The sequence below is a fragment of the Photobacterium sp. 270122K genome (assembly GCF_059941365.1).
This window is the reverse complement of the sequence record NZ_JBPOEN010000013.1, coordinates 1-57671: the sequence shown is the minus strand read 5'-3', so window position 1 is coordinate 57671 and position 57671 is coordinate 1. Positions and strand designations below refer to the sequence as shown.

At 51.1% G+C, this 57671-nt stretch carries 50 protein-coding genes and 4 tRNA genes (1 of these 54 running past the window's edge); 28 read left to right on the top strand and 26 right to left on the bottom strand.

What is annotated here, in order from left to right:
* From fliN to flhA, 6 genes are all read left to right on the top strand, one after another.
* A protein-coding gene (gene fliN, locus ACSF8W_RS20095) for a flagellar motor switch protein FliN (RefSeq protein WP_500848915.1) crosses the window boundary here: on the top strand, nucleotides 1–154 show its final stretch. The gene continues 206 nt to the left of window position 1, outside the view; the window shows 154 of its 360 coding nt (coding positions 207–360); its start codon lies off the left edge, out of view; its stop codon occupies nucleotides 152–154.
* Nucleotides 155–189: 35 nt separating this feature from the next.
* Nucleotides 190–885 (top strand): flagellar type III secretion system pore protein FliP, encoded by a 696-nt coding sequence (gene fliP / locus ACSF8W_RS20090; RefSeq protein WP_500849012.1) that lies wholly within the window; start codon nucleotides 190–192, stop codon nucleotides 883–885.
* 84 nt (nucleotides 886–969) lie between these two features.
* Entirely contained in the window at nucleotides 970–1239 is a 270-nt protein-coding gene (locus tag ACSF8W_RS20085) for a flagellar biosynthetic protein FliQ (protein WP_500848914.1), read from the top strand.
* Nucleotides 1240–1242: 3 nt separating this feature from the next.
* Nucleotides 1243–2022, top strand: a complete 780-nt coding sequence (fliR, locus tag ACSF8W_RS20080) for a flagellar biosynthetic protein FliR (RefSeq protein WP_500848913.1) — start codon at nucleotides 1243–1245, stop codon at nucleotides 2020–2022.
* Nucleotides 2019–3146 carry a flagellar biosynthesis protein FlhB gene (flhB, locus tag ACSF8W_RS20075; protein ID WP_500848912.1) on the top strand — a complete coding sequence of 376 codons (1128 nt, stop codon included), beginning with the start codon at nucleotides 2019–2021 and terminating at the stop codon, nucleotides 3144–3146. The genes fliR and flhB overlap by 4 nt, the downstream gene beginning before the upstream one ends.
* A gap of 18 nt (nucleotides 3147–3164) precedes the next feature.
* Nucleotides 3165–5270, top strand: a complete 2106-nt coding sequence (gene flhA, locus ACSF8W_RS20070) for a flagellar biosynthesis protein FlhA (RefSeq protein ID WP_500848911.1) — start codon at nucleotides 3165–3167, stop codon at nucleotides 5268–5270.
* A gap of 153 nt (nucleotides 5271–5423) precedes the next feature.
* Here the strand turns inward: flhA and ACSF8W_RS20065 are convergent, their stop codons facing one another.
* Together ACSF8W_RS20065 and ACSF8W_RS20060 are read right to left on the bottom strand one after the other, a co-directional pair.
* Nucleotides 5424–8930 (bottom strand): PAS domain-containing hybrid sensor histidine kinase/response regulator, encoded by a 3507-nt coding sequence (locus ACSF8W_RS20065; RefSeq protein ID WP_500848910.1) that lies wholly within the window; start codon nucleotides 8928–8930, stop codon nucleotides 5424–5426.
* 107 nt (nucleotides 8931–9037) lie between these two features.
* Complete coding sequence (locus tag ACSF8W_RS20060; protein ID WP_500848909.1) at nucleotides 9038–10210, bottom strand: 3-phenylpropionate MFS transporter; 1173 nt, start codon at nucleotides 10208–10210, stop codon at nucleotides 9038–9040.
* Nucleotides 10211–10521: 311 nt separating this feature from the next.
* Here ACSF8W_RS20060 and ACSF8W_RS20055 point away from each other — a divergent pair, with 311 nt between their 5' ends.
* From ACSF8W_RS20055 to ACSF8W_RS20000, 12 genes are all read left to right on the top strand, one after another.
* Nucleotides 10522–12336: a DUF294 nucleotidyltransferase-like domain-containing protein gene (locus tag ACSF8W_RS20055; RefSeq protein ID WP_500848908.1), complete on the top strand. Its 1815-nt coding sequence runs from the start codon at nucleotides 10522–10524 to the stop codon at nucleotides 12334–12336.
* A 14-nt stretch (nucleotides 12337–12350) separates the two neighbouring features.
* Nucleotides 12351–12980, top strand: a complete 630-nt coding sequence (locus ACSF8W_RS20050) for a 3'-5' exonuclease (RefSeq protein WP_500848907.1) — start codon at nucleotides 12351–12353, stop codon at nucleotides 12978–12980.
* 277 nt (nucleotides 12981–13257) lie between these two features.
* Nucleotides 13258–15207 carry an acetate--CoA ligase gene (gene acs / locus ACSF8W_RS20045; RefSeq protein ID WP_500848906.1) on the top strand — a complete coding sequence of 650 codons (1950 nt, stop codon included), beginning with the start codon at nucleotides 13258–13260 and terminating at the stop codon, nucleotides 15205–15207.
* 374 nt (nucleotides 15208–15581) lie between these two features.
* Nucleotides 15582–16037 (top strand): type II 3-dehydroquinate dehydratase, encoded by a 456-nt coding sequence (aroQ, locus tag ACSF8W_RS20040; protein WP_500848905.1) that lies wholly within the window; start codon nucleotides 15582–15584, stop codon nucleotides 16035–16037.
* 20 nt (nucleotides 16038–16057) lie between these two features.
* Nucleotides 16058–16522: an acetyl-CoA carboxylase biotin carboxyl carrier protein gene (gene accB / locus ACSF8W_RS20035; RefSeq protein ID WP_500848904.1), complete on the top strand. Its 465-nt coding sequence runs from the start codon at nucleotides 16058–16060 to the stop codon at nucleotides 16520–16522.
* A gap of 12 nt (nucleotides 16523–16534) precedes the next feature.
* On the top strand, nucleotides 16535–17881 hold the full coding sequence (accC, locus tag ACSF8W_RS20030) for an acetyl-CoA carboxylase biotin carboxylase subunit (protein WP_500848903.1): 1347 nt from the start codon (nucleotides 16535–16537) through the stop codon (nucleotides 17879–17881).
* Nucleotides 17882–18064: 183 nt separating this feature from the next.
* Nucleotides 18065–18346 carry a YhdT family protein gene (locus ACSF8W_RS20025; RefSeq protein ID WP_500848902.1) on the top strand — a complete coding sequence of 94 codons (282 nt, stop codon included), beginning with the start codon at nucleotides 18065–18067 and terminating at the stop codon, nucleotides 18344–18346.
* Nucleotides 18339–19796, top strand: a complete 1458-nt coding sequence (gene panF / locus ACSF8W_RS20020; RefSeq protein WP_500848901.1) for a sodium/pantothenate symporter — start codon at nucleotides 18339–18341, stop codon at nucleotides 19794–19796. Before ACSF8W_RS20025 ends, panF begins: the two co-directional genes overlap by 8 nt.
* 117 nt (nucleotides 19797–19913) lie before the next feature.
* Nucleotides 19914–20798 (top strand): 50S ribosomal protein L11 methyltransferase, encoded by an 885-nt coding sequence (prmA, locus tag ACSF8W_RS20015; protein ID WP_500848900.1) that lies wholly within the window; start codon nucleotides 19914–19916, stop codon nucleotides 20796–20798.
* A 163-nt stretch (nucleotides 20799–20961) separates the two neighbouring features.
* Nucleotides 20962–21927: a tRNA dihydrouridine synthase DusB gene (gene dusB, locus ACSF8W_RS20010; RefSeq protein ID WP_500848899.1), complete on the top strand. Its 966-nt coding sequence runs from the start codon at nucleotides 20962–20964 to the stop codon at nucleotides 21925–21927.
* Between the two features lie 22 nt (nucleotides 21928–21949).
* Nucleotides 21950–22246: a DNA-binding transcriptional regulator Fis gene (fis, locus tag ACSF8W_RS20005; RefSeq protein ID WP_005372656.1), complete on the top strand. Its 297-nt coding sequence runs from the start codon at nucleotides 21950–21952 to the stop codon at nucleotides 22244–22246.
* A 168-nt stretch (nucleotides 22247–22414) separates the two neighbouring features.
* Complete coding sequence (locus ACSF8W_RS20000) at nucleotides 22415–22978, top strand: fasciclin domain-containing protein (RefSeq protein ID WP_500849011.1); 564 nt, start codon at nucleotides 22415–22417, stop codon at nucleotides 22976–22978.
* A gap of 111 nt (nucleotides 22979–23089) precedes the next feature.
* On the opposite strand, the gene ppnP is transcribed toward ACSF8W_RS20000, so the two are convergent.
* Both ppnP and zntR read right to left on the bottom strand, forming a co-directional pair.
* Nucleotides 23090–23371 (bottom strand): pyrimidine/purine nucleoside phosphorylase, encoded by a 282-nt coding sequence (gene ppnP, locus ACSF8W_RS19995; protein WP_500848898.1) that lies wholly within the window; start codon nucleotides 23369–23371, stop codon nucleotides 23090–23092.
* 101 nt (nucleotides 23372–23472) lie between these two features.
* Nucleotides 23473–23934, bottom strand: coding sequence for a Zn(2+)-responsive transcriptional regulator (gene zntR / locus ACSF8W_RS19990; RefSeq protein WP_500848897.1), 462 nt, complete (start codon nucleotides 23932–23934; stop codon nucleotides 23473–23475).
* Between the two features lie 215 nt (nucleotides 23935–24149).
* Between zntR and purH the strand changes: the two genes are divergently transcribed.
* A complete protein-coding gene (gene purH, locus ACSF8W_RS19985; RefSeq protein ID WP_500848896.1) occupies nucleotides 24150–25742 on the top strand; it encodes a bifunctional phosphoribosylaminoimidazolecarboxamide formyltransferase/IMP cyclohydrolase in 1593 nt (530 codons plus the stop codon).
* A gap of 283 nt (nucleotides 25743–26025) precedes the next feature.
* Nucleotides 26026–27315 (top strand): phosphoribosylamine--glycine ligase, encoded by a 1290-nt coding sequence (gene purD, locus ACSF8W_RS19980; protein ID WP_500848895.1) that lies wholly within the window; start codon nucleotides 26026–26028, stop codon nucleotides 27313–27315.
* A 99-nt stretch (nucleotides 27316–27414) separates the two neighbouring features.
* Here the strand turns inward: purD and ACSF8W_RS19975 are convergent, their stop codons facing one another.
* Together ACSF8W_RS19975 and hupA are read right to left on the bottom strand one after the other, a co-directional pair.
* Complete coding sequence (locus ACSF8W_RS19975) at nucleotides 27415–28122, bottom strand: DUF1481 domain-containing protein (RefSeq protein ID WP_500848894.1); 708 nt, start codon at nucleotides 28120–28122, stop codon at nucleotides 27415–27417.
* 40 nt (nucleotides 28123–28162) lie between these two features.
* Nucleotides 28163–28435: a nucleoid-associated protein HU-alpha gene (hupA, locus tag ACSF8W_RS19970; RefSeq protein WP_500848893.1), complete on the bottom strand. Its 273-nt coding sequence runs from the start codon at nucleotides 28433–28435 to the stop codon at nucleotides 28163–28165.
* A gap of 227 nt (nucleotides 28436–28662) precedes the next feature.
* On the opposite strand from hupA, the gene ACSF8W_RS19965 reads away from it, so the two are divergent.
* Nucleotides 28663–29715: a CNNM domain-containing protein gene (locus ACSF8W_RS19965; RefSeq protein WP_500848892.1), complete on the top strand. Its 1053-nt coding sequence runs from the start codon at nucleotides 28663–28665 to the stop codon at nucleotides 29713–29715.
* Nucleotides 29716–29847: 132 nt separating this feature from the next.
* On the opposite strand, the gene brnQ is transcribed toward ACSF8W_RS19965, so the two are convergent.
* Together brnQ and ACSF8W_RS19955 are read right to left on the bottom strand one after the other, a co-directional pair.
* Nucleotides 29848–31164 carry a branched-chain amino acid transport system II carrier protein gene (brnQ, locus tag ACSF8W_RS19960; RefSeq protein ID WP_500848891.1) on the bottom strand — a complete coding sequence of 439 codons (1317 nt, stop codon included), beginning with the start codon at nucleotides 31162–31164 and terminating at the stop codon, nucleotides 29848–29850.
* A gap of 536 nt (nucleotides 31165–31700) precedes the next feature.
* Nucleotides 31701–32288 (bottom strand): YjaG family protein, encoded by a 588-nt coding sequence (locus tag ACSF8W_RS19955; RefSeq protein WP_428478397.1) that lies wholly within the window; start codon nucleotides 32286–32288, stop codon nucleotides 31701–31703.
* 83 nt (nucleotides 32289–32371) lie between these two features.
* Here ACSF8W_RS19955 and ACSF8W_RS19950 point away from each other — a divergent pair, with 83 nt between their 5' ends.
* The 4 genes from ACSF8W_RS19950 (at nucleotide 32372) to ACSF8W_RS19935 (ending at nucleotide 35327) form a co-directional block, all read left to right on the top strand.
* Nucleotides 32372–33283, top strand: coding sequence for a D-2-hydroxyacid dehydrogenase (locus tag ACSF8W_RS19950; RefSeq protein WP_500848890.1), 912 nt, complete (start codon nucleotides 32372–32374; stop codon nucleotides 33281–33283).
* Nucleotides 33284–33359: 76 nt separating this feature from the next.
* Complete coding sequence (locus tag ACSF8W_RS19945) at nucleotides 33360–33968, top strand: uracil-DNA glycosylase family protein (protein ID WP_500848889.1); 609 nt, start codon at nucleotides 33360–33362, stop codon at nucleotides 33966–33968.
* 148 nt (nucleotides 33969–34116) lie between these two features.
* The gene (locus ACSF8W_RS19940; protein ID WP_500848888.1) at nucleotides 34117–34941 is read left to right on the top strand and encodes a hypothetical protein; all 825 of its coding nucleotides are present in this window, start codon (nucleotides 34117–34119) and stop codon (nucleotides 34939–34941) included.
* Complete coding sequence (locus tag ACSF8W_RS19935; RefSeq protein WP_500848887.1) at nucleotides 34938–35327, top strand: hypothetical protein; 390 nt, start codon at nucleotides 34938–34940, stop codon at nucleotides 35325–35327. Before ACSF8W_RS19940 ends, ACSF8W_RS19935 begins: the two co-directional genes overlap by 4 nt.
* Before the next feature lie 93 nt (nucleotides 35328–35420).
* Here ACSF8W_RS19935 and hemE read toward each other — a convergent pair whose 3' ends face one another.
* Entirely contained in the window at nucleotides 35421–36488 is a 1068-nt protein-coding gene (gene hemE / locus ACSF8W_RS19930; protein WP_428476030.1) for a uroporphyrinogen decarboxylase, read from the bottom strand.
* 222 nt (nucleotides 36489–36710) lie between these two features.
* Entirely contained in the window at nucleotides 36711–37484 is a 774-nt protein-coding gene (gene nudC / locus ACSF8W_RS19925; protein WP_500848886.1) for an NAD(+) diphosphatase, read from the bottom strand.
* Nucleotides 37485–37633: 149 nt separating this feature from the next.
* Here nudC and rsd point away from each other — a divergent pair, with 149 nt between their 5' ends.
* A complete protein-coding gene (gene rsd / locus ACSF8W_RS19920; RefSeq protein ID WP_500848885.1) occupies nucleotides 37634–38125 on the top strand; it encodes a sigma D regulator in 492 nt (163 codons plus the stop codon).
* A 242-nt stretch (nucleotides 38126–38367) separates the two neighbouring features.
* On the opposite strand, the gene rpoC is transcribed toward rsd, so the two are convergent.
* The 16 genes from rpoC to murB all read right to left on the bottom strand — a co-directional run bounded on the left by rpoC (nucleotide 38368) and on the right by murB (nucleotide 55041).
* Complete coding sequence (rpoC, locus tag ACSF8W_RS19915; protein WP_500848884.1) at nucleotides 38368–42582, bottom strand: DNA-directed RNA polymerase subunit beta'; 4215 nt, start codon at nucleotides 42580–42582, stop codon at nucleotides 38368–38370.
* A gap of 100 nt (nucleotides 42583–42682) precedes the next feature.
* On the bottom strand, nucleotides 42683–46708 hold the full coding sequence (gene rpoB / locus ACSF8W_RS19910) for a DNA-directed RNA polymerase subunit beta (RefSeq protein ID WP_500848883.1): 4026 nt from the start codon (nucleotides 46706–46708) through the stop codon (nucleotides 42683–42685).
* A 224-nt stretch (nucleotides 46709–46932) separates the two neighbouring features.
* On the bottom strand, nucleotides 46933–47298 hold the full coding sequence (gene rplL, locus ACSF8W_RS19905) for a 50S ribosomal protein L7/L12 (protein ID WP_500848882.1): 366 nt from the start codon (nucleotides 47296–47298) through the stop codon (nucleotides 46933–46935).
* Nucleotides 47299–47357: 59 nt separating this feature from the next.
* Entirely contained in the window at nucleotides 47358–47852 is a 495-nt protein-coding gene (rplJ, locus tag ACSF8W_RS19900; protein WP_428476024.1) for a 50S ribosomal protein L10, read from the bottom strand.
* A gap of 257 nt (nucleotides 47853–48109) precedes the next feature.
* Nucleotides 48110–48814: a 50S ribosomal protein L1 gene (gene rplA, locus ACSF8W_RS19895; RefSeq protein ID WP_500848881.1), complete on the bottom strand. Its 705-nt coding sequence runs from the start codon at nucleotides 48812–48814 to the stop codon at nucleotides 48110–48112.
* 4 nt (nucleotides 48815–48818) lie between these two features.
* The gene (gene rplK, locus ACSF8W_RS19890) at nucleotides 48819–49247 is read right to left on the bottom strand and encodes a 50S ribosomal protein L11 (RefSeq protein WP_500848880.1); all 429 of its coding nucleotides are present in this window, start codon (nucleotides 49245–49247) and stop codon (nucleotides 48819–48821) included.
* 124 nt (nucleotides 49248–49371) lie between these two features.
* Entirely contained in the window at nucleotides 49372–49917 is a 546-nt protein-coding gene (gene nusG, locus ACSF8W_RS19885; RefSeq protein WP_047874630.1) for a transcription termination/antitermination protein NusG, read from the bottom strand.
* Nucleotides 49918–49928: 11 nt separating this feature from the next.
* Nucleotides 49929–50306 (bottom strand): preprotein translocase subunit SecE, encoded by a 378-nt coding sequence (secE, locus tag ACSF8W_RS19880; RefSeq protein ID WP_428476020.1) that lies wholly within the window; start codon nucleotides 50304–50306, stop codon nucleotides 49929–49931.
* A 217-nt stretch (nucleotides 50307–50523) separates the two neighbouring features.
* Nucleotides 50524–51708: an elongation factor Tu gene (tuf, locus tag ACSF8W_RS19875; RefSeq protein ID WP_428476019.1), complete on the bottom strand. Its 1185-nt coding sequence runs from the start codon at nucleotides 51706–51708 to the stop codon at nucleotides 50524–50526.
* Nucleotides 51709–51814: 106 nt separating this feature from the next.
* Nucleotides 51815–51890: transfer RNA gene (locus tag ACSF8W_RS19870), tRNA-Thr, on the bottom strand.
* Nucleotides 51891–51902: 12 nt separating this feature from the next.
* Nucleotides 51903–51977 (bottom strand) — tRNA-Gly (locus ACSF8W_RS19865).
* A 39-nt stretch (nucleotides 51978–52016) separates the two neighbouring features.
* Nucleotides 52017–52101, bottom strand: a tRNA-Tyr gene (locus ACSF8W_RS19860).
* Between the two features lie 36 nt (nucleotides 52102–52137).
* A tRNA-Thr gene (locus ACSF8W_RS19855) sits at nucleotides 52138–52213 on the bottom strand.
* Between the two features lie 97 nt (nucleotides 52214–52310).
* Complete coding sequence (locus ACSF8W_RS19850; RefSeq protein ID WP_500848879.1) at nucleotides 52311–53042, bottom strand: type III pantothenate kinase; 732 nt, start codon at nucleotides 53040–53042, stop codon at nucleotides 52311–52313.
* On the bottom strand, nucleotides 53042–54004 hold the full coding sequence (gene birA / locus ACSF8W_RS19845) for a bifunctional biotin--[acetyl-CoA-carboxylase] ligase/biotin operon repressor BirA (RefSeq protein WP_500848878.1): 963 nt from the start codon (nucleotides 54002–54004) through the stop codon (nucleotides 53042–53044). The genes ACSF8W_RS19850 and birA overlap by 1 nt, the downstream gene beginning before the upstream one ends.
* Nucleotides 54001–55041 carry a UDP-N-acetylmuramate dehydrogenase gene (gene murB, locus ACSF8W_RS19840; protein ID WP_500848877.1) on the bottom strand — a complete coding sequence of 347 codons (1041 nt, stop codon included), beginning with the start codon at nucleotides 55039–55041 and terminating at the stop codon, nucleotides 54001–54003. The genes birA and murB overlap by 4 nt, the downstream gene beginning before the upstream one ends.
* A 75-nt stretch (nucleotides 55042–55116) precedes the next feature.
* Here murB and ACSF8W_RS19835 point away from each other — a divergent pair, with 75 nt between their 5' ends.
* Both ACSF8W_RS19835 and pssA read left to right on the top strand, forming a co-directional pair.
* On the top strand, nucleotides 55117–55557 hold the full coding sequence (locus ACSF8W_RS19835) for a GNAT family N-acetyltransferase (protein WP_500848876.1): 441 nt from the start codon (nucleotides 55117–55119) through the stop codon (nucleotides 55555–55557).
* 114 nt (nucleotides 55558–55671) lie between these two features.
* Nucleotides 55672–57021: a CDP-diacylglycerol--serine O-phosphatidyltransferase gene (gene pssA, locus ACSF8W_RS19830; protein WP_500848875.1), complete on the top strand. Its 1350-nt coding sequence runs from the start codon at nucleotides 55672–55674 to the stop codon at nucleotides 57019–57021.
* Nucleotides 57022–57671: the final 650 nt, after the last annotated feature.

The window sequence follows — 57671 nt, the reverse complement described above, 5'->3', positions numbered from 1 at the left end:
TGAGCTGGACAAGCTCAGCGGTGAGCCGATGGATGTCAAGGTCAATGGCACGCTGCTGGGTCACGCAGAAGTGGTGATTGTGAACAATAAGTACGGCCTTCGCTTGATTGATGTGATGGATGAAAATGACATGCTGAAAGGCTTGGCAAAGTGAGACCTTGCCTCCGTATTGCTGCGCTAGGGCTGCTCATGCTCTGCCAGCCCGTACTGGCGCAAGATATCCCATTATTGAGTATTACCGGCCCCAGCGGACAAGAAGAGTACAGTGTAAAAATGCAGGTGTTCCTGCTAATGACCGCCCTGTCCTTCTTACCTGCCATGCTCCTGATGGTCACCAGTTTTACCCGTATCATTATTGTACTCGGCATTTTGCGCCAAGCCCTTGGCTTGCAGCAAAGTCCACCGAATAAGGTGTTGATTGGGATCGCCATGACATTAACCTTGTTTATCATGCGACCGGTTCTGACCACGATTTATGATGATGCGCTTGTCCCTTATCAGGCTGGGACATTGACTATGCAGCAGGCCATGGAGACCGCCGCCCCACCGCTTAAAGACTTTATGTTGCAGCAGACCCGAGAAACCGATCTGGAGCAGATACTGCGTATTGCCAATGAACCGATGCCCGACAGTTACGAACAATTAGACTTCTTGCTGTTGACACCGGCGTTTGTCCTGAGCGAACTCAAGACCGCGTTTCAAATTGGCTTCATGCTGTTTATCCCCTTTTTAATCATCGACATTGTGGTGGCCAGTGTGCTGATGGCGATGGGGATGATGATGCTTTCTCCGCTGATCATCTCACTGCCTTTCAAGCTGATGATTTTTGTCATGGTTGACGGCTGGTCAATGACCGTCGGGACACTCAGCGCCAGCTTTGGCTAACCCCGTCAAGCTGACCACACTATCAACACGGGGAAACCCCTAGCACGCTGCCTGTTGCAGCCATGCCGATGAGAGAATAAATGTATGGGTTCTGAATTTGTCGCCACCTTCTTTGGCGATGCCTTGATGATCATCATCAGCATGGTGGCCGTTCTGATTGTCCCTAGCCTGCTTGTAGGACTGGTCGTGAGCGTGTTTCAGGCGGCCACGCAAATCAATGAACAAACGCTGAGCTTTCTGCCAAGGTTGTTGGTCACACTCGGCATGCTGGGCTTTGCCGGCCCGTGGCTACTGCGCACCATGAGTGACTTGTTCACCCGCCTGTTCCTTGATATTCCTCATTTGATTGGCTGACCCATGTACGAATTTACCGCTGCCGAGCTCAATGCCTGGTTTGGTCAGATTTGGTGGCCGTTTGTTCGCCTCGGCAGTGCGTTGATGGCCATGCCCATCATCGGTGGCAGCAGCATTCCCCCTCAGGTACGGGTCATGCTGGCATTGATGATTGCCGTCCTCTCTGCCCCCTTGATGCCAGCGATGCCATCCGTTGATCCGCTGTCGTTACACGCTTTGCTTTATGCGGCACAGCAGGTACTGATCGGCGCCTTTCTCGCGCTGTTGCTGGAGTTTCTATTCGCCATTTTCACCACCATGGGGCAGATCCTGTCCATGCAGATGGGTCTGGGGATGGCGATGATGAATGATCCGGTGAACGGTGTCAGTGTCCCAGCAATGGGAAAATACTACCAAATGTATACCTTCATGCTGTTTCTCTCATTGGACGGGCACCTTGTCGCGCTGGAGATTTTTGTCCGCAGTTTTGACATTTGGCCGGTCGGTGAATTCTTCAGCCAACAGGCGTTATACCTGATCATTCTCCGGTTCGGCTGGATGATGGCGGCCGCCTTACTGTTGGCCCTGCCAGCCGTCACCGCGATGCTGCTGGTAAATGGTGCGTTTGGCATGATGAATAGAGCGGCACCTCAGCTAAACGTCTTCGCGCTGGGCTTTCCAATGACGATGTTATTGGGCCTAGTCTGTCTGTTAATTTCCAATACTGGGCTGCCTGAAAACTTCGTGCGTCTCAGCAGTGAGACGCTCGACATGATGCGACTGCTGGAAGGAGGTGCGCCATGAGTGAGAGCAGCAGTCAGGATAAAACCGAAGAACCCAGTCAACAGAAACTGCGCAAGGCCAGAGAGGAAGGTAACCTTCCGCGCTCCCGCGAACTGGTCACGGCGCTGTTGACGCTGGGTGCTGCCCTGTTGTTCGCCGCGTTTTCCCGCGAGCTGGTGCACATGGCCACGACCATCAGCCAGTTGAGCTTTAGCCTGACAAAGGCACAAGCGTTTGACCCGAACCTGATGATCACCTTGCTGGTCGACAGCGTGGTGGTGATGCTGCGTGTGATTGCTCCGTTACTGGGACTGATGATGGCGATCTCGGTGCTGGCGAACCTGATCCGTGGCGGCTGGAACCTCTCCGGCAAAGCGGCACAGCCTAAATTTTCCAAGCTCAACCCCATCAGCGGGATCAAAAAAATCTTCTCGGCCAAATCATTGGTTGAGCTGGTAAAAAGCGTGTTGAAGGTATCGCTGATTTCCGTAACGCTCTACTACCTCATCACCACCAATATTAAAGACATTATCGCTATCCAGCGAATGCCGCTGAACAGTGCTATCAGCCAGAGTATCGACTTTCTGATGTTGGGATTGCTGAGCTTTGCTTTGGCACTACTGCTGATCGCCCTCTTGGATCTGCCTTATTCCAGCTGGGATTACACCAAACAGCTCAAAATGACCAAGCAAGAGGCCAAGGAAGAACATAAGAACACCGACGGTAACCCAGAAATCAAAGGCCGTATCCGTCAGTTGCAGCGTCAGATGACCCAGCGTCGCATGATGAATACGGTGCCGCAGGCCGATGTCGTGATCACGAACCCAACCCATTATGCCGTGGCGCTGAAGTATGACCTCAACAAGGCCCGTGCTCCATACGTCGTCGCCAAAGCGTTGGATCAGTCTGCGCTCCAGATGCAGGCCATCGCGAAACAACATGACATCCCCGTGGTCGAGGTGCCGCCTCTTACCCGTGCCGTGTATTACTCCACCAACGAGTGGCAGGAAATTCCCGCCCCGTTATATGTCGCCGTTGCCCATATCCTGACGTTTGTGTTCCAGATGGAGCAATACCGACAGGGCCGACAACCAAGCAAACCTCCATTCCCTCGGGTCTCGATTCCCCGAGAACTACGCCGTTAACGGAAGTGTAATGACGCTATGAAACAAAAACTCTCCCCGCTCCTTCGGGCCTTAGCGAAAGGTCAGCTCGGTGTACCGCTGCTGCTGATGACCATGCTGGCGATGGTGATCCTGCCTATCCCGGCTGTCGTGCTGGATATGCTGTTCACCTTCAACATCGTATTGGCGCTACTGGTGATGCTGATCAGTGTGTACAGCCGCAAACCGTTGGACTTTTCCGTGTTCCCCAGCATTTTGCTGGTGGCCACGCTGCTACGACTGGCGCTAAACGTTGCCTCAACCCGCATTGTATTACTGGAAGGTCACCTCGGCGGCGATGCCGCTGGTAAGGTTATTCAGGCCTTCGGTGACGTCGTGATCGGCGGCAACTATGTGGTCGGTATCGTGGTCTTCGTGATCCTGATGATCATCAACTTTGTGGTGGTTACCAAAGGTGGCGAACGTATTTCCGAAGTCAGTGCCCGCTTTACCTTGGATGCGATGCCGGGTAAACAGATGGCGATTGATGCCGATCTGAATGCCGGTATTCTGGATAATCAGGGCGCGAAAAAACGCCGTGAGGAAGTCGCGCAAGAAGCCGATTTCTACGGGTCGATGGACGGTGCGTCCAAGTTCGTCCGTGGTGATGCAGTGGCCGGTATGCTGATCCTGTTCATCAACATTATTGGTGGTGTCAGCATTGGTGTGTTCCAGTTTGGCCTGAGCTTTTCTGACGCTTTCCAGACTTATGCCCTGCTGACCATCGGTGATGGTCTGGTGGCTCAGATCCCGTCCCTGTTACTGGCGACCTCTGCCGCGATCATTGTTACCCGCGTCGCAGACAACAATAACCTGTCCGATCAAATCACCAAGCAAGTACTGGCCTCGCCAACCGCCCTGTTTGTGGTGGCAGGTATCATGCTGATCCTTGGCCTGATCCCGGGCATGCCGCACATGGCCTTCCTGTGCTTCAGTGCCATCGTGGGATTTGCCGGCTGGCGGATGCGCAGCTTCGAGGCGGCTCCCGTCATTGATGATGCAGATCTGCAGCGTGCGGAAGAAATTGTCGAGCAAAATACCTCGCCGGAAAGTAAAGAACTGGTCACGGGGGATATTCCACATATCCATGCCATGAACCTGAATGTGGGCTACCGCTTGGTCAGCCTGATTGACCGTCAGCAAGGGGCTGAACTGCTCAACCGTTTACTGGGGATCCGCAAAACACTGACAGAACAACGGGGCTTTGTGATCCCGCATATTCATATCCGCGATGATCTGGCTTTGGATGCCAGCCAATACCAAATCACCGTACGCGGGGCGGTCGCCGTCAGTGCGGAAGTGGAGGTGGATAAACTGCTCGCGATTAACCCAGGGCAGGTCTACGGCAGTGTCGATGGCATCCTGACCAAAGATCCGGCCTACGGCATGGAAGCTGTCTGGATCACTGCCAATGACAAAGACAAAGCCGTTAACCTCGGCTACACCGTGGTAGACCACGCCACCATTATCTCAACCCATGTCAGCAAAGTGATCAACGACCACATTGAAGACATTCTGGGCCCGGTTGAAGTCACCGGCATCCTTGAGCGTCTGGGCAACATTAACAGTAAGCTGGCAGATGATTTGCAACAAAAACTCACCCACCAACAGCTGCTGCGTGTGTTCCGCCAATTGACCGTGGATGGGGTGCCGCTGTCGGATATGGTCACGATTGCTAACTCGTTGGTCGAATCCGCCGAGCTGACCAAAGATCCTATTTTGCTGGCCGCCGATGTCCGTTGTGTACTGCGCCGCGTGATCTTAGCCAGCTTGATCGGCTCGCGCTCTGACGTGCCGGCCCTGACCTTATCGAACGAGTTAGAGAATATTTTGCTCGGGGCGCTGAGTCAGGCGCAAGCCGGTGGCCATGTGCAACTTGACGGTTTTACCCTTGAACCGACAGTGATTGAAAAGCTACAACGCAGCCTGCCGGAAGCACTGGATAACATGCGACTGAATGGTCACCCGCCGATCCTATTGGTGATGCCACAGCTGCGTCCGTTACTGGCCCGCTATGCCCGCATCTGTTCACGCGGCCTGCAAGTGTTGTCTTTCAACGAAATCCCGGATAACCGCAGTGTGTCAGTGGTGGGCCACCTCGGCTGATCATCGGTAATCGAACGCTTTATAGCGCGTTCTATCACGCGCTTTATCATGCATAGAAACAAACAAGGCCCGACAGCAATGTCGAGCCTTGTTTGTTTCTTACGAAAAGTGATTATCAGCCTAATGGATAACACAACCAGCGTGAGGTAAACATCACGACACTCCGGCCTGTTGATGCTGACGCTGCGTCAACAAAGTACGCAGTTTCAGCGGTTTCACCGGCTTGCTGACAAAGGTAAAGCCGTGCCCTTCGATGGTTTTTCGGGTGGCTTCCGTGCGATCGGCACTGATCACTGCGCCGCGGAAGGTTTGTCCTAATCGTAAACTGCACTGCTGCAATACTTGCAGGCCGGTTTGCCCGTTCGTTAAGTGGTAATCACTCAAAACAAAATCGGGCTGCCAGTCATCGTTAAGTTGCTGCATCGCCGCGACCACGGTTTCCGCTAACCGAACATCACATCCCCAGCGCCCCAGCAACGTTGCCATTCCCAACAAAATGTCGGGCTCGTTATCCACACACAACACCCGCACACCCGCTAACGGCGCCGCGCGCATGTCCGCAACAGGTGCGGGCTGCACCGCCACCCTCACCCCGCGCCGGACAGCGAGCGCAAATACCGTGCCTTCACCCGGCCATGACCGTAACGACAACGGGTGATCCAACACACGGCTGATCCCCCGCGCTATCGCCAAGCCCAGCCCTAAACCGTGCTCACTGCCGCTGTTCTCAATACGGGTAAACTCATCAAAAATATGCGCCTGTTGCGATGCCGGTATACCGGGGCCGTTATCCCACACTTCAATCTGTACCTGATCGCCACGACGGCGTACCCCCAACACCACTTTCCCCTGCGGGTTATAACGAAACGCATTGGTCAAAAAGTTCTGCAACGCCCGACGAAGTAATTTGGGATCAGAGTGGATCACCGCATCACTGTGCACCACGTCAAAGGTGATCCCTTGCTGACGTGCAATCGCACCAAACTCAGCACTCAGGGTCTCCAGCACCTCGCTGATCGGAAAGGCATGCACATTGACCTGCAACTTACCGGCTTCTAAGCGTGAGACATCCAACAAGTCACCAATCAAATCTTCCGCCGCTCCCAGCGCACTTTCAATGTGGCGGGCGAGTTGCGCACTCTCGGCATCTTTGGTCACTTCCGACAGTGTTGACGAGAACAAACGCGCGGCATTGAGCGGCTGCATCAAGTCATGGCTGACCGCGGCCAAAAAGCGGCTTTTAGAATGCGCTTGCTGCTCTGCATGCTGGGTCGCCACCACCAATTTTCGGTTCAGGGCTTCTAACTCACAGGTCCGCTTGCGCACCCGCTCTTCCAAGGTCTCATTGGCTTCTTTGAGCGCCTGCTCAGCATGGCGAAATTGGGTGATATCGGTAAAACTCATCACAAACCCGCCACCGGGCATGGGGTTACCTTGCACCTCTATGACCTGTCCGTCCTGACGAATCCGCGACGAGGTATGGGCGGTGCCGATTTTGAGATGTTCGACCCGCTTGGCCACATGCGCCTCCGGATCGCCGGGGCCACACAACCCCAATTCGGCGTTATGGCGGATCACCTCGGCAATGGGCCGCCCCACTTGGATCAGCCCGGGCGGGAAGGTAAACAGTTCCAAATACCGCTGGTTCCACGCCACCAGCCGCAGCTGTTTGTCGACCACCGCAATGCCCTGACTGATATGCTCAATCGCCCCTTGTAATAGGCCGCGACTGAAATCAAACAGCTCTGAGGCTTCATCGACAATGGTCGCCACTTCTTCCAGTTGCATCTTGCGCCCTTGCAGCGCAGAGGTCAGCACCAAGCGCGCTGACGAGGCCCCGAACACCCCCGCCAGTACCCGTTCGGTGTGGCGGATCAAACTGGACGGGGCTTGCTGATCGGGCGATATACCTTGATACGGTTTAGTATTCTGATCCCCGTACTGTTCGCTGTACAACCGAAAGGCTTGGCGTACCCGTTGACGACCAACAAAACGGGCGGCCAGCATTTCCAACTCGGCCACGGTCACGCGGGTCTGGTATAAGCTGGCATCGCCATCGCCGCTTTCTGGCAACGGCGCCCCCACAAACGACGCCGCTTGTAATCGTTCGGTCAGCGAGGAACGCGTCAGCAACGACACGCCGATATACAATCCGGTGTTCACCAGCAAACTCAGCAGCATGCCCCAGTCAACGCTCGATAAGGTGCCCAACAGCGGCCACGATGGCGGCGTCAGTAACCACAGCAACACATTGGTCTCACTGGTGCCGGCCAGCATCTGGGTTTGCCCCATCATGGTGATGGCCCAAATGGAAATCCCGCCCGCAAGTCCCGCGTAGACCCCTTTGCGGTTCCCTTCTCGCCAGTAAATGCCGCCAATCAACGCCGGGGAAAACTGCGCGATAGCCGCAAACGACAATAAGCCAATCGCCGACAGGGACGGGATCTCCCCCAAGACGTGATAAAAGCCCCATGCCGCCAACAGCAGCAGCAAAATCAGGCCGCGGCGTACCGTGAGCAATAAACCGGAAAAGGCACTGAACTTGCGCCCTGACATGCGCATACGGCGCAGTAATAACGGCAACACCAAGTCATTCGACACCATGATGGCCAACGCAATGGTCGAGACAATCACCATCCCACTGGCCGCCGAGGTGCCGCCCAAATACGCCAGCAATGCGATCCCTTCCGCCCCTTGCTGTAACGGCAAGTTGATGACATAAGTATCGGCGGCGACCTGTGGTAGTAAAAATTGCCCCGCCAACGCCAACGGCAACACGAAGATCCCCATCAGCACCAAATAACCGGGGAACACCCAGCGTGCACGGTGTAGATCTTGCGCCTGCTCATTTTCCACAATCGTGGTGTGGAACTGACGCGGCAAACAAATGATCGCCGCCATGGTGAACAAGGTGTGGATCAGCAAACTGCCCACATTGGGCGAGGTCGGTTGCCATTGGCTGAACGGCACGCTGCTAATCACGGCGTGATCCCACAACAGGTACAACGCAAACACCCCCACCACCATGAACGCAGCCAGTTTCACCAGCGACTCAAACGCCACCGCCATCATCATGCCGCGGTGGTGCTCGGTGGTGTCGATATGGCGGGTGCCGAACAACACGGTGAACACCGCCAGCGCCCCCGTCACCAGCCAAGCGAGATCAGCCTGTCCGGCACCAAACAGTCCGAGACTTTCCCCGCCAATGCTTTCTCCCAGAGAAGGCGCGATTTGTGTCAACCCCATGGTGATCCCACGCAGTTGCAACGCGATATAGGGCAGGATGCCGATCACCGCAATCAAGGTGACCGTCACAGCCAACCCTTGTGATTTGCCATAACGGGCAGCAATAAAATCCGCAATCGAGGTGATGTGTTCGCGCTTGGCGATCAAGATAAGACGGGCCAGCAGGCGCCAACCCAAGGTAAAGACGAGAATAGGAGCGACATAGATAGGCAGGAAGGACCAGAGATCCCGACTGGCTTGCCCCACGGTGCCGTAGAACGTCCACGAGGTGCAGTACACGGCGATCGACAAGCTGTAAATCCATGGCCGCCAACGGGCCATCCAGTGTGTTTTGCGGTCGCCATACCACGCGATCCAGAACAGTAGCCCGAGGTAGGCCAATGTTACCAGCACGACCATCCATCCCTGTGCCATGCGTCATCCCTAATAATTGTTAACAGATTGTGCGCACCAGTGTAACCAAACCACTGGCACGCACCAATCTGAGGGATCACAGTTTTTCTTGTTGGCTGACTTGCCGGTTAGCCTTGCGGTGATGGCGCCTTCTGAGCAGATGCCGTCGATTCAATTTTCATGAACAATGCTGGCACACCCATGACTGCCATCAACCAAAACACATCGCCACCCCACATGCCGTACAACCAACCGCTCAATGCGGTCATTAGCGCCATGAAAGCGCCCATCGGCAAGGCGTTATACAAGGCTTGTAACGCCACCATCTGGTTGCTTTGTGCTTGTTGGATATAGCGAATTGTCGCCAAGTGTGCCGCGGCAAATGTCACCCCGTGCAGGGCCTGTGCAGCAAACAATACCGGTAATTCGGTCATGCTGGCGGTCACCCCCCAACGGATCATCACCCCCACCGCTGCCAAGCGGAACATCGCCATCACACTCCAACCGGCAAACAAACGCTGGCTGAGTGCGAACACCGCCACTTCCGCCACCACGCTGAAACTCCACAGGTAACCAATCACATCCTCACTGTAGCCGGCCCCTTTCCAGTAAATCGCACTGAAACTGTAATAAGCGGCATGACTGCCCTGCAACAATGCAATGATGGTCAGAAAGCGCAACACCGCAGGGGTACGTAACATCTGCAATAACGCCGGACGGCCCTGTGCATGGCTGTCAGGCTCAGACACCGGTGTCACGGTCGGGGCACGCAAGGTAAAGAGCAGCATCGCCACCAAACCGACGACCGCCACCCACGGGATCACACTCGGGTTAAATTTCGCGGCGAGCAACCCCACCACGGTCGAGCCGGCAATAAAGGCAATCGAGCCCCACAGGCGCGTACGACCATAGTCGAGGTGGCCTTCTTTAGCGTAATAGTTAGTCAGCGAGTCCGACAGCGGCACAATCGGCCCCATCATCATGTTGTAAAGCACGGTGATCGCGGCCAGTACCCACACATTGCTGCCACAGAAAATATAGGCAATACAACTCACTAATGCCGCGACACCGAAAATACGCAGCGCGGGGATCAAATGCTCGACCTTATGAATACGCGGGGTGATCAGCAAGTTGGCCAAACAACGTACCCCAAAGCCCAACCCTAACAGCAAACCGATGTGCGAGGCGCTCACCCCTAAATGCGCGAGCCATAAGGCCCAAAACGGGAGATATACACCATAATTGAAGAAAAAACCGAGCAGGTACTGCGAGGTCCATCCATAGGGGCTACTTCTAAACATGCCATGTCCTAGTTTGTGGGAGATAAGTATCGGAAAGCGCGTATTATGCCTGCAACAATAGAGCGCCCCAATGAAATAATCCGTTATGATTATTTCCTCTTTTTCCGCCATTTTACCGCCTGATCCGCCGCATTTAGCCCGTCCCTCTACTGGGTTATGCGCCGTATTTCCCAGCAACGTAGACTAAAGTCGTCTGGCATAACCCCGCCAATCCGCTGACACTGGGCACTGCATACACGCTTCTCTCTGCCCCCCTGCTGTTCGGCAAGAGTGCGCGCAACATGCCCCCTCTAACTGCGGAGATGACTGTGATGTCTGACTCTTTGGATACGTCCTTGCCCCCATTTGATTGCCTGACGCCCACGCAACAGCACCAACTGTGTGAGGCCTTGGATGTAGTGTACTTCCGCCACGGGGAGACATTGATTGAGGCAGACGCCCACTGTGAGCACCTGCTGATCATCATTAAAGGCAGCGTTGAAGAACGCACCGCCGATGGCCACGAAGTGCTGGCCCATTACACCCGCGACGATCTGTTTGATGTGCAGGCCTTACTCTCGCCCCCTTGCCGCCACCGCTATACCGCACAGGAAGACACCTTGTGCTACCTGCTACCCAAGGCATTGTTTCTGTCGTTCTATACCGACAACAGCCCGTTTGCCGCCTACTTTGACAGTGACTTGGCTCGCCGCCAACAAGGGATCGACACCGTCCAACAGCAACAAAACTTGGCCGAATTCATTCTGACCAAAATTGACAGCAGCAACATTCAACCGTGTTTGATACTTCCCCGTGATTGCACCTTGCACTCTGCCACCGCGCAATTACAACAAAAACGCTTGGATGCCGCCTTGGTCGAAGCCGGTGACGGTCAACCCTACGGTATCATCACCCGCACCAACTTACTGCATGCGGTGATGCTGGAACACCGTGCCCACGACAGTGCCGTGGGCGCCGTGGCGACCGCCCCGGTGATCCGCGTTAACCAAGGGGATTACCTGTTTAATGCCATGCTGGCGATGACCCGTCACAAGGTCAAACGGGTCGCGGTGCATCAGGTATCCGAACACGATGATCAGGTTGTCGGCATGCTCAACCTGACCCAAGTGCTGAGCCTGTTCTCCACCCACTCGCATGTGCTGACGTTGCAAATTGCCCGCGCTAATACGGTAGACGAGTTGGCTTCTGCCGCACACGGTCAGCACCGCTTGGTGGAGACCCTGTTTAACAACGGCATTCATACCCGTTTTGTGATGGAGCTGATCGCCACCGTCAACGAGCAAATCATCGAGAAAGCCTTTCGCTTGGTGGTGCCACAGGCGTACCAGTCGGCTTGTTGTTTATTGGTGATGGGATCGGAAGGACGGGGCGAGCAAATTCTGAAAACCGACCAAGACAATGCCTTGATCCTAGCCGATGGCACGGACTGGCCAGAACAAGCCACCACGCTGGCCACCTTGACTGACACCCTGCACCAACTGGGTTACCCGCTCTGCCCGGGCAATGTCATGGTCAACAACCCACACTGGGTGAAAACGCAAAGTGAGTGGTTACACACCGTGTCGCATTGGACACACAGTGGCCAAGCCCAACCACTGATGGAATTAGCAATATTGGCAGACAGCCATGCCGTGGCTGGCAATGCCGACTTACTCACGCCCCTCAAGCAGCAACTGCACCAACAGATGGCTGCCCACACCCAACGTCTGAGTGCCTTCACTCGCCCAGCGCTGCACTTCAGTGTGCCGCTCACCCTGTTCGGCCACCTGAAGGCCAGTAAAACCGGACTAGACATCAAGCAAGGGGGCATTTTCCCTATCGTACACGGGTGCCGTGCGCTGGCATTAGAGTATGACATTCATGACAACAATACCTTTGCGCGCATTGAGCAACTGGCCAAGCGAGAGGTGCTTGAACCCGCCACGGCGTCCAACCTCAGCGAAGCCTTAAAACTGTTTATTAAATTACGCCTGCGTCAGCAATTGGCGGCCTCGGCCGATGGCCTGCAGCACCACCTCGATCTCACCCAATTAAGCCGGGCCGAGCGCGACTTGTTACGTCACAGCCTGCACGTGGTGAAGAAATTCAAAGCCTGGTTGGGGTATCACTATCAGATCAGGGATTAGAGGGAGCATAAACGATGAATATCTTACAACGCTGGTGGTACCAACGCCGCTACCGTGGCACAGACTATGCTTCACTGTTTGAACGTTATCGCGGAGAAGAATTGGTCTCGCTCGACTGCGAAACCACCAGCTTGGATCCGCAACGGGCAGAGCTGGTGACCATTGCCGCGACCCGTATTCGTGCCAACCGTATTTTGACCAGCCAGTCGATCCATTTAACGTTGCGCGCGCCAGCCAGCCTGAACGGGGAGTCGGTCGCCATTCATGGGATCCGCCACCAAGATCTGCAGCAAGGCCTCGACACCCAACACGCCCTGCGCACGCTGCTGGACTTTATCGGCAATCGCCCGCTGGTGGGCTACCATATCCGCTATGACAAAACGATCCTCGACCGTTACTTTCGCCACCACTTCGACTTTCCGCTCCCCAATAAGCTGGTGGAGATCAGCCACCTCTACCATGAACAACTGGAACGCCAGTTGCCCAATGCCTACTTTGATCTGAGTTTAGAAGCGATCAGCCGCCACCTTGACTTACCGGTGCCGCCACGCCATGACGCGCTGCAAGACACCATCACGGCGGCGATGATCTATGTGCGCCTCACACACGGTGACCGCCCCGCGCTGTCGTTATTGCGCGGCTAACCGCGTGACTACGCGATACGCAGGCAGGCGACATAGACACAGAACCGTTATCTCCAGCCAAAACAATGCACTACTCCAACGATAAAGTGCAAATTTTTGGCTGCAACCGCCGTGCAACAGCGGTAAATCCCCCGCGCATGCCCGTCTCTCATCCTAAAGTCTAATTGAGACTCATCGCGAACTAGCGGAAGTTAATACCACACACAACGTATTTCGGCCCACGAGACGAGACATTCCGGTCCACTACGGACAATGACGGAACACAAGGAGAATGAAAATGAGTGACGTTCATCTGTACCCAGTTAATCAGGACATTGCTGCCAGCGCCCATGTGACCGACGAACAATATCGCGAGATGTACCAGCAGTCAGTGATCAACCCTGAAGGCTTCTGGCGTGAACACGGCCAAATCGTTGACTGGATCAAACCGTTTAGCCAAGTGAAGCAGACCTCGTTTGATACCGGACACGTCAACATTGCCTGGTTTTCCGATGGCACACTCAACGTATCGGCCAACTGCTTAGACCGTCATCTGGCCACCCGTGGCGATCAACCGGCCATTATCTGGGAAGGGGATGATCCCAATGATGACGCCACCCTGACGTACAACGAACTGCACGAGCAAGTGTGTCAGTTCGCCAATGCCCTAAAGAGCCAAGGCGTGCGCAAAGGCGACGTGGTGTGCCTGTACATGCCGATGGTTGCCGAAGCAGCTGTCGCCATGCTGGCGTGTACCCGTATCGGCGCGGTCCACACCATCGTGTTTGGCGGTTTCTCACCGGAAGCCCTGGCGGGACGTATTATTGATTCCAATGCCAAAGTGGTCGTGACCGCCGATGAAGGCGTACGTGCTGGCCGCGCGGTACCACTGAAAAAGAATGTGGATGATGCATTGGCCAACGATGCGGTCACCAGTGTCGAGAAAGTCGTGGTACTCAAGCGTACCGGCGGTGATATCGAATGGCACAGCGCGCGTGATGTCTGGTGGCACGAAGCCACCGCCGTGGCTTCTTCACACTGTGAGCCGGAAGCCATGAACGCCGAAGATCCGCTGTTCATCCTGTATACCTCAGGCTCAACCGGCAAACCAAAAGGCGTATTGCACACCACGGGCGGCTATTTGGTGTACGCCACCATGACGTTCAAGTACGTATTCGATTACCAAGAAGGCGAGGTGTACTGGTGTACCGCCGATGTGGGTTGGATCACTGGCCACAGCTACTTGGTGTATGGCCCGCTGGCCAATGGCGCCACCACCCTGTTGTTTGAAGGGGTGCCCAACTACCCGACCACCAGCCGCATGAGCGAAGTGGTCGACAAGCACCAAGTGAACATCCTCTATACTGCACCAACGGCGATCCGTGCCCTGATGGCCAAAGGCGATGAAGCCGTTGCAGGCACGAACCGCAGCTCACTGCGTGTAATGGGATCGGTCGGCGAGCCAATCAACCCAGAAGCGTGGGAATGGTACCACCGCACCATCGGTGACAGCCGCTGTCCGATTGTCGATACCTGGTGGCAGACCGAAACCGGTGGGATCCTCATTACTCCCCTCCCTGGCGCTACCGCCTTGAAACCGGGTTCCGCGACCCGTCCGTTCTTTGGGGTGCAACCGGCCATCGTCGACAATATGGGCAACATTTTAGACGGGGCGACAGAAGGGAACTTGGTCATGATTGATTCATGGCCGGGGCAGATGCGTACCTTATGGGGCGATCACGAGCGCTTTGAGCAAACGTATTTCTCGACCTTCCAAGGCATGTACTTTACCGGTGACGGTGCCCGCCGCGATGAAGACGGTTACTACTGGATCACCGGCCGTGTCGATGACGTACTGAACATTTCCGGTCACCGTATGGGGACAGCGGAAATTGAATCGGCCTTGGTGGCCTTTGATAAAATTGCCGAAGCCGCGATTGTCGGTGTCCCGCACGACATCAAAGGACAGGCGATTTACGCCTACATCACCCTGAACGATGGGGAAATCCCCAGTGCTGAACTGCATAAAGAAGTGAAAGATTGGGTGCGCAAAGAAATCGGCCCGATTGCCACGCCTGACTTCCTGCACTGGACGGATGCGCTGCCAAAAACCCGCTCTGGCAAAATCATGCGCCGTATTCTGCGCAAGATCGCCACCGGCGACACCGCGACACTGGGGGATACCTCAACGCTGGCGGATCCAAGCGTGGTCGACAAGCTCATCGCAGAAAAACAAAAAGTGTTATAACGGTCTCGATTTCCCGCTTTATTACACTTTTTTGCAATCAATAAGCCGCCTCCGGGCGGCTTTTTTGATCCCGCACACAAACCCACGGAATCATCCCGCCAAGGGATTGTCTCACCCCGTAAGGCCACGCACAGTGGGCGATTAACGCGCATCTCTACCTGCGCGGACATTCACTGCCAAAATCTTACGGCGTACAGCTGTTCAGATTAAAAAGGGCTGATTAGACCAGTATTTTGCTGCGATTTGCGCTGAATTCTCTATAATTGCACTTCAAGCATGTTTTGGCAGATAAAAACGGAACACAGGGAAGCAACGTTGCAGGTTTCTGCACGTTGTTAAAGTAAAACCTCTAAAACGAGTGATATAACGTCAAGATGTCGACCGTTCAACGAATTTTATTGATCAATGGCCCGAACCTGAATTTATTAGGCTTACGCGAGCCAGGACACTATGGTCAGCAAACGCTAGACCAAATCGTGACGCATTTAACTGCCAAAGCAACCGAACTCGGTGTGACGTTAGATCACATTCAATCCAACGCGGAACACGTGCTGATCGATGCTATCCACCATGCCCACAGCAAGGTGGATTTTATTATCATCAATCCAGCCGCTTTTACCCATACCAGCGTCGCGATCCGCGATGCCTTACTGGGCGTAAACATCCCGTTTATTGAAGTGCACCTCTCTAACGTTCATGCCCGTGAGCCCTTCCGTCACCATTCTTACCTGTCCGATAAAGCGGTGGGAGTGATTTGTGGACTGGGACCCGATGGTTATGAATTCGCCCTGCAAGCAGCGGTTAACCGCCTGCATGCAGACGCCAACTGAACAGAATAAGAGAAAAGTAAATGGATATTCGTAAAATCAAAAAACTGATTGAGCTAGTAGAAGAATCTGGTATTGCTGAGCTGGAAATTTCAGAAGGTGAAGAATCCGTACGCATCAGCCGTGCGCCTGTTGCAGCTCCTGTTGCTCCACAAATGTATGCAGCACCTGCACCGGTAGCAGCACAAGTGACGGCGCCAGCAACGGCTCCAGCACCTGTTGCAGAAACACCCGCCGCTCCAGCACAACCGGCTGGTCACCAGGTACTGTCACCAATGGTCGGCAGCTTCTACCGTGCACCAAGCCCAGAAGCAAAAGCCTTTGTTGAAATCGGCCAATCGGTAAACGCGGGCGATACCCTGTGTATCGTTGAAGCGATGAAGATGATGAACCAAATCGAAGCGGACAAATCCGGTAAAGTCGTTGCTATCCTTGCCGAAGACGGCGATGCCGTTGAATTCGACCAGCCGCTAGTCATCATCGAATAACCAGGACGAGTTATGTTAGATAAAATTGTCATTGCGAACCGAGGCGAAATTGCGCTGCGCATTCTGCGTGCCTGCAAAGAGCTCGGGATCAAGACGGTCGCGGTACACTCCACTGCCGATCGCGATTTGAAACACGTACTGCTGGCCGATGAATCGATCTGTATCGGTCCGGCAAAAAGTACCGAAAGCTACCTGAACATTCCTCGCATCATCAGTGCAGCAGAAATCACAGGCGCGGTGGCTATCCACCCGGGTTACGGTTTCTTGTCTGAAAATGCCGATTTTGCTGAACAAGTAGAACGTTCTGGCTTCATTTTTGTTGGCCCAAAAGCGGAAACTATCCGCATCATGGGTGACAAAGTGGCCGCGATCACGGCAATGAAAAAAGCCGGCGTACCGTGCGTACCGGGCTCTGATGGCCCACTGGACGATGACGAAGCGCGTAACAAAGCGTTCGCAAAACGTATTGGTTACCCAGTGATCATCAAAGCCTCTGGTGGCGGTGGTGGTCGTGGTATGCGTGTAGTACGCAATGAAGCCGATTTGATCGAAGCGATTGCGATGACCCGCGCCGAAGCAAAAGCCGCCTTCAACAATGACATGGTGTACATGGAGAAATTCCTTGAAAACCCACGTCACATTGAAGTACAGGTCTTGGCTGACGGCCAAGGCGGCGCGATCCACTTAGGTGAGCGTGACTGTTCTATGCAGCGTCGCCACCAGAAAGTGGTCGAAGAAGCCCCTGCGCCAGGTATTACCGAAGAGATGCGCAAGTACATCGGTGAGCGTTGTACCCGTGCTTGTATCGAAATCGGCTACCGCGGTGCCGGTACGTTTGAATTCTTGTACGAAAACGGTGAGTTCTACTTCATTGAAATGAACACCCGTATTCAGGTTGAACACCCTGTGACTGAAATGGTCACCGGCGTGGATCTGATCAAAGAGCAGCTGCGTATTGCTGCCGGTCAGCCACTGTCGTTCACCCAAGATGACATCAAGATCAAAGGCCACGCAGTCGAGTGCCGTATTAACGCCGAAGATCCGGTTCGCTTCTTGCCTTGTCCGGGTAAAATCGACCGTTTCCACCCACCGGGTGGCATGGGCGTACGTTGGGAGTCGCACATCTATGCCGGCTACACCGTCCCGCCGCACTACGATTCCATGATCGGCAAACTGATCACGTACGGTGAGAACCGTGACGTCGCGATTGCACGTATGCGCAACGCCCTGAGCGAAATGATCATTGACGGCATCAAGACCAACGTGCCGCTTCAACAAGACATCATGGCTGACGAAAACTTCCAACACGGTGGAGCGAACATCCACTATCTTGAGAAGAAACTCGGTATTCACCACTAAAGGTGACACGCTATTAGCGCGTACAAAAGGCTGCTTCGGCAGCCTTTTTTATTGTCATCGTTGTCAATATTGCCCTTCATCTAGCACTCCCTCCTAACTTTTGCCACAATACCCGCCCTTAATTTGTGTGAAGATTGAGCGAATCCCTCACGGTATATTCACTCACCCAATGGAAACAACGCCATGAAAACGCTATCTGCGCGCTATCAGCAGGCCCATAAAGAAGCCCAATGGGCTATCGGGCTGGCCTTGGCCTATTTTGCCTGGTGGTACATTTCGGCCTATGCCTTTGCACCGTCAGGGGCAGAGGAAACCCTGCCAACACTCTACGGAGGCTTCCCTCTGTGGTTTCTGCTCGCCTGTGTCATCGGGCCTATTCTGTTCACTGTGCTGTGTGGTCTGATGGTGAAATACCTCTATCAGGACATGTCACTGGAAATCGAACCGGAGTCTACCGATGAATAGCCAACTCCTTATTCCCCTTGTTCTCTATTTAATGGCTGTTTTTGCGGTGGCCCTGTATGCCAACCGTAAACGTGACACCGGCAATGGCTTCCTCGCCGAATACTTGGTGGGCAACCGCAGTATGGGCGGCTTTGTGCTCGCCATGACGCTGGCATCCACCTACGCCAGTGCCAGTTCGTTCATTGGTGGCCCGGGCGCGGCCTACAAAATGGGGTTAGGCTGGGTACTGCTGGCGATGATCCAGTTACCGGCTGCGTGGCTGACACTGGGCGTGCTGGGCAAGAAATTTGCCATCGAAGCCCGTCGCCATAATGCCCTCACCCTCAATGACATTCTGTATGCGCGGTATAAAAACCGCGGCGTGGTGATCTTCGCCTCGCTGGCGTTACTGTTGGCCTTCTTCGGTACCATGGTGGTGCAGTTTGTCGGCGGAGCACGTTTGTTGCAAACCGTGACCGGCTTGTCTTATCAACACGGTTTGATGCTATTTGCGGTCACCGTCGGCCTGTACACCACCATCGGTGGCTTCCGCGCCGTGGTAATGACCGATACCGTGCAAGGGATCATGATGATCATCGGCACGATCGCGCTGTTGATCGGTATCGTGCATGCCGGTGGCAGTTTCGGGGAAATGATCACAACGCTGCATACCATCGATCCGGCGCTGATCTCCCCGTACGGTCCCGAGCAGTTCCTCAGTCAGCCGTTCATGCTCAGCTTCTGGGTCTTGGTCTGCTTTGGGGTCATCGGCCTACCACACGCCGCTGTGCGTTGTATGTCGTACAAGTCCAGTGGCTCGCTGCACAAAGGCATGGTGATCAGTACCGCGATGGTGGCCTTGTTAATGCTGGGAATGCACTTGGCGGGCGCGCTAGGGCGTGCGTTAGTGCCTGATATCGCCAGTCCGGATCAGATCATGCCGACCCTGATGATGACCGTTCTGCCACCGATGGTGGCGGGTGTCTTTCTCGCGGGTCCGATGGCGGCGATTATGTCGACGATCGATTCCCAGTTGATTCAGGCCTCCGCCACGCTGATTAAGGATTTGTATATCAACTACATCAATCCACGCGCAGCAGAAGGCCCAGAGGCAGAAAGCCGTCTACCGAAGCTGTCACTGTGGGTGACCGGCATTTTCTCGTTACTGGTCTTCGTTGCGGCCACCAATCCACCGGATATGATCATTTGGCTCAACCTCTTGGCCTTTGGTGGCCTGCAAGCCGTCTTCCTGTGGCCACTGGTCTTGGGCCTGTACTGGAAGAAGGCATCCGCCACGGGTGCCTTCGCTTCAATGCTGTGCGGCTTAACCTGTTACATCGGTCTGTCAGTCATCAAGCCGGACATGGGTGGCCTGCACGCCATCATCCCGACCCTCTTGGTGGGCTTGGTCGCCTTTGTCGTCGGCAGTCTGGCCAAGCCCGTGCCCGTCCAGACGCCACAACAAGCGTAAACCGCGCCAATCCCCCTTCAGATAGCACCTTTCGGTGCTATCTTTTTTTATACTGCCTAAAATTCATGCTAGACTCCGCACCCTTGAACCGTAGCTAACCAAAAAAGCGAAATAACCATGCCTTGGATTCAAATTAAACTTAACGCAACAGCAACCAATGCTGAAGCTATTGGCGACATGCTGATGGAAGAGACCGGCGCTGTCTCAGCCACTTTCCTTGACGCACAAGATACGCCTGTTTTTGAACCTCTTCCGGGTGAAACCCGCCTTTGGGGTGACACTGATGTGGTCGGCTTGTACGACGCAGAAACGGACATGGACTTCGTGTTAAGCATGCTGAAAAACAGCCCGCTGATCGCTGACGATTTCGCTTACAAAATTGAGCAAATCGAAGACAAAGACTGGGAGCGTGAGTGGATGGACAACTTCCACCCAATGCGTTTTGGTCGTCGCCTGTGGATTTGCCCAAGCTGGCGTGAAGTGCCAGAGCCGGATGCGGTAAACGTGATGCTAGACCCAGGTCTGGCGTTTGGTACGGGTACCCACCCAACCACCTCACTGTGCCTAGAGTGGCTTGACGGCCAAGACTTGACCGGTAAAACCGTGATCGACTTCGGTTGCGGCTCAGGCATTTTAGCGATTGCCGCGATCAAATTGGGCGCAGCAAAAGTGATCGGTATTGATATCGATCCACAAGCGATTTTGGCGTCTCGCGATAACGCAGAGCGTAACGGCGTGGCTGACCAACTTGAGCTATTCCTGCCACAAGATCAGCCGCAAGACATCCAAGCGGATGTGGTGGTTGCCAACATCCTTGCTGGCCCATTGCGTGAGCTTTCTCCTGTGATCAAGAGCCTAGTCAGAGACGGTGGCCTACTGGCGATTTCTGGCGTGCTGGAAACCCAAGCCGAAGACGTGGCGACGTACTACAGCGACGAACTGACGCTAGACCCGACTGCCGTACGTGAAGACTGGTGTCGCATCTCTGGACACAAGGCGTAAGCCGGTGGCCTGACGCATTATTTTTCTGCTGGAATAGTGGCCAATCGATTGAAAAAAAGACAGTTTCGTAATTCAAAATCGAAATGCTCAATTATTGGCCTTTTCAGAATGCGAAAAAATGCGTAAAATGCGCGCCCTTACTGGCATAGTCAGGAACAGACGTTTGAAGATCGGTCCTTATCAACTTAAAAACCAGCTGATAGTCGCGCCCATGGCAGGTGTGACCGATCGGCCATTTCGTGAACTGTGTCTTCGCTTCGGCGCGGGCATGGCTGTGAGCGAGATGATGTCGTCCAATCCAGACCTGTGGAAAACTGCCAAGTCCCAGAACCGTATGGTGCATGAAGGCGAGTCTGGGATCCGCTCGGTACAAATTGCCGGCGCAGATCCTAAACTGATGGCCAAAGCGGCACAATTCAGCGTTGAAAACGGTGCGCAAATCATCGATATCAACATGGGTTGCCCTGCGAAAAAGGTCAACAAACGCTTAGCAGGCTCTGCTCTGTTGCAGCATCCGCATTTGGTCGAAGAGATCCTTCGTACCGTGGTGGATGCCGTTGATGTACCTGTGACGCTGAAAACGCGTACCGGTTGGGATCTGGATAACCGAAACTGCGTTGATATTGCCAAGTTAGCCGAACAATGTGGCATTCAGGCGCTCGCTCTGCACGGCAGAACGAAAGCGTGTATGTACAAAGGTGAGGCAGAATACGATTACATCAAGACAGTGAAAGAAGCGATCTCGATTCCGGTGATTGCGAACGGTGATATCGACTCACCAGAAAAGGCCCGCTTTGTACTGGATTACACCGGTGCCGATGCCTTGATGATTGGCCGACCTGCGCAAGGTCGTCCGTGGATTTTTCAGGAAATCCACCATTATTTAACAACAGGCGAACACCTCCCTGCGCCGTCTATGACGGAAGTGGGAGGCATTATGCTGGGCCATGTTCAGGAGCTTCATCGTTTCTATGGTGAGTTCCTCGGTTTGCGTATCGCACGCAAGCATGTGTCTTGGTACTTGAAAGAGCATGCCCCAGCAGGTGAGTTCCGCCAAACCTTCAACGCTATCGAGAATGCCCAACAGCAACTCGATGCGCTGCAAGGCTACTTCGAAAACGTTGCATAAATACGAGAAGAGCTAACAGAATATGTTCGAACAAAATCTGACTTCCGAAGCATTAACAGTAACCACTGTCACTTCACAAGACCAAATTACACAGAAGCCACTTCGTGACTCTGTAAAGGCGTCGCTAAAAAACTACCTGGCTCAGTTAAACGGTCAGGAAGTCGATGATCTGTACGAGCTAGTGCTAGCTGAAGTTGAACAGCCACTACTGGACACCATCATGCAGTACACACGCGGTAACCAAACACGCGCTGCAACCATGATGGGTATCAACCGTGGTACACTTCGCAAGAAGCTAAAGAAATACGGCATGAACTAAGCCTTGCTTAGCCCAGTCGACAACAAAAAGGCCTGCATTTTGTGCAGGCCTTTTTGTTTGTCTCAATCTCAAGACGCCCCCTCATCACAGGTGAACCATACTGCCTTTCTGAACGTATTCTCTTTGGGTTAGCAGACTAACCCCCTATACACACAGAAGAGGTAATCCCTGATGAATCGGATGTTACGTGCTATTTCAGTCTCTCTCACCGCTCTCCTGTTCGCCGCTACCCCATTGGCTTGGGCTGACCACCATGGCGAAAGCAAAAGTAGTAAAGCCGCACAAGCAGAAAAAAATCTCGTTCAGGTCGCGGCCAATAACGATGATTTCCAAACATTGGTGATGGCGATTAAAGCCGCAGACTTGGCAGAGATACTGGAAGGGAAAGGGCCTTTCACGGTACTGGCTCCGACTGATGAGGCCTTTGCCAAGCTCCCTGACGGCACCTTGGCTGCCCTGCTAAAGCCAGAGAACAAAGAGAAACTACAAGCCATCTTGACCTACCACGTACTGCCAGGGGCGATTTCCTCTGAGGAAGTCACCAAACTGAAGCTGCCCGCTACCGTGCAAGGCGATCCGGTCACCATCACTGAAACCGATGATAAAGTGATGATCAACGACGCGAGCGTGATCACTGCAGATATTCCCGCCAGCAACGGTATTATCCATGTGATTGATACGGTATTGATCCCACCTCAAAAAGAGGCGGATGCCGACAAAGCAGCGAAATAGCGGTATGACAACACCGCGTCATCACGACGTGCAGGTATAAAAAAAGCTTCGCCAGTGCGAAGCTTTTTTTATGTTCAACGTCAGCATGTGCTGTGTACATGCATGGTGTGATTACAAGTAATCACACAGGTACGCTGTCGGCTCTGCGACTTTCAAATCAAACGACGAATCGCCTGGGACTTCAAAGTCATCACCCGCGTAGTAGGTTTCCCACTCAATGTGGCCTGGCAGTTTCACTGTCAGCGCCCCTTTCACTACCGTCATGCGTTCCGGAGCGGCCGTACCAAAGGTGTATTCACCTGGCGCCATTACACCGACACTGGCACGATCACCGGAGGTTTCAAAGCCCAGTGATTTCACCTGACCATCGAAGTATTCGTTCACTTTTAACATGACTTTCCCTATCAATAACAATCTAATAGGTTGAAGCTATCACAACTCGTCCGTGCGCCCAATAGAATTTATGGCAAAACAGCGCCTCACGCACGCCGTGCTCACGAGTGGGAATGCCCTTGGCAACAACCGGATACCGGGCGTTCTGCCTCACCATTGTCCTCTTCCCCCAGCGCGCCGAGAATCGAACAATGACTGGCATTATCATCAGCATGGCCACAACAGGCATCATTGATTTTTTTCAGTGCACGGCGGATCCGTTTCAGCTCTGCGATTTTACTGTCGACCTCATCCAGCTTGGCCTGTGTGATGGCTTTGACCTCGGCACAGCTGTGCTGGCAGGCTTCTAACTGGATATCCAACAGTTCACGGATCTCTTCCAAGCTCAGGCCCACCGCCTTCGCCCGCAAGATAAATCGGATACGGGATAAATCGTCCTCGCTGTATAAGCGGTAGCCACTGTCACTGCGTCCTGACGGCACTAATAGACCGTTCTTCTCATAAAAGCGTAAGGTGTCACTGCTGACCTCACAGCGCTTGGCCAGCTGCCCAATCAAATACATCGTAAGCCCTTTCTATTACGGATGACACAAAGCCAAAAAGCAAACGTTTGCGCAACGCGAGAATTAATGTAAAATATGCCAAGTTGATCACAAGGATCCATCTAACAAAGGCATGCCCTATATCGTTGAGTTTAACCGAGGGTATTTACCAAAAGCCAGCGCCCCTCAGCATCGCTTTTGGCAAATATTCCCCGTGTATATAAGAGATGGTAGCAATGGAAAACGCTCGTTCTATCCGCCGTGCGCTCATTAGCGTGTCAGACAAAACCGGTATTGTTGAATTTGCTCAAGCACTTGCTGAACGTGGTGTCGATATCCTCTCGACGGGCGGTACAGCCAAACTGCTCGCCGAACAAGGTATTGCGGTCACCGAAGTGTCCGATCACACAGGCTTCCCTGAGATGATGGATGGTCGCGTAAAAACCCTGCACCCAATGATCCACGGGGGCGTGCTAGGCCGCCGCGGTACTGACGATGCCGTTATGGCCGAGCACGGTATTGCGCCTATCGACATGGTGGTGGTGAACCTGTACCCGTTCGCGGCCACCGTTGCCAACCCGAACTGTACACTGGAAGATGCGGTAGAAAACATCGACATCGGTGGCCCGACGATGGTGCGCTCTGCGGCGAAAAACCACAAAGACGTCACCATTGTGGTTAACGCGCATGACTACGATCGCGTCCTGACCGAAATGGCCGCCCATGACGGCTCTCTGACCCACGCCACCCGCTTTGATTTGGCCATTGCCGCGTTTGAACACACGGCCGCTTACGATGGCATGATCGCGAACTACTTCGGCACCATGGTTCCGTCTTACGGCGACAACAAAGAAGGCGACGAGGCATCAAAATTCCCTCGCACCTTCAATCAGCAGTTCGAGAAAAAACAAGACATGCGTTATGGCGAGAACAGCCATCAGGCCGCCGCTTTTTATGTGGAAGCGAACCCGGAAGAAGCGTCTGTCTCTACCGCGCGTCAAATCCAAGGTAAAGCCCTGTCTTACAATAACATCGCCGATACCGATGCCGCCCTTGAATGCGTGAAAGAATTCGACGAGCCAACCTGTGTCATCGTGAAACACGCTAACCCGTGTGGCGTGGCGCTGGGTAAAGATATCCTTGAAGCCTACAACCGTGCCTACCAGACCGATCCAACGTCTGCGTTTGGTGGCATCATTGCGTTCAACCGTGAGCTCGACGCAGCAACGGCGACCGCCATTGTTGAGCGCCAGTTCGTGGAAGTGATCATCGCACCGAAAGTCTCTGCTGAAGCGATCGACGTGATTGCGGCGAAGAAAAACGTACGCCTGCTAGAGTGTGGCGAATGGTCAAGCAAGACCACCGGTTTTGATGTGAAGCGCGTCAACGGCGGCCTGCTGGTGCAAGACCGTGACCAAGGTATGGTCTCGGCGGACGACCTAAAAGTGGTTTCTCAGCGTCAACCAACCGCCGAAGAGCTGAAAGATGCCTTGTTCTGCTGGAAAGTGGCGAAGTACGTGAAATCTAACGCGATCGTTTACTCAAAAGGCGACATGACCATCGGTGTAGGCGCGGGCCAAATGAGCCGCGTGTACTCAGCGAAAATTGCCGGTATTAAAGCGGCAGACGAAGGCTTGCAAGTGGAAGGCTGCGTAATGGCCTCGGATGCCTTCTTCCCGTTCCGTGACGGCATCGACGCCGCCGCGGAAGCCGGTATTAAGTGTGTGATCCAACCGGGTGGTTCAATGCGTGACGACGAAGTGATTGCTGCGGCCGATGAACACGGCATGGCGATGATCTTTACGGGCATGCGTCATTTCCGCCACTAATCTTACTCTTCATATTTGGCACTGTGGCGTTGTTAACTGCTCTCGTCCACCCCAGTCACATAGCGAGCTATGCTCCCGGGGATGGGCTCATTGGTTGCCTAGCCACAGCACCAACTATTTCGAGTAATTGCGAAGAATTTTTATTTTAAATACACGTGTATTTGAAATGCGTTAGAGCAAGTCAGTGGCTTGAGTTCAAGGAAAAAGCGCGCAGTTGATGCCCATCAATGAGCACTTTTGACGTGGAAATCGTGCCACTGACGCCGCTATAAAGGATTACAAAATGAATGTACTAATCATTGGCGCCGGCGGTCGTGAACATGCACTGGGTTGGAAAGCCGCACAGAATCCCAACGTAGACACTATCTTCATCGCACCGGGCAACGCCGGTACCGCGCTGGAACCCAAGCTGGAAAACGTCAACATCGACGTGGAAGACATTGCTGCGTTGGTGGCCTTTGCTCAAGAGAAGCAGATTGAGCTGACCATTGTCGGCCCTGAAGCCCCACTGGTTATTGGTGTGGTCGATGCATTCCGTGAAGCTGGCTTACCGATTTTCGGCCCGACTCAAGCCGCAGCACAACTGGAAGGATCCAAAGCCTTCACCAAAGATTTCTTGGCGCGCCACCAGATCCCAACCGGGGCCTACGCAAACTTCACCGAGATCGAACCTGCGCTCGCCTACGTGCGTGAGCAAGGTGCACCGATTGTGGTGAAAGCCGATGGCTTAGCCGCCGGTAAAGGCGTGATTGTGGCGATGACGCTGGAAGAAGCTGAATCGGCAATCAAAGACATGCTGGCTGACAACGTGTTTGGCGATGCCGGCAGTCGCGTAGTGATTGAAGAGTTCCTTGATGGCGAAGAAGCCAGCTTCATCGTCATGGTCGATGGCAAAAACGTCTTGCCAATGGCCACCAGCCAGGATCACAAACGTGTGGGCGACAAAGACACCGGTCCAAATACCGGTGGCATGGGCGCATATTCGCCTGCACCTGTCGTCACACCGGACATCCACAACCGCATCATGGAAGAGGTGATCTACCCGACTGTGCGCGGCATGGCGGCAGAAGGCAATCCGTACACCGGTTTCCTTTACGCTGGTTTGATGATTGACGCTGACGGCACGCCGAAAGTGATTGAGTACAACTGCCGCTTTGGCGATCCCGAAACGCAACCTATCATGATGCGTATGGAGTCGGACTTGGTTGAGTTGTGTCTGGCGGCGATTGACGGCAAGCTGGACAGCGTGGAGTCTAAGTGGGATCCGCGTGCATCGATCGGTATCGTGCTGGCAGCCGGTGGCTACCCTGCCGCGTACAACAAGGGCGATGTGATCAGTGGCTTGCCGCAGCAAGAAGTGGACGGCGAGAAAGTCTTCCATGCCGGTACCGCAAACCAGAGTGGCGATGTGGTCACCAATGGTGGCCGCGTTCTGTGTGCGACAGCACTGGGGAATACGGTTTCTGAAGCGCAGCAGCGTGCCTACGCGCTGGCAACACAGATCAGCTGGGATGGCATGTTCCACCGCAATGACATCGGCTACCGTGCCATTGCACGTGAACAAAACAGCTAATCACTCGCAGATGAAACAAGCGCGATAAAAAAACGCGCGTCCTCAACACAAAAAAATGCGCCGTTAGGCGCATTTTTTATGTCTCGAACAGACACGGTATTAACCGTCCAGTAAAGCCGGCGCAGTCAGGCACTGCGATGCCGTATCGTTAAAGATCAACAACTGTTGCGCCTTCAGCGCATCACGCTTCACGTTCCCCACCACGGCCATATAACCCGATTGTTGTATCGGCTCAAACTGCTGGCGCACATGATCCGGCAAGGCCGGCGTAAAGGTCACGGATAAAGCGGCGTCTTTGCCACACGGGTAGAAATGCCCTTGCTGCCAATGGCCTTGAATCACACTCTGGCCTTGACGGCGCTGGTGCTTCACCACATCCACGCCCTGTTGGGCATCTTGGGTCAGCTCATACAGCTGGGTATTGGTCAATGGGATAAGCTCATCACCAAGGGTGTAACGTTGAAAAACAGCACGGCCCTGGGTGTCATAACGCACCGTTAAGGAAAACGGTTTCAATTGCTGCTCGTCAAGTTGTTCGCCTTCGCGTTGCAACTCACGGAGCTCGCCAGCACGCCAACGGTAATCCGATTGATAGTGGCCCTGATCGCCTGTTGTGACATATTCGGCAAGGCGAACCGGACGGTTCTGCTGTGAGGTATACCAATACACGGCCGTTTGATCACCGACTGAATCACCCCCAGTGTGGGTCAAAACAGGTGTCAGACTATTTTCAGGAACGGTAACCGTCGGGCTGGAGGCACATCCCGCTAGAAGCGAGAGGGAGAGAAAAAGAAAGAGAGGTTTCATCGAAAAACTCCGCCAGATAAGAGACCTGGCGGAGTATAGATTATTTCACTGAGTCTTTCAGTGCTTTACCAGCAACGAATGCAGGAACGTTCGCCGCCGCAATCTGAATTTCCTGACCCGTTTGTGGGTTACGGCCAGTACGTGCAGCGCGGTGGTTCACTTTAAAAGTACCAAAGCCAATTAGTTGAACCTGGTCACCTTCCTTCAGCGCAGCTGTGATGCCGTCTAGAGTTGACTCTAGGGCAACTTTTGCTTGAGCTTTAGAAAGATCTGCTTTTTCAGCGATCAGGTCAATCAGTTGGGTCTTGTTCATTAGGTTTCCCTTCTAAGGTTTTTTCTTAAGACGCATCAACTCTAATTCAAAAGAAGCCCGTGTGGCAAAGGTTTGTCAGCTATCCTGTGGTTAGGTGGGGAGTCTTTAACCATAAAGTGAGCGCAAGTTCACAAAATGTTACGAAGGTGAAAGATGAAATAGTTGTATTTATTCACTCCTGCACCGATTAATATAGGCATCTCCGTTAGTAATTAACCAAGGTAACCATGATACTCCTTACGATTTACATCGCTGTCGCGATTGGTGTTTCGTTTATTTGCTCGGTACTTGAGGCCGTACTCCTCAGTATTTCGCCAAGCTACATTGGCACCCTACGCCATCAAGGTCACCCTGCTGCGCCACGTCTGGCTGCTTTGAAAGAAAATATTGACCGCCCTCTTGCCTCCATCCTCACGCTAAACACTGTTGCTCACACTGTGGGTGCGGCTACCGCAGGTGCTCAAGCTGCCGTTGTATTTGGTAGTGAGTGGCTAGGGGTCTTCTCGGGCGTTCTTACCGTCGGCATTTTGCTGCTGTCCGAGATCATTCCAAAAACCATCGGTGCCACATACTGGCGCCAGCTTGCGCCGCTTAGCGCGACGCTACTGCGTTGGATGGTATTGCTATTGACCCCATTTGTTTGGGTCTCAGAACAAATTACCCGTCGCCTTTCCCGTGGTCACGAAGCCCCTAAGCTGCGTGATGAGCTATCCGCAATGGCGATGCTGGCACACGAATCCGGCGAGCTGGCAGAAGGTGAGTCGAAGATCCTGGCAAACCTGCTGCAATTCCGCGATGTGAACGTCACGAAGATCATGACCCCACGTCCGGTGCTGTTCCGTATCGATGCTGAACAGCCAATCAATGAATTCCTGTCACAACACAAAGACAGCCCGTTCTCTCGTCCGTTGATCTACTCCGATCAGAAAGACAACATCATTGGCTTCGTCCACCGCCTAGAGCTGTTTGCAGAAAGCCAAGCAGGCCGTGGCCAACGTGAGTTGGGCTCCCTTATGCGCCCACTGCCTGTGATCATGAACACATCAAGCGTCCCTAAAGCGTTTGAACAGCTGATGAAAGAACGTTCACAGCTGGTATTGGTCGTGGATGAATACGGCACGGTACAAGGCCTCGTGACCATGGAAGATATCTTTGAACACTTGGTGGGTGAAGAGATCGTCGATGAAGCGGATAAAAACACCGACATGCAGCAGCTGGCTTACCAACGCTGGGAAAAGTGGAAGAAAACCCACGGTGTGATTGAAAGCAAAGACGACTAAGTACTCGGCGACAGAGCAATAACGACTAAACAATAACGACTAAACAATAACGACTCAGTATCTGTTTGTTACCGTAATAAAAAAGGGGCCCATCGGCCCCTTTTTGTTTGTCTGTCGTTTATGTTTTTTGCGTTATTCTTGCATAGCAGCATTGGCCTCTGCGGCAGGCGTTTGACGCCATACACAGCCTGCCCAGCCAAGGCCTAAGACCACCAGCGTGGGTACCACCCAACCGGCGTAATAGGCATACAGCGGTAAGTACTGACTGAACCACGGTTCAATCCCCGCCGGCATGGCCGCCAGAATATGCAGCGCGTCGATCCCACCAAACACCAAGGCTGTCGCCAATACCGCCAACATCGCCGTGCGGTTTAGCTGCTTACGCAACGGGGCAATCAACAGCAGACTGATCGCAATCGGGTGCAATGCCACCACAGCAGGCAACGTAATCGCCAATAGCTGATCCAAGCCCACATTCGCGACCAACCCCGCCACCAGCATGGTCGCCCATACACTGCGACGGTACGTCACTACCGTGAACGTACGGCTGTAGAACTCACTGCCTGCGGTCGTGACGCCAATCGCGGTCGTCAAACACGCCAAAATCATCACTGCGCCCAATAGCAACACACCAAACGTGCCAAAATGGGCAATGGTGAACGCGGTAAGAATATCGCCGCCATTGGTAAAGCCCTCACCCAATCCGGCGCTGGTCGCCCCGATATAGGCCAACGCCAAGTACACCAATGCCATGGCCACGGCATACATCACGGCAGCCATCAGGGTATATTTCGCAGTCGCTTTCGGGCAGCAGATCCCCATGCTCTGAATGGCACGGAAAATCACCCAGCCAAAACCGATAGAGCCCAGTGCATCCATGGTCATGTAGCCTTGAGTCAAGCCTTCCGCAAATGCCCCGTTTTGGTACGGCCCGGTTGCCTGCTGGACGGCCTCGCCCGGAAACAGAAATGCAACCAGTGCCATTGCTGCCAGAATCGCCAACAGCATCGGTGTCAGCCATTTTCCAAGGGTATCCACCAACTTGCCTGGGTACAGCGAAAATACGATCGCCAACGCACAGAACAAGGCGGTAAACACAGCTAACCCACTGTCACCCCAAAACGGTGCCACACTGAATTGATACGCCACAGTGATGGCGCGAGGGATCACAAAGGCCGGCCCAATCACAATGAACACCATGACCCAGAAACTGGTCGCGATCGGACGAGGCAGCGCCGCGGTCAGGTTATCAGAGCCTCGCACCAACGCGACCATCACCAACGCTAACGCGGGTAATCCCACACCCGTCAGCAAAAAGCCGGTCATACCCGCAGCAAAATGCTCACCGGCTTGATAGCCCAAGAAGGGGGGAAAGATCAGATTACCGGCTCCAAGGTACATGGCAAAAGTCATGAAGCCTAAGGCGGCGATATTGCGTGTGCTTAACATAGTTATCCTCGCTAGCCGTCGCTTGGAGGAAGAGTCAGGAGGAAAATGTCGGAAGAGAATTTTGCCCTGTCAGCTTCAATCCAAGCTGACAGAAAAATGGTACGGCCTGTCAGCCCTGAATCAGAGTCAGAGAGAGCAGGAGGAGCTGAGTCGTCGCCACAGACGTACTGTGGGAGATCATGACTGATGGGTGATTCAAATCATGCATGCTCATTCCTCGCTAACAGGTTAATGGAAGAAAGCGTTGTGCTTCCCCGTTCGTCTACTGTTATAAACGTCCGGCCCCCTTCAATACAAGTGACAAAATAAAATAAGTGTATTGACCGAGGCACACCGTGCAAAACTGGTTGTTTATGCCAATCTAAAACAAAAATGCAGAACTTAGCACTTAACAAGGCATTCACATACCTTTAAGGGATACGTTGAGCGGTAAGCATTTCCCCTTCCCAGCATCTCGCCATTACCCTATTGCAGGCATAAAAAAAGAGCCGAGAACGGCTCTTCTTAATCATCAACATCAACCCTATGGGGTGTGATTACAATTCAATCCCGATGTTGCTGATTTGATCTTCACGCAACTCTTGGCGAAGGCCTTTGATCAGATCAATATCGCGACGTTCCGCTTCTTTCAATGCACGGAAAATCGCCCACTGCATGTCCCACTCAGCACACACCGCTTCATTTTCTTTTTGGTTTTCATTGGTGATTTCAATGCCAGTCTGGGCGTACTCAAGATCGGCCACGGTTTCCGCAGACAATGAGCTCAGCTTCTCCAGGGTTTCCAACATCAAATCACGATCCAGCATCGCATGCAGCAAATCTGCCAGCGCCACACACGCATCCACCGCTGGGTTTACCGCATACAAATCGAAATCATCAGTGCTTGGTACCAATTCTTCCAGCTTCTCCAACTGGTTTTCAAAATTGATCTTGGCATTTTTTACCGTCAGGATCTCCCAGATGCTATCCAGGATAGAGCGGTATTTCTGCGCATCAGCAAACTCAGTTTCCTGACAGAAGAATGCGTAATTCGGGTACATTCTTTCACAAAGCGATACCATAAAGGTAAGGTGCTGCCATGGTTCTAATTTTTCTAGACGAAGCTGAACAGGATTCTTTAGCATTAGATTGTCTGCAATAGTGATTTGATCCGGATCTTACTGCGATCCCCCGGCTACTTCAACATATGAAAAAGGGATATAAGAGAATGCATGAGGTAATGATAGTCTCCCGCCAGCAAGCCCTTTACGAGGATTTGCTCCATCAAGCGCAACTGCCTGAATTGACCCTCACCCGCGATCCCCAGCGCGCTTCCATCATTTTAGCGGATCCCCCGGCGATCATTGCGAAACTGGGGCAATTTCCTCGCCTTCGCTGGTTGCAATCGACGTATGCGGGGGTCGATGCCCTGATGCATGACGATCTGCGGCAGGATTACACCCTGACCAATGTCAGAGGGTGCTTTGGCCAACTCATCGCCGAGTATGTGTTTGGCTTACTGCTCGATAACACCCGCCACTTCACGACCTACCACCGGCAGCAACAGACCGCTCAGTGGCAGGCGCAGCCCTATGGCACCATTGCGGGGCAACGCATCGTCATTCTGGGCACCGGCAGCATTGGCAGCCATTTAGCCCGTGTGGCGCACGCATTCGGTATGCAGATCATCGGCGTTAACCGCAGCGGCACGACCACGGAACCCGCGTTTGCCCAGTGTTATGCCATCGATGCCCTGCCTGAAGCCTTAGCACAGGCAAACGTGGTGGTTTCCGTGCTGCCCGCCACCCCTGCGACATACCACTTGCTCAATGCCGACAGCCTGGCACATTGTCAGAACGTGATGCTATTTAATGTCGGACGGGGCAATGCCGTGTGTGAGCAAGGTTTATTGCAAGCCATCGAAAAAGGGCATATTCGCCACGCGTGCTTGGATGTCTTCCAGCAAGAGCCCCTACCACCCTCGCACCCATTCTGGGCACACCCACAGATCTGTGTGACACCTCATATCGCCGCAGAAAGCTTTCCGGAACAAGTCATGACGATTTTTGCCGATAACTACCGCCGCTGGCACCACGGCGAGCCGCTGCAGTATCAAGTCGATTTTGGCCGAGGCTATTGAGGCGTATCAGCTAAAGCATTGCCACTAAAACATGACGACTGAGACAGCTTCACACCGCAGCGCATAAGGAGGAGAAATGAAGAAAAAGCTGACCGCCGCCTCAACGCAACAACTTGATAACCTATTGGATCAAGTGCGACGCTGCACGATCTGTGCGGATCATCTCCCATTGGGACCGCGACCGGTGATTCAGGCGGCGAGCAGCGCGAAACTGTTGATCATCGGTCAGGCGCCGGGGTTGCGGGTCCATGAAAGCGGCATCCCTTGGCATGATCCCAGCGGTGACCGCCTGCGTCGCTGGCTCGACATCGATCCGGAAACCTTTTACGACCCACGCCAAATTGCCATCATGCCGATGGGCTTATGCTATCCCGGCAAAGGTAAATCCGGTGATTTACCGCCGCGACCGGAATGCGCCCCGCACTGGCACCCGCAAGTCCTGCCTCTGTTACCACAGGTAGGGATGACACTGCTGATCGGCCAGTATGCTCAGCAACGCTACCTGCCCGATCGCCCGAAGACCTTAACCGACACCGTCCGACAATGGCGACAATGGGCACCGCGTTTTATTCCGATGCCCCACCCGTCCCCCAGAAACACGCTGTGGCTGAAGAAAAATCCGTGGTTTGAAGCCGACGTTGTGCCGTATATCCGCGAGTATGTCCACCAGCAGTTGAAGATATAGCTCACTTTGAGATAGACGCTCAGACTGACACAGCAAAACAGAAGTAAACGGAAATGGTCTTTTGAGAGGTACTTCCACAAGTTAAAATAATGGCATTGATGCAAAGCTGTTATATGAAATCATGTATTCATTTTATGGATACTTATACATGAACATTAAGAACCAATTACATAATGCACCACGAAATCAAATAGACAATGTTGCACAAAACATTGTAAGCCGACTATCTAATCAGGAAATAAAATCACTAAGCGCTGAAAACATTCTTCGCTTATACGAGGCACTAGCATTAAAGGGGCTAAGAATAGTCTCTACTCGTGATAAAGCAGCAATAAAAAAATTATCCACTTATTCATCATTTTCACTAAAATATTTTAATCAACAATACGCTATTGATAGCGTCAAACAAGGATTTCCTCAATCAAGTATTATACAGAGAAGATTAACGGTTAACCTACTCAACAAGATCTATGCTGCAGAAACTAAGCGCCTTAGTTTTCTAGAGAAGTTAGGCATTGATGGAAAGACGATTGGTAGAGGGCAATTAGGTCAGCCAGCCTTTCAAGATGTATCATCACCAAAATATTTAAAGAAGAACTTTGATGATTATTCAACAAAATACTATATAGCTAAACAATTAGATAAACCACTTAATAAGTTATCTCAAATTACCATTCCACCGTATAAAGTTTCCACCCCATCAATATATGAAACTTTTTATAACGAAATGCCTTTGGAAGATTTTATTGTTGCTGGTTACCTCTCCATTCGTATCAATGCTGCATCTAAGTCAGGTCGTTCTGAAGATGATACCTTAAAATTTGCAGTCGCACTTTATCATGGCATGTATAAAACAATTGTAGGAATTCAGAACAAAGTTAATGATGTCATTAATTGGAAACCTATTGAGGCCGAATTGATAAGCCAAGGTAGAAAAGATGCGGTTGATTATATTAATGAGGTTGTGTCATGAAAATAAAACATTACTTTGCAATATCATTCTTTATTATTTCTTCAATATGTATTTATATTTATTGGAATCAATATAATTATAGTTATATATTATTAACTAAATGCGATGACCATGTAACTGGTGAGTTATTACTTGATATTAAATCAAAGGAAAGTTTAATCTCATCAGAAATAATTAACCTTGAAGAACTGTGCTCTCAAGGAGAATTCACAGTAGGTGAATTTGAATTGATCGATCAAATTAAAGCACAAATTCGTGTCAATAATGAAATTATAGTAGAGAAAGTATTGACGACTGGAAATGGGTTAGACACTGATAGAGAAGACTACTATTCATACCTCGAAATAACTAGCGAATCACCATATATTAAATATGATGCCATATAACCTCATAGATTAAAAAAAACACGCCAAAAAAGGCGTGTTTTCATTTTTACTTTTCCGAGATACTCGTACCTCGGTACTCGCCCCTAAAAACCGTCACTTATGGTATGGCTTAGATAGCTCGTGCACCGCGTCCACGAACACACCAGCATTTTCAGGCGGCACATCCAAGTGGATGCCATGGCCAAGGTTAAACACGTGGCCTGTACCACCGTCACCGAAGCCTTCAAGAATCGTCGCGACTTCCTCACGGATACGCTCTGGCTGGGCGTACAGCATAGACGGATCCATGTTGCCTTGCAGCGCCACTTTGTCACCAATGCGTGCTTTCGCGTCAGCGATGTTAATGGTCCAGTCTAGGCCCACGGCATCACAACCGGTGGCGGCGATTTGCTCTAGCCACATGCCACCGTTTTTGGTGAACAGCGTCACAGGTACGCGACGGCCATCGTTTTCACGGATCAGACCATCCACAATCTTGTGCATGTACTGCAGCGAGAAGAGGTTGTAATCACGTGGTGTCAGTACCCCGCCCCATGTATCAAAGATCATCACCGATTGTGCACCGGCTTTGATCTGGGCATTGAGGTATTCTGTCACGCTGTCCGCCAACTTATCCAACAACAGGTGCAGGGTTTGTGGCTCGGCGTACATCATCTTTTTGATCTTGGTGAATGCTTTTGAGCTACCACCTTCAACCATGTAGGTCGCTAGCGTCCATGGACTGCCAGAGAAACCGATCAGCGGGACTTCGCCCTGCAGATCTTTACGGATCTGACGCACGGCATTCATCACGTACTGCAGTTCACCTTCTGGATCCGGCAGGCCGATCTTATCAACATCGGCTTTACACGTGATCGGACGCTCGAACTTCGGCCCTTCACCCGCTTCAAAGTACAGACCCAAGCCCATCGCATCCGGGATCGTCAGGATATCTGAGAACAGGATCGCGGCATCCAACGGGAAGCGGCGTAGGGGCTGTAGCGTCACCTCACTGGCTAGCTCAGCATTTTTGCATAGCGACATGAAGTCTCCTGCCACGCCACGTGTTGCACGGTATTCCGGTAGGTAACGGCCGGCTTGGCGCATCATCCATACAGGGGTGCAATCTACCGGCTGCTTTAGCAAAGCGCGTAGGTAGCGGTCATTCTTTAATTCGCTCATTAGGGACTCCATGGTTTTATTCTGGCGCTATTGTATCACTCCCGACGTCCAACAAAACAGGCCATTTGTTAACCGGATCAAGTTTATGGTAACAATCTAGTCACCAGATTTGCGGCACGGAGTCCAGTCATGATACAAAAACTGCGCGCTAGCAATAATAACAATGATTTTGCTCGTAGAAAGCAAGTAACTGCACCTTACCCCTCCTCACGGAGGGTTTTTTTATGCCTGCGATCCGGCCATCAGGATCAAGGTGTGATCAATCAAGGATCGTGCAATCGTCCCTTTAGGGGCAACCTCAGGCAAGGTGTCTGCCGTGGCCCAAAGGGCATCGGTGAGCTCGGTATAATCCGGACGCAATTCACCACTCGCATAATCGGCCAGAAAGGCCATCATCAGGTTCGACGGGAACGCCCACGGCTGGCTGCCGAAGTAACGGATGTTATCCACCTCAATACCTGTCTCTTCGTTGATCTCTCGTGCCACACACTGCTCTAAGGTTTCACCGGCTTCGACAAAGCCCGCAATCACGGTGTACATACCGGTTTTGTGCCGAGGGTGTTGTGCCAGCAAGATTTTATCGTCTTTACGCACCGCCACAATCACACACGGTGACACGCGCGGATAATGCGGCGTATGGCAGCCGGTACACACCATGGCGACTTCTGCGTCACCATACTGGCATTCCGAGCCACATTGCGCACAGAAACGCTGTGTGTGCAGCATATGGGATAATTGCGTTGCGCGCCCGGCTAATTGAAAGAGATCCGCCTCGGCACAGAGCAATTCCCTCTGGCTATAAAAATCCGCCATGTTGGCGTTATCTGGCGCTTCAAGCCAATAAACCGGGTGTTCTTGGCAGTGGCCAATCAGCCTTGCCTCTGTCGTATCAAAATTGAGATCGCTCGCACACTTGAACGGAAGTGTCTGATTTTCAAGATACAAACTCCGATCTTTCACTACGCACCAATAGGCATTTTCTTGTTTTTTTAACATCAACGTCACATCCATCCTTGCAGGGTATCCCTTTTACTGGCAATCTAAACTTATACGGAAGTGAATCCGTAACACAAGGTTCTCTTTTTTAAGAGATTGACAGGTATCGTTTCCAGTACCCCTGCCTCGGTACTGTAGATCATGAGGGCATGGTCATGTTAAGCAAATTTGAGCAAGTACAAAAACAATGGGGTGGCACCAGTGATGTGATTGACCACTGGCTCATGTCGCGACAGCAACTGCTAATTGATTATTGCAAATTAGCCGGATTGCCCCCGTTTGAAACCAAACAACGTCAGCTGCCTACCACAGACCAACTTCAACTGTTTAGCCAGCAATTGGTCGACTACATCTCAGAAGGCCATTTCAAAATCTATGACATGGTGATGGCACGTTGGAACGCAACAGGTTACTCTCCGACGGCAGAAATCTCACAGGTTTATGCGCAAATCACTCAGACTACCGATCCCCTTCTCAATTTTACCGAAAAATATACTGAGATCAGTGAAGATGATCTGGAATGGTCTGAATTTGACAGCGATTTATCCGCCATTGGTGAATTAGTCGAAATCCGTTTTGCCCTTGAAGATGGGCTCATCGAATTGATCAGCGAAAGCCTCGCCTGCCCACCCGGCGCTTAATCGACGCTTCTCGCCTGTCCCTCATTCTCCAGCCCACCTCTTGGGCTGGCGTTTGCTTGCTATTTTTTCCCCAGCTCAAGCATCGTGCGCCATCGGCTCTCGCTTGGTCATCATCTTGTCTTCACCCTGTTGTAATCGTCCCTTTTCTTGCGCATACCCTTTTCTATTGCTTTTCTGCAGGCAATAAAAAAGGGTACCCGAAGGTACCCTTTTCAATCAATCCGATAACATCACCCGAAGGCTTAGTCGTCGTTTAGGCCAGCGTTAAGTAGCGCTGCAAGATCTTGTGATGCTTGCTCTGCGTCTACTTGCGGTGCCATTGGCTCTAGCTCTGCATCGCGGTTACGCTGACGGCTCTGGTGGTACGCGAAACCGGTACCAGCAGGGATCAGACGACCCACGATTACGTTCTCTTTCAGACCGCGCAGTTCGTCACGCTTACCAGAAACCGCAGCTTCTGTTAGTACGCGTGTCGTTTCCTGGAACGATGCTGCTGAGATGAACGATTCAGTCGCTAGCGACGCCTTAGTGATACCAAGAAGATCACGCTCGTAAGTCGCGATTAGCTTGCCTTCAGCTTCTAGCTTACGGTTTGCAATCGTTACGCGAGAGTATTCAACCTGCTCACCAGGTAGGAACTCAGAGTCACCAGCCGTTGTGATTGTTACTTTACGCAGCATCTGACGAATGATCGTTTCAATGTGCTTATCGTTAATCTTAACGCCCTGGAGACGGTAAACTTCCTGAACCTCGTTCACGATGTAATCTGCGACAGCGTGGACACCACGTAGACGCAAGATATCGTGTGGAGCCTCTGGACCATCGGCGATTACATCACCTTTTTCGACCTTATCACCTTCGAAGATGTTTAGCTGGCGCCACTTAGGAACCATTTCTTCGTACACGTTGCCTTCAGCAGGTGTGATGATAAGACGACGCTTGCCTTTTGTCTCTTTACCGAATGACACAGTACCTGTGATTTCAGCAAGGATTGCAGGTTCTTTCGGCTTACGCGCTTCGAATAGGTCAGCAACGCGTGGTAGACCACCGGTGATATCTTTCGTACCGCCAGATGCCTGTGGGATACGAGCTAGCGTATCACCGATACCAACCATTGCACCATCTTCAAGCTGGATGATTGCTTTACCTGGCAAGAAGTACTGAGCTGGCATTTCAGTGCCGGCGATCATTACATCATGACCATTCTCATCAACAAGCTTCACGGTTGGACGCATGTCTTTACCCGCACTTGTACGCTCTGCAGCGTCAAGAACAGTGATCATAGACAGACCCGTTAGCTCATCAGTTTGACGAGAAACTGTTACGCCATCAATCAAGTCAACGAACTGGATACGACCTGCCACTTCAGTGATGATTGGCATTGTGTGCGGATCCCAGTTAGCGATAACTTCGCCAGCTGCAACGTCTTGGCCTTCACCTTTACTTAGGTGAGAACCGTATGGCAGTTTGTAGTTTTCTTTAATACGGCCGAACTCATCAATGATAGTCATTTCAGAGGCACGAGACGTGATAACTAGCTTGCCGTCGTTGTTGATTACGAACTTCGCGTTCTGCAGTTTCACAGAACCGTTGTTCTTAACCTGAATGCTGTTTTCCGCAGCGGCTGCAGATGCTGCACCACCGATGTGGAACGTACGCATCGTCAACTGTGTACCTGGTTCACCGATTGACTGTGCTGCAACAACACCAACCGCTTCACCTTGGTTCACTAGGTGACCACGAGCAAGGTCACGACCGTAACAGAACTTACAGCAACCGAAGTCGTTTTCACACGTTACAACAGAACGTACTTTAACAAGGTCAACCGAGTTCGCTTCTAGGATGTCACACCACTTCTCATCAAGAAGGGTATTACGAGGCGCAAGTACTTCTTCAGTACCAGGCTTCATGACATCTTCAGCAACTACACGGCCAAGAACGCGAGAACCTAGCGGCTCTTTAACGTCACCACCTTCAACCAGTGGCATCATCGTCATACCAGCGTAAGTACCACAGTCATCCGTAGTAATAACTACGTCCTGTGCTACGTCTACTAGACGACGTGTCAAGTAACCGGAGTTCGCTGTCTTCAATGCTGTATCCGCAAGACCCTTACGAGCACCGTGCGTTGAGATAAAGTACTGAAGTACGTTCAGACCTTCACGGAAGTTTGCCGTGATCGGTGTTTCGATGATTGAGCCATCCGGCTTAGCCATCAGACCACGCATACCTGCTAGCTGACGGATCTGAGCGGCAGAACCACGCGCACCTGAGTCGGCCATCATGTAAACGCTGTTGAACGATTTCTGCTGTTCTTCTTCGCCGTCACGGTTGATAACAGTGTCGAAAGACAGGTTATCCATCATCGCCTTAGCAACCTGCTCATTCGCGGTCGCCCAGATATCGATAACTTTGTTGTAACGTTCGCCAGCGGTAACAAGACCTGATTGGAACTGCTCTTGAATTTCAGCAACTTCTGCTTCAGCTTCTGCGATCTTGGTGTACTTAGCCGCTGGGATGACCATATCATCGATACCAACAGACACACCAGATAGTGCCGCGTAAGCAAAACCTGTGTACATGATCTGGTCAGCAAAGACGACTGTCTCTTTCATGCCCAGTTCACGGTAACAGGTGTTAAGCAGTTTAGAAATTTGCTTCTTACCCAGTGCTTCGGTGTTAACTAGGCTGTACGGTAGACCTTTTGGTACGATCTTCCATAGCATTGCACGACCAACAGTCGTATCAACCAGCTTAGTATCTTCAACCAAATTACCCTGCTCGTCTTTCACGAACTGAGTAATACGCACTTTCACACGTGAGTGCAGCTCTGCGTGACCTGTTTGGTAAGCTTTTTCAGCTTCCGCAGGACCCGCTAGGTACATACCTTCACCCTTCGCGTTGATCTTGTCACGCGTCATGTAGTAAAGACCCAATACAACGTCCTGAGAAGGTACGATGATCGGATCACCAGACGCTGGCGATAGGATGTTGTTGGTAGACATCATCAGTGCACGTGCTTCAAGCTGTGCTTCCAGCGTTAGAGGTACGTGTACCGCCATCTGGTCACCATCGAAGTCGGCGTTGTATGCCGCACACACTAGTGGGTGAAGCTGAATCGCTTTACCTTCGATCAGTACTGGTTCGAATGCCTGAATACCTAGACGGTGCAGTGTTGGTGCACGGTTAAGCATTACTGGGTGTTCGCGAATCACTTCGTCCAGGATATCCCAAACAACCGCTTCTTCACGCTCTACCATCTTCTTAGCGGCTTTGATCGTCGTTGCTAGGCCACGAGTTTCAAGCTTGCCGTAGATGAATGGCTTAAATAGCTCTAGTGCCATCTTCTTAGGAAGACCACACTGGTGCAGACGTAGGTATGGACCTACGGTGATAACAGAACGACCTGAGTAGTCAACACGCTTACCAAGCAAGTTCTGACGGAAACGACCCTGTTTACCTTTGATCATGTCTGCCAAAGATTTCAGAGGACGCTTGTTAGAACCTGTGATTGCGCGGCCACGACGACCGTTATCAAGCAATGCATCAACAGATTCCTGCAACATACGCTTTTCGTTACGTACGATGATATCAGGAGCTGCTAGATCCAGTAGACGCTTCAGACGGTTGTTACGGTTGATAACACGACGGTACAGATCATTCAGATCTGAAGTCGCGAAACGGCCGCCGTCTAGCGGTACCAACGGACGAAGGTCCGGCGGAAGTACTGGTAGTACAGACAGGATCATCCACTCAGGGTTGTTACCTGACTGCAAGAATGCTTCTACAAGCTTCAGACGCTTGGTCAGTTTCTTACGCTTGGTTTCAGAGTTAGTTTCTTCCAACTCTTCGCGCATTAGTTCGATTTCTGCGTTCAGGTCCATGTTGCCAAGCAATGCTTGAACAGCTTCTGCACCCATCTTCGCGTCGAACTCGTCGCCCCACTCCTCAAGTGCATCCAAGTACTGCTCTTCTGACAGTAGCTGGCTACGCTCTAGGTTGGTCATACCTGGTTCGATAACAACGTAAGATTCGAAGTAAAGTACACGCTCGATATCACGTAGTGGCATGTCCATCAACAAACCGATACGGGATGGCAGTGACTTCAGGAACCAGATGTGGGCAACAGGAGAAGCTAGCTCGATGTGACCCATACGCTCACGGCGTACTTTAGTCTGAGTAACTTCAACACCACATTTTTCACAGATAACACCACGGTGCTTCAGGCGCTTATATTTGCCACAAAGACACTCGTAGTCTTTTACCGGGCCAAAGATACGTGCACAGAATAGGCCGTCACGCTCAGGCTTAAAGGTACGGTAGTTAATGGTTTCTGGCTTTTTAACTTCACCGAAAGACCATGAACGGATCATGTCAGGTGAAGCAAGACCGATTTTGATTGCATCAAATTCTTCAGTCTTGTGCTGGGCTTTCAGAAACTTAAGTAAGTCTTTCACATTCGGCTCCTGTGAGGAGTTGACCCATAAAGGCGCCAGTCTACTGGCGCCTTCATATTGATACCGGAGTAACTAATAAATCTTGGTATTAAACCGAGGCTTATTCGTCTTCCAGCTCGATGTTGATACCCAACGAGCGGATTTCTTTCAACAATACGTTGAACGATTCCGGCATACCAGGTTCCATACGATGGTCGCCATCGACGATGTTCTTATACATCTTCGTACGGCCGTTAACGTCATCCGACTTAACAGTTAGCATTTCCTGTAGGGTGTATGCTGCACCGTATGCTTCTAGTGCCCACACTTCCATCTCACCGAAACGCTGACCACCGAACTGCGCTTTACCACCCAGCGGCTGCTGAGTAACAAGGCTGTAAGAACCGGTAGAACGGGCATGCATCTTGTCATCAACCAAGTGGTTCAGTTTCAGCATGTACATGTAACCAACAGTTACAGGACGCTCAAACTTGTCACCGGTACGACCGTCAAACAATGTCAGCTGACCAGATTCTGGTAGATCACCCAACTTCAGAAGCTCTTTAATAGAAGATTCTGGCGCACCGTCAAAGACAGGTGTCGCGATTGGTAGACCCTTACGCAGGTTCTGAACCAGAGTGCGTACTTCAGCATCACTTAGCTCTGCAATGTCTACGTTCTGACGAGTATCGCCTAGATCGTACACTTTCTGCAGGAAGTTACGGAACTGATGAAGTTCCTGCTGCTGCTTAAGCATCTCGTTAAGTTTGTCACCGATACCTTTCGCTGCAAGACCCAAGTGAGTCTCCAGGATCTGACCGATGTTCATACGAGACGGTACACCCAATGGGTTTAGTACGATATCAACTGTCTGACCTTTTTCATCGTACGGCATGTCTTCAACAGGGTTGATCTTAGAGATTACACCCTTGTTACCGTGACGACCCGCCATCTTATCACCAGGCTGGATACGACGCTTAACAGCTAGGTAAACCTTAACAATCTTAAGGACACCTGGCGCTAGGTCATCACCCTGAGTGATCTTACGGCGCTTGGTTTCAAATTTCTTATCGAACTCAGCTTTCAGTTCGTCGTACTGCTCAGCAAGTTGCTCAAGTAGGTTTTGCTGACCTTCGTCATCCAACGTCTGACCAAATAGCTTTTCACGGTCCATCGACATTAGTCGATCTTCGCTGTAGCCAGAAGCCAGTAGAAGCGTACGAACACGAGCAAGAAGACCACCCTCAAGGATCTGGAATTCTTCTGTGATGTCTTTCTTCGCTTCTTTCAGCTGCATCTCTTCGATTTCAAGCGCACGCTTGTCTTTTTCTACGCCATCGCGAGTAAAGACTTGAACGTCGATGATCGTACCAGACACAGAGTTTGGTACACGTAGAGATGAATCTTTAACGTCAGACGCTTTCTCACCGAAGATAGCACGTAGTAGCTTCTCTTCAGGTGTCAGCTGCGTTTCACCCTTAGGTGTCACTTTACCAACAAGGATGTCGCCACCCTTCACTTCAGCACCGATGTAAACGATACCTGACTCATCAAGCTTAGAAAGTGCAGCTTCACCCACGTTAGGGATATCCGCTGTGATCTCTTCTGCGCCTAGTTTAGTGTCACGCGCCACACAAGATAGCTCTTGAATGTGGATAGTTGTCAGGCGATCTTCCTGTACAACACGCTCAGAAACCAAGATGGAGTCTTCGAAGTTGTAACCGTTCCAAGGCATGAACGCGATACGCATGTTCTGGCCAAGTGCTAGCTCACCAAGGTCGGTTGAAGGACCATCAGCAAGAACATCACCACGAGACACAGGCTCACCTGGCATCACTGTTGGACGCTGGTTGATACATGTGTTCTGGTTAGAACGGGTGTACTTAGTCAGGTTGTAGATATCGATACCAGCTTCACCCGGTACCAACTCGTCTTCGTTAACTTTGATAACGATACGAGAAGCATCTACAGACTGAACCATACCGCCACGTTTAGCTACGGCTGTTACACCGGAGTCAACCGCTACGTTACGCTCGATACCTGTACCTACTAGCGGCTTATCAGCACGCAGGGTAGGAACGGCCTGACGTTGCATGTTCGCACCCATAAGGGCACGGTTAGCATCATCGTGTTCTAGGAACGGGATCAACGATGCAGCCACCGATACAACCTGGTTGGTTGCAACGTCCATGTACTGGACATGGTCACGTGGGTGCAGGCCTGATTCACCTTTCTGACGAGCAGTGATCAATTCATCCGCAAATGAACCATCGTCGTTAAGCGCGGCGTTAGCCTGAGCGATAACGTACTGACCTTCTTCGATAGCAGATAGGTAATCGATATCTTCGGTTACCTTGCCATCGATCACTTTACGGTATGGAGTTTCCAAGAAACCGTAAGGGTTACACTGTGCAAAAGCAGACAGTGAGTTGATCAGACCGATGTTTGGACCTTCTGGCGTTTCGATAGGACATAGACGACCGTAGTGGGTCGCGTGTACATCTCGCACTTCAAAGCCAGCACGTTCACGCGTCAGACCACCTGGACCAAGCGCCGAAATACGACGTTTGTGAGTAACTTCTGACAACGGGTTGTTCTGGTCCATAAACTGAGACAGCTGAGAAGAACCGAAGAACTCTTTTACTGCCGCAGAAATTGGCTTGGCGTTGATAAGATCCTGAGGCATTACTGCATCAAGGTCGCCTAGGCTTAGACGCTCTTTAACAGCACGCTCAACACGCACAAGACCAACACGGAATTGGTTTTCTGCCATTTCACCAACAGAACGGATACGACGGTTACCAAGGTGGTCGATATCGTCCACTTCGCCTTTACCGTTACGAATATCAATCAAGCGACGCATCACTTCGATGATATCAGCATGGTCAAGGATACCCGCACCTGTGGTTTCTTCGCGGCCTAGTGAGCTGTTGAACTTCATACGGCCCACAGCTGAAAGATCGTAACGATCTTCAGAGAAGAACAAGCTTTCAAAAAGCTGCTCTGCTGCTTCACGCGTTGGCGGCTCGCCAGGGCGCATCATGCGGTAGATTTCAACTAGCGCACTCAGGCGGTCAGTCGTACTGTCAACACGCAAGGTATCAGACATGTACGGACCAAAATCCAGATCATTGGTGAAAAGAACTTCTAGTGACTTGTAGCCTGCTTGAGAAAGCAATGCCAAAGTCTCTAGGCTCAATTCTTGGTTCGCTGCTGCAATCAATTCGCCGGTTTCTTCGTTCACGTAATCACGTGCCGAAATCTTACCTACGATGTATTCAACAGGTACTTCAATTTGGTCAACACCGTCTTTAGACAGCTGGCGAATATGGCGAGCTGTAATACGGCGACCTTGTTCTACGTATACCTTACCGTTCGCTTCGATATCGAAGCTTGCAGTTTCGCCACGAAGACGATCAGGTACCAGTTCCATAACCAGAGACTTGCCCTGAACTTCGAAGTTTACTTTATCGAAGAACATGTCAAGGATCTGCTCGGTTGTGTAACCTAGCGCACGTAGAATGATAGAAGCTGGAAGCTTACGACGACGGTCGATACGTACAAAGACGCTATCCTTAGGATCAAATTCGAAATCCAACCATGAACCACGGTATGGGATTACGCGTGCGTTATATAGCACTTTACCTGAGGAGTGGGTTTTACCCTTATCGCTGTCGAAGAAGACACCCGGGCTACGGTGCAGCTGGGATACGATAACCCTCTCGGTACCGTTAATAACGAATGTACCGTTATCTGTCATGAGCGGAATTTCGCCCATGTAAACTTCTTGTTCTTTGATGTCTTTTACGGTGCCAGCAGGCGCGTCTTTATCATACATGACAAGACGAAGCTTCACGCGTAGGGGCGCAGAGTACGTTACGCCACGAATCTGACATTCTTTAACATCGAAGACCGGCTCACCGAGACGATAGCTAACGTATTGCAGCTCGGAATTGCCGTTATAGCTCTGAATTGGAAAAACAGAACGAAAGGCAGCTTCTAGACCGTAGTGCCCTTCTGGATCCTGCTCGATGAACTTTTTAAAAGACTCAAGCTGGATCGACAGCAAGTATGGTATGTCCAACACTTGTGGACGCTTACCAAAATCCTTACGGATACGCTTTTTCTCGGTATAAGAGTAAACCATAGGTTCCTCAGATCGCTGATAAGTGATCCAAACTGCTCAAAACGAGGAGCAGTGACTAGTAACACTGTTTTTTGGGTAGGAACAGTTCTGGGAAACAGATCTGTTTTTTGCTTAGGTAGTGGTTGAAAAACAATGTGAAAACACCAGTACCCTACAGCGCAAAAAGGCCGGTGGCATTTAGCCACCAGCCATTAGCCAATTAAGGCTAAGAAACTAAGTATATATTACTTAATTTCAACAGAAGCACCAGCTTCTTCTAGCTGAGCTTTAAGAGCTTCAGCTTCAGCTTTGTCAACGCCTTCTTTAAGTGCAGAAGGAGCGTTGTCAACTACAGCTTTAGCTTCTTTAAGACCTAGGCCAGTTGCGCCACGTACAGCTTTGATAACCTGTACTTTGTTAGCGCCAGCAGCAGTTAGGATTACGTCGAATTCAGTTTGCTCTTCAGCTGCGTCTGCAGCTGCGCCGCCTGCTACAACTGCAGCTGCAGCAGTAACACCGAATTTTTCTTCCATTGCTTCGATTAGTTCAACAACCTGCATTACAGACATTTCTGCAACTGCGTCTAGGATTTGCTCGTTAGTGATAGACATAACAATTCTCTTTAAAAATCAACAAATAATTTAAATAGTAATCAGATAAAGTGCGGCAATTATGCAGCAGCTTCTTCTTTCTGATCACGTACTGCAGCGATAGTACGTACAAGTTTACCAGCAGACGCTTCTTTCATGCACATCATTAGGCGTGCGATAGCTTCGTCGTAAGTTGGTAGAGTTGCTAGTACTTCAGCGTTAACAACAGCGCCTTCGTATGCAGCAGCTTTGATCTCGAAATCTTTATTCTCTTTAGCGAAGTCTTTGAAAAGACGCGCTGCAGCACCTGGGTGCTCATTAGAGAAACCGATCAGTGAAGGACCGATGAACGTCTCAGTAAGACATTCAAAAGCAGTACCTTCAACAGCACGACGTGCTAGAGTGTTACGAACAACTTTCAGGTAAACGCCGTTTTCACGAGCTTGTTTACGTAGAGAAGTCATCGCACCCACAGCAACGCCACGAGAGTCAGCAACAACTGCAGACAGGGCACCATTGGCAGCTTCGTTGACTTCAGCAACAATTGCTTTTTTGTCTTGAAGATTCAAGGCCATTGGATTTGCTCCTGGATTATCTGGGTTACCCCAGTATTTACACCACTCACTGCCAAAACGACAGGAGAGCTTTTACGGCGCAGATCCAAGATAGACTTACATCAATCATGTTCTGGCACCGTCTACGTAGGTGATATTAAGTCAAACCCCGAAAAGCCTGACGCCTACGGTCTTTGACGGAGATGAATTGTTACCAACTCATCTCAGCCACGAATTCGGAAACGCCAAATTATACACTAATTTGACGTTTCTGCAAATTAGTTTGCGTTAGCGTCCAGAGTATTCTGGTCTAGCGCTACACCTGCACCCATAGTGGTAGAGATGCTTACTTTCTTAACGAAAGTACCTTTCGCTGAAGAAGGCTTCGCTTTCTTCAGTGCAACTAGAAGAGACTCTAGGTTCTCTTTTAGTTGTGCAGCATCGAAGTCCACTTTACCGATAGTAGTGTGGATGATGCCGTTTTTGTCGTTACGGTAACGAACCTGACCAGCTTTAGCGTTCTTAACTGCTTCAGCAACGTTAGGAGTTACAGTACCAACTTTAGGGTTTGGCATTAGACCGCGAGGACCAAGGATGGTACCTAGCTGGCCAACAACGCGCATTGCATCTGGAGATGCGATAACTACGTCGAAGTCCATTACGCCTTTCTTCACTTGCTCAGCAAGATCGTCCATACCTACTAGGTCAGCACCAGCTTCTTTAGCAGCTTCAGCGTTTGCACCCTGAGTGAATACCGCTACGCGGATGTCACGGCCAGTACCGTGTGGTAGCACTGTTGCGCCACGAACGTTCTGGTCAGATTTACGTGCATCGATGCCTAGGTTAACAGCAACGTCAACAGACTCTACGAATTTAGCAGTAGCTAGTTCTTTAAGAAGAGCAACAGCTTCGTTGATGTCGTACTCGCGAGAAGAATCTACTTTGTCGCGGATAACGCGCATGCGCTTAGTTAGTTTAGCCATTCTATTAACCCTCTACCACTAGACCCATTGAACGTGCAGTACCGGCAATCGAACGCTTCATAGCTTCGATGTCAGCACCAGTCATGTCCGCAGCTTTAGTTTCTGCGATCTCTTGGATCTGAGCGTCAGTGATAGTACCCACTTTCTCAGTGTTTGGACGGCCAGAACCAGACTTAAGGCCAGCTGCTTTCTTAAGAAGAACTGCAGCAGGTGGAGTCTTAGTTACGAACGTGAAAGAACGGTCACTGTAAACTGTGATTACAACTGGAGTAGGAAGACCTTTCTCCATTGAATCAGTTTTTGCGTTAAACGCTTTACAGAATTCCATGATGTTCACACCGTGCTGACCAAGAGCTGGACCAACCGGTGGACTTGGGTTTGCTGCACCAGCTGCAACCTGCAGCTTGATGTACGCTTCTACTTTTTTAGCCATTGCTATCTACCTAAATTTGGGTTCAAACGTCTATTTCTAAAAAACAGACTCCCCGTCTAACGAAAGGGCGCGAAATTATAGTCCAATTCCACGCCCCTGACAACTAAAGCTGACTATTTATTGCTCAGCTTTTTTCAACCTGGCCAAATTCCAATTCTACTGGAGTGGCACGGCCGAAAATGGATACCGATACTTTCACGCGGCTCTTGTCGTAGTCGACTTCTTCCACTACACCGTTAAAGTCAGCAAACGGACCGTCAGTAACGCGGACAACTTCGCCCGGTTCAAAGACAGTTTTGTGAACCGGAGATTCACTTGCTTTCTCTAGACGGTTAAGAATAGCATCGGCCTCTTTATCAGAGATAGGAGCCGGACGGTCTGAAGTACCGCCGATGAACCCCATTACACGAGGGATACTACGTACCAGATGCCACGTTTCATCGTTCATCACCATCTGTACAAGCACATAACCAGGGAAGAACTTTCGCTCGCTCTTGCGACGCTGGCCAGCACGCACTTCAACAACTTCTTCAGTTGGAACAAGCACTTCTTCAAAGTGCTCTTCCATGCCGTGCATTTTAATATGCTCACGTAGTGATTGTGCTACACGACCTTCAAAACCAGAGAAGGCCTGTACAACATACCATCGTTTTTTTGGAGCTTCGCTCATGAACTCTTACCTCACACACCGGTAACTAGGCGGACCAAACGGACCATGATGCCGTCGATACCCCATAAGGCTAACGCCATAATGACAGTGACAGCTAAAACTATAAAGGTTGTCTGCGTAGCTTCCTGACGAGTAGGCCATACTACCTTGCGGACTTCCATGCGCGATTCGCGTGCAAATGCAATCGCGGTTTTACCTTTGTCTGTCAACGCAGCGACACCACCCGCCATTGCCACAAGGACAATAATAGCAGCAGCACGCCATACGACAGAAACGTCACTGTACAGGTAATTACCAACCACAGCGGCAGCTAGCAAAGCAAATACGGCAGCCCACTTAAGGCCATCCATATTGCTAGAATTGCTTTGGTTTTCGGCATTCGCTTTCATACAACCAACCTGTAACTAGTCTCAATATAGACGAAAATAACCCCGCATTTGCGAGGCCTACAATGAAGGAAAGCCCTAAAGCTTTAATTACATAGAAAAAACTTCATATGAATAAAAATTTTTCTCTACGCACCTGAGCAAAAAACACACTACTTCAGGATTGAGCGCAGAAAAAGGGCATCAAATGATGCCCTTTTTCGTGCCTAGTCGTCAAATATTATTCAACGATTGTAGCAACAACACCCGCACCTACAGTACGGCCGCCTTCACGGATAGCAAAACGTAGACCTTCGTCCATCGCGATTGGCGCGATTAGAGTAACAGTCATAGAGATGTTATCACCAGGCATTACCATTTCTACGCCTTCAGGTAGTTCGATAGTACCTGTTACGTCAGTTGTACGGAAGTAGAACTGTGGACGGTAGCCTTTGAAGAAAGGAGTGTGACGACCGCCTTCATCTTTAGAAAGCACATAGATTTCTGAAGTGAAAGTAGTGTGTGGAGTGATTGAACCAGGCTTAGCAAGAACTTGACCACGTTCAACTTCGTCACGCTTAGTACCACGTAGAAGAACACCAACGTTCTCACCAGCACGGCCTTCGTCAAGAAGCTTACGGAACATCTCAACACCAGTACAAGTAGTAGTGATAGTGTCTTTGATACCGATGATAGCAACTTCGTCACCTACGCGAACGATACCCTGCTCAACACGACCAGTTACAACAGTACCACGGCCTTGGATTGAGAATACGTCTTCGATAGGTAGGATGAACGGACGATCGATCGCACGCTCTGGCTCTGGGATGTAGCTATCTAGTGCTTCAGCAAGCTCGATAACTTTAGCTTCCCACTGCTCTTCACCGTTAAGTGCACCTAGAGCAGAACCCATGATTACTGGGCAATCGTCGCCTGGGAAGTCGTACTCAGAAAGAAGTTCACGAACTTCCATTTCTACTAGCTCTAGTAGTTCTTCGTCATCAACCATGTCACACTTGTTCATGAACACGATGATGTAAGGAATACCAACCTGACGGCCTAGTAGGATGTGCTCACGCGTCTGAGGCATTGGACCATCAGTTGCAGCAACAACTAGGATACCACCGTCCATCTGCGCAGCACCAGTGATCATGTTTTTAACATAATCGGCGTGTCCTGGGCAGTCAACGTGTGCGTAGTGACGAGTAGGAGTATCGTACTCTACGTGAGAAGTGTTGATTGTGATACCGCGCTCGCGCTCTTCTGGAGCGTTATCGATAGATGCGAAGTCTTTAGCAACACCACCGTACACTTTTGCAAGCGTAGTACAGATAGCAGCAGTTAGGGTAGTTTTACCGTGGTCAACGTGGCCGATAGTACCAACGTTAACGTGCGGTTTTACGCGTTCGAATTTTTCTTTAGACATGGATAGTCCCTCTAGGCACGGAATTTGGTGGCATGACGACCACACAACCTGACATGGGTTAGTAGAGTATATATCAAAAGTATTGAGGTAACTTAAAGAGGGGGGATGGTGCTGATAGGCGGATTCGAACCGCCGACCTCACCCTTACCAAGGGTGCGCTCTACCAACTGAGCTATATCAGCACACAAGAAGTGTGGAGCGGGCAGCGGGAATCGAACCCGCATCATCAGCTTGGAAGGCTGAGGTAATAGCCATTATACGATGCCCGCAAAACTCGTAACTCGATAAGCTATTCAATCAATCGAAATTGGTGGAGGGAGAAGGATTCGAACCTTCGAAGGCAGAGCCGTCAGATTTACAGTCTGATCCCTTTGGCCACTCGGGAACCCCTCCAAATTTTTTACTCACTTTCACTCATTTAGGAGAAAGTGGTGCCGACTACCGGAATCGAACTGGTGACCTACTGATTACAAGTCAGTTGCTCTACCTACTGAGCTAAGTCGGCGTAAGTGCTGCGCATTCTATTGAACTATCCCAGCCCTTGCAATACCTTTTATTGATTTTTTTTCTCAAAAAACACCACTTGCGCAAAAAAGCAACCATTAGCGGCATTTTGCATACAAAGCGAGGCCTTCCAAGACCAGATCTGAGCGATGATGATAGTGTTTACCCCAATTGATGGGTAAGTGACGCACACCGCCACCACACAAGATCACTTCCGGCTCAACCTTCAGGCGATCAGAGGCTTGAGAAAGACCAAACTCAATCAATCCAACCAAGGCTGCGCGGCAACCGTTCTTCAGGCCATCTGCGGTATTGTCGGCAAACGTCAGTGCATCACCGTGATCTCGGTCGGAAAACACTTTCGACGTATTCTCTAAGACCGATTTCATCATTAGCTGGTAGCCAGGCGCTATCCAGCCACCAAGATGCTTCCCTTCTTCAGTCATGACATCAAACGTCAGGGCGGTGCCAATATCGACAATCACGGTCGGGCGCTTGAACTGCTGATGAACAGCGACCAAGGTTAGCCAGCGGTCAACCCCTAGGTATTGGTACTCGCTATATGCATTTTTGACCCCAAAGTCTTTACGTAGCGTTTTCACCTGCAAAACAGGGATATTGGCCAACTGGGAGATCCGTTGGATAGAGTTATCCACTTCAACCGGTCCAACACTGGCAAACACAATACGATCGATACCCGTTTCAATCAGTGGCTCTAGCACCATTTCTAATTTACGGCTAGGGTAACGACCCAATAACTCAATATTGCCATTATCAAACAACTGGGCCACCTTGACATAGGTGTTACCCGCTTCAATTAAAATTTGCATTAACAACCTCTAAGGCTGATTTCACCACCGATATAAGGCGTTACACCTTCATCGGTTTCTAATAATAATGCCCCCTGATTATTGATCCCTCGAGCGATGCCTTCCACCACTCGCTGGCCGATCAATAATTTCACAGGGCGATTCAAAAAGTTATCTAAGAGATTCCAGCGCTCAATGAAACCATCAAGGCCTTTTTCTTCATAGTCTGTCAGTGTTTGGCTCAATTTGGCAATCAAGGTTGCCGCCAACTGATTACGCCCCGGCAGGTAATCACACGCTTGAGAGAGGTTCGTCCACCCCTGCTCAATGGTCATCCCTTCTTGTTCCGGCATGGCGATATTCAGCCCCATGCCAATCACAAGGTGCGCAGCATCACCGGCTTGGCCCGTCATTTCGACCAAGATACCGGCTAATTTTTTATCGTGATAATAGAGATCGTTAGGCCACTTTACGCGGATACCATCGGCCCCTAACGACTGTAGGGCTTCTGCAATCGCTACACCCACGACAAGACTCAATCCCATCGCAGCTGCCATACCCGCATCTAATCGCCAATACATGGACAAATAGAGGTTGCTACCAAACGGGGATAACCATTGCCGCCCACGGCGTCCACGGCCCGCTTGCTGATATTCTGCCACGCAAACGGCACCGGATGGTAACTGCCCAACACGATCCAATAGATACTGATTCGTTGAATCAATGACTGGGATCACGGCCAGACTGGCAAAGGCGGTATGCGCCATGATCTGTTCTGGTGTCAGTAGTTCTAATGGTGCAGCTAAACGGTAACCTTTTCCCTGTACACGATAGATATCCAATCCCCAGGATTGTAATACCTTAACTTGCTTCGAGATCGCGGCACGCGACATGCCTAACGCGTCTCCTAGCGCTTCACCAGAATGAAAATGCCCATCCGCTAGCAAGGCAATCAATGCTAAGCGTGTTTTGTGCTCTTTCATCCCCGCACCTCTGCCAGGTGGGTTTCCCCCGTCGCAGCCATGAAGCGTACTTCATGTTCGAGTTGGATCCCAAATTTTTGTTGGACAACATCAACAACATACTGAGCCAATGCGACAACGTCCGTCGCTGTGGCCTTCTCGGCATTCACCAGAACCAAAGCTTGCAAATCATGAACGCGAGCCCCTCCGATCTGGTGTCCTTTCAGCGCACACTGATCAATCAACCAACCTGCCGCCAATTTACATTGACCTTCAGACTGTGGGTACATAGGCATCGTCGGGTAATGCTGCAATAAAGCCTCAGCCTGTGTTTGCGGCACGAGGGGATTTTTAAAGAAACTGCCCGCATTGCCCATCACAGCTGGATCCGGCAATTTCTCACAACGTACCGCACACACCGTATGCATGATGTCCGCTGCTGTGACGGTTGAGGGATCAAACTGCGTCAACGGTCCGTAGCCAATGTGTGGTGTCCACGCTTTCACCAAACGTAATCCAACCGCGACGATAGCATGGGTCTCTTTCAAGGCTGATTTGAAAATGGATTCACGGTAACCAAACTGACAGTCCTCTGCCATCAGGCGTGATTCAAGGCCGGTTGCCAATTCCACCACATCTACATACTGACAAACATCTTTCAGTTCTACACCGTATGCCCCGATGTTCTGGATGGGTGCCGAGCCAACACAGCCAGGGATCAATGCAAGATTTTCCAACCCCGGCATATTCTGCTCAACGGTCATGGTAACCAATGCGTGCCAATCTTCACCGGCGCCCACATGCAATTCAAAGGCATCAATTGTGTCTGTGATGGCAATGCCTTTAAGCCTATTAACCACAATCACACCGGCAAAATTTTCGCAGAAAAGGAGATTACTGCCCTGCCCGACAATCAGCTTAGCCAAAGACTGAAAAGGCTCATCTCGCCACACCGAAAGTAGCTCATCGATCGTTTCAACGACAACAATGTGCTCAGCCGAGGCTTCAAGCCCAAATGTATGAAAAGGCGCCAGTGACCTATCCTGCAAAACTTTCATGCCTATTTTGACCCATACCTTTTATACTAGGGGCTGCATTTTAACTGATTCATCCTCACTTGGCAGTGTTTTCCCATGCGTAAGCTTAGTTTTCATCTCCTAGAACCGTTACGATTCCCACTGATCAACCGATTTTATAAAGCTTATTATCCTGCGGGAAAAGCCAAACGCGACGAGACGATCTGGATCGGAGACGATAACAACGGCATACAATGCTGTGTGCGATTTAAGCATTTTGAGGGTTATCAACTCCTCACCGGCATGCTGGTACACCCTGAACAACGCGGTCAAGGCCAAGGACAACAGTTGCTATCTGCAGCCAATTCACAAATTGCAGCAATACCCTGCTACTGCTTTGCGTTTGATTACCTTGAATCTTTTTATCAAGCCGCAGGCTTTCAAACGCTACAGGTAGAGGCACTGCCTGAGCCATTACGTAGCCGTTTAAGTCGTTATCAAGGTAGCGGTAAAGCGCTGATCCCTATGCGCTATAACAATAACAAGACAGATAATTGATCCATCCGTGATACATGCCGCCTCAGCAATAGATAGACACAGCGCTTTTTCTGGTATAATCGACCTCTTCACTAACCGATTCATCCTTAATAAGGTCGCGTAAGCGAGGCGATAATGGATTCAGCTATTGCAAATAAGCAACGCATCGATCAACTCCCATGCATTGCACACAAACCAGAAGATCTAGAAACCCTTTTTGATGCGAGTTCATTCCGCGAACGTCTTCATAAAGAAATAACGAGCGCGACTCGCCGTATCTACCTGGTTGCCCTTTATCTGCAAGATGATGAAGCCGGCAGAGGTATTCTGACCGCGCTTTATGAAGCCAAGCAAGCAAACCCCGATCTTGATATCAAAGTTCTCGTCGACTGGCACCGCGCACAGCGAGGGCTCATTGGCGATTCAAAATCTGACGGTAATGCATCCCTATACCGTGAATTTTCGGAAAAATACACACACCCGATCCAAATTCTTGGCGTCCCTGTACGTAACCGAGAAGTCTTCGGTGTACTGCATTTAAAAGGGTTCGTGATTGATGATAAAGTCATCTACAGTGGAGCAAGCTTAAATGACGTCTATCTCGCTCAGCATAATCGCTACCGTTACGATCGCTACCATGTGATCCATAACCCGCATCTTGCCGATAGCATGGCAGGATTTATTGTCGGGACACTCGTTAACAGCGATGCCGTTAACTGCCTGAGTCAGAAAGTGCGCCCTGATACAAAGTCACTCAAAGGTGCCATTCGTACACTGCGCCAGCAGCTACAAAAAGCCAGCTACCACTTCCAACCAGAAAAAGTCGCAGACAATCAAGTCGGCCTCACGCCACTGGTCGGGTTAGGAAAACGTAAGAACACGCTCAACCAGCATATCTGCACCTTGATTGCGAGCGCACAAACAGAACTGACGATCTGTACGCCGTATTTCAACTTCCCTCGCAGCGTAAGCCGAGAAGTGAAACGTGCATTGCGCCGAGGTGTAAAAGTCACGGTTGTTGTGGGTGATAAAACCGCGAATGACTTCTATATTCCACCGAGTGAGCCCTTTAAAACAATTGCCGGCCTACCGTATCTCTATGAGGTCAATCTGCGTAATTTTGCCAAGCAAAATGAATCAGCCATTGCGCGTCGACAGCTTGCCATTCACCTATGGAAACATGATGACAACAGCTTCCATCTAAAAGGGATTTGGGTTGATCGCAGCTACATGCTGATCACGGGAAATAACTTAAATCCACGCGCTTGGAAGTTGGACTTAGAAAATGCCATTCTTGTGCATGATAAACACCAATTGCTGGCCGAGCAGAAACAGCGAGAGCTAGATTGCATTCTGCAACACACGCATTTAGTCGGTAGTTATAAGCTGATTGAAAAAATTGATGCGTATCCGGCACCAGTGAGAAAACTGATCAAGCGAATTCGTCGCATAAAAGCGGATCACATTCTCAACCAAATTCTCTAAGGATAGAGGGGCATCGTGATTACGGTCATTGATGTCGGCCTTCAACAGGCATTTACACCGATTTACTCCAACGAATGCCCCATCGAAGCGCTGATATTATCATTGTAGAGCGCACTGAAGCCCTTACACCGCACCTCATCACGCAACTCCCACATACCCAATAAAACAGCCTCTCATCGCTTAGAGGCTGTTTTTCTCCTCTATAGCTACAACCTCCCATGTTCTGACCACGACCATAAAGACCATCAGTAGCAAAACCACAGGCTGTAGAAAACGATCGGGCAAATGCCAGTAAACCATACCTACTTAAGTTTTAAAGATGACAATGGCATTGCTGCGAGAGCATTATGGGTTGAAAGCCTGTATTGACCATCCACATAAAATACATAAAAGAGTCATTAAAAAGGGGGGGGCAACATGACTAGTTGATTTTCCTAACAAATATTAGGTTAGCGTAGTATTTAATGAAGATATTGCGCAGGGAAAAATGTTCATCGCAAGGTGGCAATTGCAGGGACTAGTGGGCTAATTTCAAAATAGCCGACGTAGCTGTGGACATTTTTAACAAGCTATAGACGTAAAAAAGCCCAAGTCTTTCGACTCGGGCTTAGTATAAGTGGCGGAGCGGACGGGACTCGAACCCGCGACCC

Bases quoted from the DNA above. Each gene is read 5' to 3' on its own strand.
- ACSF8W_RS19945 (WP_500848889.1), top strand. From the start codon at position 33,360: ATGAAGAAAAAGCTGACCGCCGCCTCAACGCAACAACTTGATAACCTA.
- nusG (WP_047874630.1), bottom strand. From the start codon at position 49,917: ATGAGCGAAGCTCCAAAAAAACGATGGTATGTTGTACAGGCCTTCTCT.
- zntR (WP_500848897.1), bottom strand. From the start codon at position 23,934: ATGTATTTGATTGGGCAGCTGGCCAAGCGCTGTGAGGTCAGCAGTGAC.
- ACSF8W_RS20050 (WP_500848907.1), top strand. From the start codon at position 12,351: ATGAATATCTTACAACGCTGGTGGTACCAACGCCGCTACCGTGGCACA.
- panF (WP_500848901.1), top strand. From the start codon at position 18,339: ATGAATAGCCAACTCCTTATTCCCCTTGTTCTCTATTTAATGGCTGTT.
- accC (WP_500848903.1), top strand. From the start codon at position 16,535: ATGTTAGATAAAATTGTCATTGCGAACCGAGGCGAAATTGCGCTGCGC.
- murB (WP_500848877.1), bottom strand. From the start codon at position 55,041: ATGAAAGTTTTGCAGGATAGGTCACTGGCGCCTTTTCATACATTTGGG.
- pssA (WP_500848875.1), top strand. From the start codon at position 55,672: ATGGATTCAGCTATTGCAAATAAGCAACGCATCGATCAACTCCCATGC.
- ACSF8W_RS20085 (WP_500848914.1), top strand. From the start codon at position 970: ATGGGTTCTGAATTTGTCGCCACCTTCTTTGGCGATGCCTTGATGATC.
- acs (WP_500848906.1), top strand. From the start codon at position 13,258: ATGAGTGACGTTCATCTGTACCCAGTTAATCAGGACATTGCTGCCAGC.
- ACSF8W_RS19975 (WP_500848894.1), bottom strand. From the start codon at position 28,122: ATGAAACCTCTCTTTCTTTTTCTCTCCCTCTCGCTTCTAGCGGGATGT.
- nudC (WP_500848886.1), bottom strand. From the start codon at position 37,484: ATGTTAAAAAAACAAGAAAATGCCTATTGGTGCGTAGTGAAAGATCGG.
- rplA (WP_500848881.1), bottom strand. From the start codon at position 48,814: ATGGCTAAACTAACTAAGCGCATGCGCGTTATCCGCGACAAAGTAGAT.
- flhB (WP_500848912.1), top strand. From the start codon at position 2,019: ATGAGTGAGAGCAGCAGTCAGGATAAAACCGAAGAACCCAGTCAACAG.
- secE (WP_428476020.1), bottom strand. From the start codon at position 50,306: ATGAAAGCGAATGCCGAAAACCAAAGCAATTCTAGCAATATGGATGGC.
- purH (WP_500848896.1), top strand. From the start codon at position 24,150: ATGGAAAACGCTCGTTCTATCCGCCGTGCGCTCATTAGCGTGTCAGAC.
- tuf (WP_428476019.1), bottom strand. From the start codon at position 51,708: ATGTCTAAAGAAAAATTCGAACGCGTAAAACCGCACGTTAACGTTGGT.
- rplK (WP_500848880.1), bottom strand. From the start codon at position 49,247: ATGGCTAAAAAAGTAGAAGCGTACATCAAGCTGCAGGTTGCAGCTGGT.
- rplJ (WP_428476024.1), bottom strand. From the start codon at position 47,852: ATGGCCTTGAATCTTCAAGACAAAAAAGCAATTGTTGCTGAAGTCAAC.
- ACSF8W_RS19950 (WP_500848890.1), top strand. From the start codon at position 32,372: ATGCATGAGGTAATGATAGTCTCCCGCCAGCAAGCCCTTTACGAGGAT.
- rpoB (WP_500848883.1), bottom strand. From the start codon at position 46,708: ATGGTTTACTCTTATACCGAGAAAAAGCGTATCCGTAAGGATTTTGGT.
- ACSF8W_RS19850 (WP_500848879.1), bottom strand. From the start codon at position 53,042: ATGCAAATTTTAATTGAAGCGGGTAACACCTATGTCAAGGTGGCCCAG.
- ACSF8W_RS19940 (WP_500848888.1), top strand. From the start codon at position 34,117: ATGAACATTAAGAACCAATTACATAATGCACCACGAAATCAAATAGAC.
- ppnP (WP_500848898.1), bottom strand. From the start codon at position 23,371: ATGTTAAAAGTGAACGAATACTTCGATGGTCAGGTGAAATCACTGGGC.
- ACSF8W_RS20055 (WP_500848908.1), top strand. From the start codon at position 10,522: ATGTCTGACTCTTTGGATACGTCCTTGCCCCCATTTGATTGCCTGACG.
- accB (WP_500848904.1), top strand. From the start codon at position 16,058: ATGGATATTCGTAAAATCAAAAAACTGATTGAGCTAGTAGAAGAATCT.
- prmA (WP_500848900.1), top strand. From the start codon at position 19,914: ATGCCTTGGATTCAAATTAAACTTAACGCAACAGCAACCAATGCTGAA.
- hupA (WP_500848893.1), bottom strand. From the start codon at position 28,435: ATGAACAAGACCCAACTGATTGACCTGATCGCTGAAAAAGCAGATCTT.
- fliP (WP_500849012.1), top strand. From the start codon at position 190: ATGCTCTGCCAGCCCGTACTGGCGCAAGATATCCCATTATTGAGTATT.
- fliR (WP_500848913.1), top strand. From the start codon at position 1,243: ATGTACGAATTTACCGCTGCCGAGCTCAATGCCTGGTTTGGTCAGATT.
- ACSF8W_RS19835 (WP_500848876.1), top strand. From the start codon at position 55,117: ATGCGTAAGCTTAGTTTTCATCTCCTAGAACCGTTACGATTCCCACTG.
- hemE (WP_428476030.1), bottom strand. From the start codon at position 36,488: ATGAGCGAATTAAAGAATGACCGCTACCTACGCGCTTTGCTAAAGCAG.
- ACSF8W_RS20065 (WP_500848910.1), bottom strand. From the start codon at position 8,930: ATGGCACAGGGATGGATGGTCGTGCTGGTAACATTGGCCTACCTCGGG.
- ACSF8W_RS19935 (WP_500848887.1), top strand. From the start codon at position 34,938: ATGAAAATAAAACATTACTTTGCAATATCATTCTTTATTATTTCTTCA.
- ACSF8W_RS19955 (WP_428478397.1), bottom strand. From the start codon at position 32,288: ATGCTAAAGAATCCTGTTCAGCTTCGTCTAGAAAAATTAGAACCATGG.
- ACSF8W_RS19965 (WP_500848892.1), top strand. From the start codon at position 28,663: ATGATACTCCTTACGATTTACATCGCTGTCGCGATTGGTGTTTCGTTT.
- flhA (WP_500848911.1), top strand. From the start codon at position 3,165: ATGAAACAAAAACTCTCCCCGCTCCTTCGGGCCTTAGCGAAAGGTCAG.
- birA (WP_500848878.1), bottom strand. From the start codon at position 54,004: ATGAAAGAGCACAAAACACGCTTAGCATTGATTGCCTTGCTAGCGGAT.
- purD (WP_500848895.1), top strand. From the start codon at position 26,026: ATGAATGTACTAATCATTGGCGCCGGCGGTCGTGAACATGCACTGGGT.
- fis (WP_005372656.1), top strand. From the start codon at position 21,950: ATGTTCGAACAAAATCTGACTTCCGAAGCATTAACAGTAACCACTGTC.
- brnQ (WP_500848891.1), bottom strand. From the start codon at position 31,164: ATGTTAAGCACACGCAATATCGCCGCCTTAGGCTTCATGACTTTTGCC.
- ACSF8W_RS20060 (WP_500848909.1), bottom strand. From the start codon at position 10,210: ATGTTTAGAAGTAGCCCCTATGGATGGACCTCGCAGTACCTGCTCGGT.
- rplL (WP_500848882.1), bottom strand. From the start codon at position 47,298: ATGTCTATCACTAACGAGCAAATCCTAGACGCAGTTGCAGAAATGTCT.
- aroQ (WP_500848905.1), top strand. From the start codon at position 15,582: ATGTCGACCGTTCAACGAATTTTATTGATCAATGGCCCGAACCTGAAT.
- rsd (WP_500848885.1), top strand. From the start codon at position 37,634: ATGGTCATGTTAAGCAAATTTGAGCAAGTACAAAAACAATGGGGTGGC.
- ACSF8W_RS20025 (WP_500848902.1), top strand. From the start codon at position 18,065: ATGAAAACGCTATCTGCGCGCTATCAGCAGGCCCATAAAGAAGCCCAA.